Source organism: Clostridium sp. D5 (assembly GCF_000190355.1).
In the GTDB taxonomy this organism is placed as follows: Bacteria; Bacillota; Clostridia; order Lachnospirales; family Lachnospiraceae; genus Faecalicatena; species Faecalicatena fissicatena_A.
This window is the reverse complement of record NZ_GL870813.1, coordinates 88,997-146,667: the sequence shown is the minus strand read 5'-3', so window position 1 is coordinate 146,667 and position 57,671 is coordinate 88,997. Positions and strand designations below refer to the sequence as shown.

The following is a 57,671-nucleotide window of genomic DNA, read 5'->3' as shown; positions in this document are numbered from 1 at the left end:
CGATTTTACGCCTTCCATCGCATTCTGCATGGCAATCGGCAGGCCGGCATATTCCAGCATGCCCTTGTCGTTTTCACCATCTCCTATGGCAGCCATCTCTCCGGGCGCTATGTGGTAATAAGAGCCGATCCACGCCAGCGCACGGCCCTTATCACTGCCCCCGATTTCAAGGGAAAAATCGTAGGCAGGCTCTGCGCTGACCTCACCACCCAAAGCCGAAGACACCCATTCTCTGAACCTCGCTGTTCTGCGTGGTTCATCCAATATTAAAATCTTTCCCAGGGGGGTGTCATTATAGCACATTCCTATATCTGCTGTATAGACAACCTTCTGCCCCATACATTTTTCAAATATCTCCAGGTAATTTCCTGTCAGTCCGGAATAGACCCGGTCTCCCTGGTAGATCAGGGGCTGATAGGAATGTTCCCGGCAGTAATCCAGGATCTTTCTGCAGTTTTCAGAAGAGATCATCTCCGAATGCAGGATTTTCTTTCCTGTACAATCCAGCACCAGGCTCCCATTCTGCGTCACTACTGCATCCTTCATCTGTAGTGCCTGGATAATTTCTTTTAATGCAGGATATCCCCTGCCCGAAAAAGGGATAACTTTCACGCCCTCTTTCTGTATGTCCCAGATTGCTTTTTTGTTTTTTTCGGTCAGCATGTGTCTGTCGTCCAGCAGTGTTCCGTCTATATCAACTGCTAAAAGTTTGTATTTCACGTTACCTCCTGCCCTGCCCGTTTTTTTCCGTCAGCTCTTTCAGGGCATCGAACATTTTCATATCCGCCTGTTCTGTCATTCCCATAGAATGTCCGGGCTTTTTCTTCTCGTCATGGTAGTCCGATCCTGCCGTTTTCAGCAGTCCGTTTTTGTCTGCCAGCCCTCTGAAATATGCCGTTTTCTCCGGATTATGATAGGGTGTGTATACTTCGATTCCCTGAAGACCGCACTCCAGCATAAGCGGCAGCTTCCCTTCGTCTGCCCGCGTAAACCATTCTCCCGGGTGGGCCAGAACCGGCACGCCTTTTGCATCCCTGACGGTCCTGATTCCGGTGTAAATATCTACGGTATACTCCGGCACATAGCAGGGGCTGCCCGCGGTCAGATAATCCCGGATGAAATGGATATAGGGCTGATCAGACTTTGTTCCACCTTTTTGATAGGGCCGAAGTTTGGGATGATCCCAGTTCCGCAGGTCCGTTAAAATCGCATTTGCGAAATTAGTAATGACCGGCGGCTGCGGATATGCCAGTTTTTCTACCTGTTCCATGTCTACAACGAAGCCTTCTTTTTCCAGGTTTTCTTTGATGGCCGGAAGGATATCCAGCCTGGACTTCTGAATCTCTGCTGTGAGCTTTGCCAGCGTATGCCCGCCGCTGATATCGATCCCGTATCCCAGAAGATGTACCATTCTGCCCTCGTCTATGCATGACAGTTCCAGAGCGGGAAGCGTCTGTATTCCAAGATCTTTTGATTCTTTTTGTGCCTCCCCTGCCGCTTCCCATGTATCATGGTCGGCAATGATAATGGCTTCCATCCCATACTCTGCCGCTTTTTCAAAGAGTTCGTGTACGCTATAGGTTCCATCACTGGAATGTCCGCTGTGTATATGTAAATCCACCGTTTTTCGTTCCATGCAAACCTTCCTATTTCTTCAGGTCAAACAGCTGCTGGTTCATGCCCTCGCCCCAGAGATCCAGGGCTGCCTGTAAGGATTCACAGTCTTTTGCCGCTTCCCTAAGCGGAATTCCCTCTGCAGTTGCATCCGCCGCTTTGATCAGACTTTCAACTCCTGCGGCTGCCCCCATCGGGTGTGCATGCATGGCTGCGCCTGCTGAGATAGAAAAGTCCATGCCCAGGTCGGAAGCAACATCCGGGATCAGACCCTGATATACACCTGCGGCAGGCCCCGGGAACGTGCGCTTCATTCCTCTGAAATCTGTCAGAAGAGCCTGTGCGATCCTGATGTATCTTTCACGCTGGATATCAACTTTGCCGTATGCACAAGGATAAATCACAATATCTGCTCCGCTCATTCTCATAAACTTGCCAAGAATCAGGTGGCTTGATACGCCTGAATAATGTGATTCGTACATTGCCCCTGCAAATGCGGGATGTGCCAGGATCGGAAGTCCAACCTCATCGTTCTCCGCTACCATCTGCATCGACGGCCAGCCTACGGTGAGTGCGTTGATCATGATTCCCGGTATCCCCATCTCTTTGCACATCTTTGCTTTATCCAGCATCTTATCTGGTCTGTCTGTAATATTCGGAGAATAGATCACGCGTTTTCCGGTTCTCTCATATACATCCTTCAGAATCTCGGCCGCAATCTTAGCTCTTGCCTTTACGGTACAGTATTCGGTGTCGCTGAACAGCTCATCGTCCTTGATCCAGTCGATTCCCGCCATTGCCAGTTCCCTTATCAGTTTGCCCGCATTTTCCGGGGTAGCCCCTGTACACGGCTTAATCATACTGACAATAAATGGCCTTTTCTGAACCCCTGTCAGCTCTCTGAGTCCTTCCACGCCGTATCTTGGTCCTTGAAAGGCATCCGTAAACACTTTTGGGAAATCGATATCAATCAGTTTGAGTTTTCCTGCCATGGAAATGTTTCCTATTACAGAGGTCAGTACCTGCGGGAGATTTGGTCCCATATTCTCAAACGGGAATGCAATCTGGAATACCGCCATACGCTCTTTGCCTTCCATCTCCGGCATATTGAACTCGTAGCATGGGATTTCATGAACAGCGATTACTTTCCCGCCGTGCCTTCTTCTTACTTCCGGCGTCTCTAGGGGTACCGGCGCCCATGTGCCGGTTGTCTGTTCAATCGCTATAGAGCCAACCTTATTCAACAGGTCAGACGTATACCCTTCGCAGAAGTATGTACAGATGATATGGGTATCCTTGTCAACGGACTCTGGTAATTTAAAAATGTTCGGATCATATTTTGCATTCATAATAAATTTCTCCTCTCTCTATAGCGCCTGTGCTACATATTCCGTGATGTCTATGATTTCTACTTCTTTTTCTCTGAGTGCCTCTTTTAATGCATATTTTTCAAACACACATCCCGTCACTACGGTTCCGCATCCCAGCTCCGCCAGCTCCCGGGCACGCCTTTCGCTGACTGCCGCCGCAAGTTCCGGATAAAACAGCCCCAGACCGCCGCCAAGCCCGCTGGAAGAAGTTCTGTACCCGGTTCTCTCCGGCTGCACCGCTTTCTGCCCGCTCAGCCAAAGAATCAACTCTTCAGGCGCTTTCACATCGTTTTTCCTGGTCAGCATGTGCGCCGCATGGTACGCTGCCGGCTTCATACATTCTGCAGCTTTTATTTTTCCTTCCGTGAGAAGTTCTGACAGGAATTCGCTCATATGCAGATATGTGTATGTTTCGGGATAATAATTCCGAAACGCCTCGAAGGAATAGCTGCACGGTGTGACAATTACTTTTGCCTGAGCTCTCTCGAACGCTTTTACATTCGTCTCCACAGCCTTCTGTATCCCTTCTGACTGCCCGCTTCTGTCCAAAAAGTATCCGCTGTCCGCGGTGTCCGTCAAAAAGGTGTATGAGATCCCCGCTGCCCGGCAGATTTTATCAAATGCTCTCTGCATCTCTTCATCCAGCTCTCCGGCGTATCCCAGGAATACGGCAATCTCCGCTTTTCCTTCCGGCAGCTTTGACGGGGTGCCCAGTATATTTTCACCATTCTCTGCTTTTTGGACAATACTTTCCACGCCGTCGGGTACGGTATTCTTTTCCTTACACAGCCGGCGGATATATGCCATCGTATCCGCTATGGGCACATTGACAGGACATGCGGATTCACACTCATAGCAGTCAATGCACTGAAAAGCTTCCTCTGTCACCATCTCCAGATCAAAGCGGGACCCAAGCGCCGAATATACGGATGAATACATCGGAGCCTTATCCGTTCCGGCTGCACGGACTGCCGGACATCTGTCCAGGCACAGGCTGCATCTTACGCATTCCACACTGTTATAATAAATATCATTAAAGTCTTTCATCAGTGCTCACTTCCTTTCGCCATATTTGCTGCATTCTTTCCTGCAAGATATCCGGAAGCCGCCGCAACCCCCGAACCGCTTCTCTCGTAGACCCAGTCATACCCCTCTATTAAATCCCCGCAGGCAAATATCTGACCTGAAAAACAGCCCTGTGCAACCGCCATATCATCGTACACCCGGATTCCCACCTTACCGAAGAGCTGCCCGCCTCCGGGAAATGCTTTTTTATTTACCATCTCAGGGGTTATTCTGCCCAGCGGCTCATTTATGACTGGAATAAACAGGTCTTCTCTGTATGAGGTAATTCCTCCTCCAATAAACCCTCCTGCCGCAAGCACAACCGATCTCGCATATGCTTCCTTTGTCTTTCCCTGCTGCTCATATACAATACAAAATACATCTTCCTCTGTTTTACGTATTTCCACTGCCTTCGCCTGATTTACCGCCTCAATCCCCTTGTTTTCCAGCCCCTTTTCCAGTGCCGCCGCCAGCCTTTGTGCGCTTACAGAATGACCGCCTGCAGCGATTTCTCCCACAGGAATCCCGAGTGTTTCATACAAAAGCTCCATATTCTGTGCATATTTTCTATATCCAAGGACCGGCGGAATCAATATGCCCTGTATTCCTCCCATAATGTTCTTCATATCATCCAGCGCTGCCGCCAGTTCCTCCATGCCCTCCCGGGTATCAAAAAATGCTGCCAGTTCTGCATTGGTTATTCTTTCCCGGTCCGCAAGAGAGGGAAGCTCCAGTGTGGTTGCAATATAGACGGCATCTGCATCAGGTGCAAACTGTCTCTGGTATGTATTATAAGACCTGCAGGCATATTCGGGATAAAATTCCGTATGCCCTCTGAATCCGGCAACCAGTATTTTCCCCGCTGCCTTTGCTGCGTCTGCATATTTATTATAGGAAGGGATATATGCCGTGTTTTTAAAGGTTCCCAGGATATTCGGGATGACAGCATTTGTAACTCCGTCTCCTGTAAACTCCATCCCGCCTGCTCTGCATACCTCCCGAAGTGCTTTGATTCCGTTTTCCAGACTGTCTTTCAGAACTGCATACGGATGTCTCGGATTTTTATCGAGCAGAAGCTCCATACCCTCTTTGATATCGTTTACTGTTGTATTTTTCTCTTCTCCCGGAACGGCACCCAGAATATCCAGGGCGCCCGATCCCATCATGGTAGCTCCGGCTCCTTTTGTAATGATCTCCACAGACACCTGCTCATCCGCTGCCGCCTTTGCTGCAGTCACTCCGGCTATGCCGCTGCCTATTACAATTACATCTATCATCTTATTCATGTGGAATCACCTCCGTTGGTTTGGTATCCAGCAGGTCGTATCCTCCCTGGGTTACATAAAATGCCTGCATAATTTCTGCCTGCGCCAGCTGGTCTCCATATTGCAGCGTATAGTAAATCCCCTTCCAGCGCTCCTGCATATATTCCGCAAGCTGGTCATGTGCCTCCTCTGCCGTTGCATGAACCGCCTTCTGATACAGGGCTGCCACCTTATAAGTACAGAATGTTCCCTGGCAGGTTCCCATACCGTTGCGGATCCTTCTTCTGAGGTCTTTGATGTTATATACCTCTTCATTTTGAAATGCATTGATCACCTCTGCGCCAATGACCTGAGCGCATTCGCAGATGACTCCCGCGTATTCCGGTGCCGCATCAACGATTTCCCTTGCCCTGCTGCCGTACCTTGCGGTCATCTTATGGGCACTGTACAGCGGCACTTTATATGTATCGTGTATATATCTGGCATCTTCTTCCGCTTCTTCTTTTGTCTGCGCTCCATATATCAACTGTTTATGCGAGGTACACTCTGCATCGCTGCCAAGCTTCTTACATACAAGATCCACTGTCTCTTCCGCCATAAGCCGGGCTGTTGCATATTTCCCGCCGGTAATTGTGACAATGCCTTCGATCCCATGTTCTTCTGCGTGGTCAATCAGGATCATCCTGCGGCTTACGGCTCTCCCGGTTTCCGCTGTAGTGGAGTAAAGGGGTCTGACCCCTGTGCACATCCTGAGCATTCTCGCTTTTCTGATGTCCGGGATAATCTGCTCCACGCTGCTTTCCATCAGTTCAATCTCATCCAGGCCAGGAACCGCTGCATCGGGATCTTCTATATCCACGGAAGAAGTTCCGAGCAAGGATGTATTCTGATACCCCATACTGACAAGGCCGTCACCGTCTGAAGGAACTCTCAGAATACCGATCAGAGTCTTGGTAGGCCGCATATTATAAACCCCCATTGTTCCCTTGTTCGGTTTTACCGGAATCTTGAATCCCGCCATTTCTGTTACCCTGGACCCCCATGGGCCTGCAGCGTTTACGACAATCCGGGCGTATATCTCATAGACCGTTCCATTCCTTCTGTCCAGTACTTTCACTCCTTTTACGGTATTCTCTTCCAGAATCAGGTCAATCACTTCACTGTGTGTCCTGATGACCGCGCCTTTTACCTTTGCATCATATGCCTGAGCGATACAGAGTCGGAAAGGATCAAATCCCGTATCAATTGTACGCAGGGCAAACTGGATATCGCCGGCCAGAAGCGGTTCGTCCTTTACGGCTTCCTCCGGAGTGATTACTTCGTAGGGCAGCCCAATATCATCTGCATTCTCCATCCACTTCTTAGCAAATTCCAATTGCTCTTCTGTCTTCGCCACCCACATCGCATCTGTCGGGTCAACAACCTGAGGAACTATTTCACGGAATACTTTGTTTTCCTGCAGACACTCTACTGCCGTCTGCTTATCTGTCACAACATATCTGGAACCGCCGTGCAGCGCTGAATGACATCCTCCTGACGTACCCGCTGCCAGATCGTCTCTCTCCAGAAGAACAGAATTTGTATACCCGCGGAGTACCAAATCTCGAATCGCAGCCGTTCCTGTGGTTCCGCCACCAATTACTACCACGTCAAAATTTTCTCGCATAAATTCGATCTCACTTCCTATTTTCTATTTTCAACCCGGTTTGAATTAGCCTTATAATATCACCGTTTATTTGCACAATCAAATTGGATTTTTTCTTGTTTTTTTCGTTTTTTTATCTTTTAATTGTGCAGTCTTTTTAAATTCTCTTCTTCATTTTAGGGCAGTTTGTACATATTTTATATATTCAGTGTTTCTAAACAATAAAATATTTTTGTCATTCTGCACCATTCCCGGCGCTTCTTTTTCTAACTGAAGAAAATGCAGTTTTCTCTATCCGTAAAGAATAACAAAGTGGGCAAGCCCACCTCAACTCCCCGTCTCCTCACTCATGAGGGGCTCGCACACTTTGGCGCCGCCGCAATGCCGCTCTGCGGCTATATACCTTACCGCGGCGTGTGCATCCCCCGGAGAGTTTTTATGATATAGGGAATTCCAGAGGATTTTTCTATATCATAAAAAGAGCCTGCCCGGAACTCTTCATATTCTGTCCCGGGCAGGCCCTCTAAAGGCTTGCATCTGCAGTTGGCCATTCTATTCTCCGATGATCTTAATGCAGATCTTTTTCTTGCGCTTTCCATTGAATTCAGCATAAAAGACCTGCTCCCAGTTTCCCAGGTCCATATTGCCTTCGGTCACTGATATCATCTCGCTTCTTCCTATTATATTCCTTTTCAGATGGGCAGGCGCATCTTTTTCACTTTTATTATGCAGATAATAAGGTTCTTTCTGTTCTGGCACCATCTGTTCTAAGAACTCCAATGTATCTTTGATCAGCCCTTCCTCATCATCGTTTACAAAAATGGACGAAGTAGTATGCAGAGAAGATACTACTATAATCCCTTCCCTTACACCGCTTTCTTCCAAAACCATTTTAACATGGTTGGTGATATTTTTAATCGTTTCCTTTTCTTCAAATTCAAAACTCAAATATGTACGGTATGATTTCAAAATATGCCTTTCCCTTCTGCTGCCAGAGTATGCTTCATCAGTTACTGTTCGCACGTCTGTTTTATTATAATACCGGAGTATTCGGCAAGTCAAGGAGCCGTATATCCGGCGTATACCGTAAGAAAGATTTTTTTACAGAAAACTGCCGCGGCATTCCGTTCCTGTTTATGCCCCGGCAGTTTTTACTCTCCCTGCTTATCTTCCCAGCTCTTCCTCTATCCTGAGCAGCTGGTTGTATTTTGCAACACGTTCTGACCTGCACGGTGCTCCCGTCTTGATCTGTCCTGTGTTAAACGCCACCGCGATATCCGCAATCGTAGTGTCTTCCGTTTCTCCTGATCTGTGTGATATGATCGCATTGTAACCTGCCTTCTGTGCCATCTCGATGGCATCTATGGCTTCTGTCAGTGTCCCGATCTGGTTCACCTTCACAAGTATGGCATTGGCCGCATTCTGCTCAATTCCTTTTTTCAGCCGCTCTACATTCGTTACAAACAAATCATCTCCCACCAGCTGAATCTCATTCCCCAGTCTTGTTGTCAAAAGTTCCCATCCATCCCAGTCTTCTTCATCCAGTGGATCTTCGATGGACCGTATCGGGAATTCCAGTGACAAATCTTCATAATATTCAATCAGTTCCTCAGCAGAGCGCACAATCTTCTGCCCCTGCATTTTACTTTCTCCCGGGAATTCATATTTTCTGAAGTCCTTATTGTAAAGTTCTGATGCCGCGACATCCAGCGCGATCTGGATATCTTTGCCCATCTCATACCCGGCTTTCTCTACCGCCTCTTTCAAAAATCTGAGGGCTTCCTTTGCATCCGGCAGATCGGGGGCAAATCCGCCCTCGTCCCCCACGGCCGTATTCAGTCCGTTTTCTTTCAGCAGTCCTTTCAGTGTATGATAGATTTCCACACACATACGGAGTCCTTCCTTAAAATTTGGTGCTCCAACCGGCATGATCATAAACTCCTGGATATCCAGTGTGTTATCTGCATGCGCCCCGCCGTTCAGAATATTCATCATCGGAACCGGAAGCTCACGCGCATTGACACCGCCCAGATAACGGAACAACGGTACTTTAATGGCATTGGCTGCCGCTTTTGCTGCTGCCAGTGACACTCCCAGAAGAGCGTTTGCCCCCAGGTTCTTTTTGTTTCGGCTGCCGTCTGCTTTAATGAGAACTTCATCAATCGCCGCCTGATCGAACACATTCATTCCAATCACGGCTCTAGCGAGCTGGTCATTTACATGTTCCGCTGCACGCTGCACGCCTTTTCCACCATAGCGTTCTTCTCCGTCACGCAGCTCCACTGCCTCATATTTTCCCGTAGAAGCACCGGAAGGTACTGCCGCACGCCCTATCGTATCCTCACCCACAAGCACCTCTACCTCAATGGTCGGATTGCCTCTGGAATCTATAATTTCTCTTGCGTATACATCTCGAATTGGTAAATACTGATACATATATTCCTTCCTCCTTATGGGAACATAGTATTTCCAAATATCTTGTCTTAATGCGTTGACTTTTCATATTCACGGCGTTACAATTCGGTTAGAGTGAGAGCTTTTCAAATTCAAAATTTATGTATATGACGGGGAGCATAGAAATGAAGGAAAAACTGAAGCATTTTCTCTTATTAACAGTCAGTACACTGATTATGGCTGTCGGTACTTATTTTTTCAAGTTCACGAATAATTTCACATTCGGCGGCATCACAGGCCTTGCGGTCCTGATTGCCAAAACCGGATTCATGTCTGCCAGTGACTTTACCTTTGTCATGAATATGATACTGTTGGTCATTGGTTTTATTGTGTTAGGCCGTAAGTTCACGGCTAAGACCGCCTATTGCAGCATCCTGCTTTCTGTAACGCTTTCCGTTCTGGAGCGTGTATATCCGATGTCACATCCGCTGACAGACCAGCCTATGCTGGAGCTCTGTTTCGCCATTGCACTGCCCTCTCTCGGTTCCGCTGTGCTGTTTAACATCGGTTCATCCAGCGGCGGTACAGATATCATTGCCATGATACTGAAAAAATATTCCAGTTTTGACATCGGACGCGCACTGCTTGCCACTGATATCGCCATTACCATAGCAGGCTGCTTCATGTTTGATGTCAAGACAGGACTGTATTCTTTCCTCGGACTGGCTATTCGTTCCTTCATGATTGACACTTTTATTGAAAGTTTTAACCTTTCCAAGTATTTTAATGTCGTATGCGATGTACCGGAACCCATCTGTGATTTCATCGTAAATACACTGCACCGCAGTGCCACCGTCTGTCATGCACAGGGCGCTTTTTCAGGCAGAGATAAGTACATCGTCTTCACGGCCCTCAATCGCCCTCAGGCAGTAAAGCTTCGTAACTTTATCAAGGAAAATCAGCCGGAAGCATTTATTCTGATTTCCAATACAAGTGAAATCATCGGAAAAGGATTTCACAGTATTTAAAACCGAAAAGATCAAACCCAAAGGAGACTTTAATGAAACATCTTGTTATTGCTGAAAAACCATCTGTAGCCAGAGACATCGCAAGAGTCCTGCGCTGCACGAAGAAGACAAACTCTTATATAGAAGGAAATGAATACATCGTTACCTGGGCGCTGGGGCATCTTGTCACCCTTGCCGATCCGGAACAATATGGTGAGCAGTATAAAACCTGGAATATGGATACGCTCCCCATGCTCCCAAAAGAATGGAAGCTGGTCGTGATCAAGCAGACCGGGAAACAATTTCATGCGGTCAAAGAACTGATTTACCGCAAGGATGTATCGGATATTATTATCGCAACCGACGCTGGACGCGAAGGGGAGCTGGTTGCCCGCTGGATTCTGGACAAGGCAGGAAGTAAAAAGCCCCTGCAGCGTCTCTGGATTTCTTCTGTGACCGACAAGGCCATCCGGGAAGGCTTTTCCAGCCTGAAACCCGGAAAATCCTATTATAACCTGTACAGAGCGGCAGTTGCCAGGGCACAGTCTGACTGGGTGGTGGGCATCAATGCCACCCGTGCGCTGACCTGCAAGTATAACGCCCAGCTTTCCTGTGGTCGTGTACAGACACCCACACTTGCAATGATTGCTGCGCGTGAGGAAGAAATCCGCAGTTTTAAGCCGCAGCCCTTCTACGGCATGAAGGCCGCCGCAGGCGGAATTACATTCGTATGGTGTGACAGTCAGTCCGGCTCTTCAAGGACATTTGACCACGAGAAAATCCAAAAGCTCTATAAACAATGTAGCGGTGCACTCGAGATTACGGAGGTTGGAAAAAAGGAGAAGAAATCATTCTCTCCGGCCCTTTATGATCTGACTACGCTGCAGCGGGAAGCCAATCAGCGTTTCGGATTCTCCGCAAAAGAGACACTGAATATCATGCAGCGTCTATACGAAAACCACAAAGTACTGACCTACCCCAGAACCGACTCCCGCCATCTCACTTCTGATATGACAGGAACGCTGAAAGAACGACTCAGGGCATGTGCGGTCGGTCCTTACAGCAAGGCTGCCGGACGTCTCTCCATGCAGCCGGTAAAGGCCAATAAGTCTTTTGTGGACAATGCCAAAGTCTCAGACCACCACGCGATTATTCCCACTGAGCAGTTCGTGCAGCTTGACCACATGACGAACGAGGAGCGCAAGATCTACGATATGGTCGTACGCCGTTTTCTCGCAGTATTGTCCCCTGCTTGTGAGTATGAGGAAACCTCCCTCAAAGGCAGAATCGCGCAGGAGACTTTTACTGCCAGAGGAAATGTAATCAAACAGGCCGGCTGGAAAGAGATCTATGAAGCCGGTTATGAAGATACAGACGAAGATGAGGCGGAGGAGGCTTTTATCAAACAAAATCTTCCAGAAGTACACAAGGGTCAGAAGCTGTCTGTGATCAGCCTGAATATTACAGAGGGCAAGACCAAACCGCCCGCATACTTTACAGAAGGCACACTCATCGCCGCAATGGAAAATCCGGTAAAGTATATGCAGCGTAAAGACAAGACTCTGATTAAAACACTCGGAGAAACCGGAGGCCTCGGAACCGTTGCAACCCGCGCCGATATCATCGACAAACTCTTCAACAGCTTCCTGATGGAAAAGCGCGGTAATGAGATCCACATCACTGCCAAGGGAAAACAGCTGCTGGAACTGGTGCCCGAGGATCTTAAAAGCCCGGAACTGACGGCGGACTGGGAACTTCGTCTCCAGGCGATTGCTAAGGGCAAAGAAACGGATCGGCATTTTATGGATGAGATTGAAAGTTACACTCAGACTTTAATCCAGGAGATAAAAACCAGAGACGGAAAATTCCGACATGATAACCTGACCCGTACCAAGTGCCCGGAGTGCGGAAAATACATGCTGGAAGTCAACGGCAAACACGGGAAAATGCTGGTATGCCAGGACAGAGATTGCGGTCACCGGGAAACCGTTTCCCGCCGCACCAATGCCCGCTGTCCGGTCTGCCACAAGAAGATGGAGATGGTTGGCAGAGGGGATGGACAGCGGTTTGTCTGCTCCTGCGGCCATAAGGAAAAACTCAGCGCTTTTGAGGCCCGCAGAGCAAAAGAAGGCAAAGGTGCCAGTAAAAAAGATGTGAACAGCTATTTGAAAAAACAGGCACAGGATGTGAAGGAGCCGGTAAATAACGCATTCGCTGACGCTTTTTCGAAGCTGGATATTAAATTGTAGTAAACGTGTACTTAACTGTTCATGATTCTGAACAGTTACATATGAATAAAAAGTGCTGCAGAATGGATTTTAACCATCCTGCAGCACTTCTCTTTTTTGAAAGATCTATTTAATTAGATACAATCTTTTTCTTTTATTAATGGAAAAAATGATCCCCAATCTGGATTCCATAATCTCCGTTTCCGAAGTAAAGGCAGTCCCCGATTGGATTAGAACCCGCGATTGCATCCGCGGCCGCCTGCATTGCAGTATCTGTATATCCGCCGCTTGCCAGCACGCTGTCCAGCCATCCTGTCATGGCCGGGCCAAACTGCCCTGACTGGTAAATGACTTCTGATACGCTGTTCGGATATACCCCGCTTCGCACTCGGTTCATGATAACGGCCCCAACGGCAACCTGTCCGTCATATGGCTGGTTTCCTGCTTCACAGAAAATAATCGCTGCCAGCAATTCCTGGTCTCCTGCTGCCACCTGCTGTGCAGGAGATGCTGACACCGCAGCTGCCTCGGCTTCTGCTGCTGCCTGTGCCTCGGCTTCCGCAGCACGCTGTGCCTCTTCCGCGGCCAGCCTTGCTTCTTCCTCTTTCCGCTTCTTCTCCTCAGCTATCTTTTTCTGTTCCTCATCGTAAGCAGCTTTGGCTTCCTTTGCTGCTTTCTTTATCTCTGCTGTCTGCTCTACCGGTATACTTTTTACGGTATCTAACAGTAATGTGTCTTCCCCCATTTTATCTGATGTATCAATTGTAACTGCCACAGGCATCTGTGATGCCGCCTGTGTAGTAAAACCAGCCGTGAATGTCATACATACTGTCACTGCAGACAATACCGTTATAAATTTTTTACCCTGAAACATATACTTGCCCTCCTGATTTATTGCAATATCTTTACGTTTTCTTAATAAGCTTGTAATAAAATATATGCTTATGATTTCGAAGTTATTACAGATATTACAAATTTGTTACAAAAGTTATTCTAATATAAAAAATGCATTCTGTCAACTTTTTTATTTCCTTCCACAAATTGGGAGGAATGTTTTAGGGGGTGATGAGGAGGGTCGCCTGTCTAAAATGCGGCGCGGGATGCCTCCGGGAAAGTAGGGGTGGGGGATTTTCCAGCGGGGGCAGCGGATTGGGCTGGCTATGCAGGATTGCGTTTCTCCGGTTTGATTAAGGAACGAATCTGTTGGCGGTTATATGGTTCCGTATCTACAAAGGGACCTGACTCGGTTCTGAGTAACATTCTTTAAATACCAACTCAAACTTTTTCTTATCAAACGGTGCTACTTGATAAGGCTCAGGAGTTCTTTTATGTTCAGGATTACTGCGTCTGCGCCGGCATCCATGAATCTGGTGCTTACTGACTCTGTTTTTTCTTTTTTCTCGGCATCCGTCAGTGTATTATACTCTGCTTCTGTTAATCCCATTTCTGAACTGCCTTCTATGACTCCTACAGTATATACACCGGCATTTTTTCCTTCTTTGATGTCTGATATGGTGTCGCCTACTTTGATGACATTATCGATTGATTTTACTTTGAGGACTTCCATGTTTTTAAAGATCATGTACGGGTATGGGCGGCCTGCATTTCCCACGGAATTAGGGCTGAACCATGCGTCGGGGGCGTATCCTGCTTCTTTGGCTTTGGGGACTACGATCTGCATCATTTCATCTGTATAACCGGTTGTTGAACCTATTTTGATTTCCATTTCCCGAAGGGCCGCTGCTGTCTCCAGGACGTATGGCTTGGGATCGGCAAATTCATCCAGTATTCCCAGTAATCTGTCTTCGAATGACTGGTATAATTGATCGATGTCACCCTCCTCTGGCTCTTTTCCATATTTTTCTTCCCATTGTCCGCGGATTCTCGGCATCTCCAGCATTGTACGGATATGATCCCTTTTCAGCATTCCCATGGGTGCTCTTACTTCGTCCATGGTCGGCTCGATTCCCGCCTGCCTGAAAACCTCGGCAAATGCATTTACCGGTGCAAAGCATCCGTAGTCTACTGTTGTTCCTGCCCAATCAAATATTACTGCCTCTATTTGTTTACTCATAACTGTTCTCCTTTAAAAAATCTGTAAGTATCTCCATTAGTCTCAGGATGTCTTCTTTGTATATCTCACCGATATTGCCGATGCGGAATGTGTCTGCTTCTGTCACCTTTCCCGGATAAATTGCATAGCCGCGGTCTTTGATATATGTATACATTTCTGTAAAGGAAAACTTGTGGTTCTCCGGATAATAAAAGGTTGTGATAATTGGGCCCTGGTGTTCTGCATCAATATACGGACGAATTCCAAGTTCCGCCATTTTCTCAATCAGAAGTTTATTGTTTTCAACGTAACGTCTGCTTCTTGCCGGAATGCCGCCTTCTTCCTCCATCTCCTTCAATGCCTGTGAAAATGCCAGTACCACATGCGTTGGAGATGTAAAGCGCCACTTTCCGTCTTTGTTCATTGTCTCCCACTGATCGTATAAATCCAATGAAAGGCTTCTTGCTTTGCCTTTGCTTGCAATGAGTTTTTCTCTGTTTGCAATGATAAATGAGAATCCTGGTACTCCCTGAATACATTTGTTTGCACTGCTGATAATAAAGTCGATTCCCCACTCTCCAACGGGGATATCTACTCCTCCAAAACTGCTCATCGCATCCACTATCATTGTACGGTTCCTTGCTCTTACAACCTTTGCCACTGACTCTATATCATTCAGAATTCCAGAGGTTGTCTCACTGTGAACCATGGATACGTGAGTAATCCCAGGATCTTTGTCCAGAATATCCGCAATCCTCTGGGCATCGGGCACTTTATAGTAAACTTCGTTATAAACAATATGGAAAATTCCTGCGTGTTCCGCGATATCCACCATTCTTTCGCCATAAGCACCATTTGCCACAATTAAAAGTTTTTCATCATTTCCAATCACACTGGTCAGAACTGATTCTACCCCAAAAGTTCCGCTTCCCTGCATCAGTACGACTGTGTACTCTTCCTCAGAAACATGGGCCATGTTCAGAAGCTTCTTTCGTATATCCAGTGTGATTGATTTGTAATCATCATCCCATGTACAGTGATCGAACATCATTTCTTTTTTCACACTATCTGTAGTTGTCAGCGGACCCGGGGTCAGCAATTTATAATTCTTCATCTTAAATCTCCTCTCAATCAATGCATCTTTGCTTTGTCTGTGAGAAATTATAACAGCCTGATTTTTAAAAGACAATCAAATGGAGTTCAAGATTTTGTAAGAGAAATGTAAAATAATGTAAAAAGCAGCCCCTGATTTTAACTCAGTGGCCGCCTTCCGGACATATTTCCATGTATATCTCTTATTGCACCGCTTCCTTTTTTCCCAAACTCATAACCAGTGTATCTCCTGTGCGGATTATAGTATTTCCTTTTGGTATGACGGTAGAGCCGTCTTCCCGCTTGATGAGGACAATCAGGCTTTTTTCAAAGTCAGGAATTTCCTGCACAGCCTTTCCTATCCAAGCATTTTCCTCCTGGATAGTCGTTTCGTCCAAAACAGTGTCCGCTTCCCCCTGATAAGTCTCTCCGCTCAATACCAGAACATCACCCTTCTGCAGTACTACTTCCCCGCGTGGAATAATCACTTCATCTCCTCTTTCGATAATAACCGCCAGGACATCACCCAAATGCAGATCAGCAATTCTTTTTCCAATATATTTATGGCCTTCCTTCAAAGCGACCTGGATAAGCTGCATTTCCTGTTCATCCTGATAATCACTGAATGTCTTCAAAACATTCTGGCTGTCATCCACCATATCCAGCCGTTTTGCCGCATAGGGCAGAAGCATCCCCTGGAAAGCAGCGGACATCAGCGCGATGCAGAAAACTACGTTAAATACATAATCTTTTGTATAAACAGGACTAATCGTAACCATAATTGCAAAAACAATAGAGGCTGCTCCCCGCAATCCCGAAAACGATACCAGCAGCTGCTGCCTCCAGGATGACTTCTGCGGTGTCAGCAAAAGTGCAACCGTCAGCGGCCTGGCTATAAAGGTAAGACCAACAAAGATCAGGAATGCTTTCCCCATGATCGGCACCAGACTGGACGGGAATACGAGAAGTCCCAGAAGAAAGAAAATCAGTATCTGTGCAAGGTGGTTTACACCATCAAAGAAATGAATCATGGATATTTTGTTTTTAAATTTCTTGTTTCCGACAATAATTCCCAGCAGGTATACGCTTAGATAGCCATTTCCGCCAATCAGAACAGGCCCTGCATAGGCAAAAAGCACCAATGAAATCATTAATATTGTATCTATACCTTCAATTTCAAACTCTATCTTTTCCAAAACCAGAACTGCCAGATATCCGATTCCAACACCGAACGCAATGCCGAATCCAAGCTGTTTCAGAAGCAGAAGAAAAATATTACTTTCTCCCCCACCCATCCAGCTCAGGACAATCATTGTCATCATATAGGAAAACGGATCATTACTGCCGCTTTCCACCTCCAGCAGAGATGCCGTCCCGTCCTTCAGAGCCAGTGCTTTCGAGCGCAGAATCGAAAAAACGGAGGCCGCATCTGTAGAGCCCACAACTGCCCCCATCAAAAGCCCCTCCTTGAGGCTCATTCCCAGCACCAGATGGCAGAAAATCCCGGTTAGCCCTGCGGTCAACACGACACCGACCGTTGCCAGGCTTACTGCTTTTGGTAAAATCGGTTTTGCAGTCTGGAAGTTCGTTCCAAACCCACCATAAAACATAATAAAAATCAATGCTGTTGAACAGATTTTTTCCGCCTGCTCAAAATCATCAAACGGAATTTTTACAATCCCTTCACTTCCGAAGAGCATACCAACCGCCATAAATATTAAAACAGTAGGAATCCCATACCGGTTCGTGAACCTGTTAGTAATAATGCACACTGCAATTACAATTGCACACATAATCATAGCAATTTCCATAAATGTCACGTACCTCCTTGCTGTTTATTCAGTTATTTTGAAACAATTCTGAAAATGAGGGGGCAAGGGGGTCAGACCCTTCTGCAGAAGGGTCTGACCCCCTTGCCTCCCCGTTCCTATTCTCTCCGTTTTCCAGTCAGCTCTTTTGCAGTTATCTTAATTACTGACACAATTGTCACGAGCCGCTCAGTAAATTCAAAGTCTTTCCCGGTCTGGCATTTCATCAGAATACTCAGGGCTTCCATCTTCTCCTGCGGCGCTTCTACAAACTCAGCCACACCTTTTCCTACCAGGCTGGCATAACGATATCCATACTGGCACGGAACTCTTCCTTCTATCAGTTCATGGTCGCAGTCCAGTTCGAATCCCACATTTGGATTCTTTCGTAACAGATCCAGCTTTTTGCCTTCCAGTGCCGCATGGATATAAATCACCAGCTGGCTGTCTTCATATGTATATCCGAAGTTCATGGGAAGCATATAAATCCCATCCTCATCATACATTGCCAGATGTACGACCTTACATGTATCCAGTACATGAAGTATCTCTTCCTGACTCTCAATTTCACGGTCTCTTCTTCTCATTCGTGGCATAATTATTCTCCCTTCTTTTTCCAATATGTTTTATCATACCATAAACCTGTAGCTTACTGCATCAAAAAAGTGTACCGCGGCCCTATCGACAGCGGATGTTTTTCGTGATATAGTAACGTTGTCAAAGCGGGAGATCTGACAGATACATAAGATAAATCTAGAATTTTGAGTGAGGTTTTTATGGGACGGGGCAATCAAAATACGAATCAAATCACTGAGGGTGTCATCTGGAGGCAGCTTCTTCTTTTCTTTTTTCCGATCGTTTTCGGTACATTTTTCCAGCAGCTGTATAACACAATCGATACCGTAATTGTAGGGCACTTTGTTGGCAAAGAGGCTCTGGCCAGCGTGGGCGGGTCTACTGCACAGATCATCGGTCTGATCGTAGGCTTTTTTACAGGACTTTCCTCCGGTGCTTCTGTAATAATCGCACAGTTTTACGGCGCTCAGGATGAACGTTCTGTGCGGCAGAGCCTGCATACGGCATATGCTTTTTCCACTTTGGGAAGTATCGTTATCAGCGTGCTCGGCATTGCGCTGACTCCATCTATGCTTGCCTGGATGCACACACCTGAAGAAATTATGGCCGATTCTGTTTTGTATCTGCGTATTTACTTCGCAGGAATCCTGTTTGTCTTTATCTATAACATGGGTTCTAGTGTCCTGCGCTCTATAGGGGATTCCAAAAATCCGCTGTACTACCTGATCATCTGCTGTTTTATAAATATTGTGCTGGATGTGGTATTCGTCGTGTTTTTCCACATGGGCGTACTGGGTGTGGCTCTGGCTACATTCCTCTCGCAGGCTTTTAGTGCCTTGCTGGTTACCCATAAACTGATGAAATCCGAAGGAATACTCCGGCTTTACATTCGCCAGATCCGTTTCCATGGTTCCGTGATGAAGTCACAACTCCGCATCGGAGTGCCCGCAGGCATACAGTCCGTCATGTACAGTATCACCAATGTCATCATTCAGGCTGCATTGAACGGCTTCGGTACCGATACGGCGGCGGCCTGGTCCGTATTTGGTAAATTGGATGCAGTATTCTGGATGGTCAGCAGTGCATTCGGCATCTCGATCACCACATTTGTCGGACAGAATTACGGAGCACGCAGGCATGACCGCATACGGAAAAGCACCCGCGTCTGTCTGGGCATAGACTTTTTAGTCTCCGCAGTGCTCGTGGTTTTCCTCATCGCGGCCCGTGTGCCATTGTTCCGGCTCTTCACCAGCGATGCCGAAGTCATACGGATCGGTACAGAAATGCTCCTGCTGATTACGCCGTGGTACATTATCTTCGTCTTCATTGAGATCCTGTCCGGTTCCCTCCGGGGCATCGGAGACGTGATCATACCCATGATTCTCACCATGTGCGGAGTGTGTCTGCTGAGAATACTATGGATTGTCGGTGCCCTTAGGATACAGCCAACCATACCGGTTATTATCTTCAGCTATCCGGTGACTTGGATTATTACTTCTATATTATTTATCTTCTACTATTTCTACAGAATAAAAAAGATGAAAATATAGTCAGCAGATAGGCGGTATATACCCGTGCGAATGGTTTATTTCAGGATTAGGTTTCAGCAGATTCTCTACCGCCTCCAGACCGTCTGCATCACTTAGATTCCCAAGATTAATATCCATCAGAACGATATCCATCCGTCTCCTGGTCACGCACCAGCCGATCCCGCTTTAAATTTTGAAAACATATGACATGCGGCGCCTTCCTTCAGGAATGCGCCGCAGCCGGACTCTCTATTCTATCATTTATCTGTATACTGTTTTCCTTCTTTCCTGAATTTCAATGCATACATGGGACCAAACTGAGAGTAGAAAAAATCCAGCTCCACATGATATCGCTCTCCGTCCATCAGAATCTCAGCCGGTTTCTCTCTTTTCAGGAATTCCAGACTGCTCCTATTCTTCCTGCAGTAGTCTTCTATTTCCCTGCAGAAAGCCTCCGCCCCTTTCGGACACTCTTCCAAATCAACTACCAGATATCTGCCTTTGACCGCTCCGCCGTTCAGTTCCTTTGCAATTTTAAGTACAGAGCAGTAATCCAGTATCCAGAAGACCACGACCACCACGGCGTTGACCAGTATGATATGCCGCCAGGATTCTGACACTATAAAAGACAGAAGTACAAAGGCGACAGCGATCAGATCGATCCAGTATACAGCAGCGGCTCCTTTAAACCAGCTGCTGACCCAGCCCCTTTCAGGCAGGCTGTGAATCCAGACCAGCAGATTGCCAATCAGCAGGTACCCGGCCAGTGCCGCAGGAATAAACGGCAGTATCCGACCCACTTCATCCATATCTCTTCTGAAGCTCAGAAGGAGCGCTGTGCTAGTAAAAAGAATCAATCCGAAAAAACATCCCTGTAAAATGCGTTCTCTCGCTTCCTCCGATATCCTGTTTTCTTTCATAGCAATCCCTCCTTAATCTTGGCCCTGAGCCCTTTTAAATATTTTCTCGAAATATAGGTACCGTCTCCATTCGGAAATTCCGCCATCATGATCCCGCCTGCAACCGGCCTGTAGACTTCTACCTTCGCCATATTCAGGAGCACCGATTTGGATGCCCTTACAAATTCCGGCGGAAGAAGGTTCTCCAGCTCATACAGCCGCTTCCTCGTACTGTAAATCTCATCCTTCGTATGAATATACTGCACCTCCTGCATGGATTCAATGTAATAAATCTCTCTACATTTAACCTGATATATTTTTTCATCTTTGCTGCAGGTTAATATCATAAACCTGAATCTTTCCTGTTCAATAAACTCGGCCAGCCTTTTCGTACTCTCATTTTCTTCATGCACACGGAGCCTTGCAGATTCCGCTGACTCCTGGCCTATTTTTTCTATCTCCACCCTCATGTCTGTTTCCTCCTGCCTCAAAGTAGAAGTGTTTCCTTCCCTTTCTCTGTACTTATCTTATCCAAAACAGTTAAGAAAGTCTACCGAAATCCGGTCAGTGGCTCTTTTTGGCGGGTAAAAGGCCGCCTTAGCACAATTAGTGCATCTGGCCGGAGGATCTGCATCGGCTTAAGTATCTATTTTCTGCCGTTATAACGGCTGCTTTTCTTTCATATATAATGTTGAGTTTAATCGGAATTCTATTCGCAGCCGGGCTCAAAAAAAGCACTGTCCGATTCCCCGGACAGTGCTTTTTGCCATAATGATATTTATGAGTGATTATTTTACCGCATTCTAAAGATCGGGCTGATCTTTTTGTAAATCAACAATACGATCAAAGATACCAGCACTCCCTTTAAAAGATTGAACGGCGCTACAGCAAACAATACAAAAGTTGAAAGCCCCGTAATGCTTGCATTTATCGCTGATCCCATATCAACCAGAGCATCGATCGGCATTGAAAATGCAGTTGCGTATGCAGGAAGAAGAACATAGGCATTCAAAACGCATCCGATAGCCGTCATAAAAACAGTCCCTACAGTCAATCCAATGAGTGCACCTTTTCTCGTCCGGTTTCTTTTATAAATCAGACCTGCCGGGACACATAATGCACAGCCGATCAGAAAGTTTGCGACTTCTCCGACCCCTGCTGTGATGGTTCCATTTACTACAAAGTTCAGCAGGATTTTTACCAGCTCAATCACAGCTCCTGCCAGCGGCCCCATTACAAAGCAGCCGATCAGTACCGGTACCTCACTGAAATCAATCTCATAAAATGCAGGTGCAAATGGAAGCGGAATTTCAAACAGCATCAATACTGTTGCTATGGCAGATAACATACCGATCTGCGCTATTGTGCGGATTCCAATTTTAGGCTGTGTCCTTGATACTACATTCGTCTCTGTGTTCATAATCGTTTCTCTCCTTTAATTAAATATAATTAATTTGAATTGAAAAGAAAGAAAATCTTCCTGGAGATCGTGTCTTAAACATAATAAAACCCCGGATTTAAAGTATCCGGGGTTAATATCATGCTTATTATGGCACTATTTTCTTCTCTCATCCAGACTTTACTGTCGGTACTGGAATTACACCAGTTCAGCCGATGCCATTGCGGCAACGGGTCGCGGACTATACCGCCGGTTGGGATTTACACCCGACCCCGAAGAATTCGTTCTATTCTATAGGTTATTATAACCCATTATATGTGGTTATGCAAGCAGTTTTTTTGGTCAATTTCACCAAAATTTTCACATAAATCTTTGTATCTCGTTATAAGTAATCTTCGAAATGTCGTAAATTTGTCGTAAACGTTGCTGTGAACTCTGCCGTAAAAGCTATCAAAAATTCGGACTTATATCTGCAGAATTCAAATTACAGCCCTCTGTTTTTCATCTTCCATTGGCTTCTTATTTAGTTTTTTCATTTGCTGGCGGATACGTTCCGGGTTCACTGAGTCGTAAACCTTTAAGATCATTTTAACATTTTTGTGGCCCATGATATATTTCATTGTGCTTGGATCAACTTCAGCTTCGGCCATCACTGTACATCCTGTATGCCGGAAAATATGATTTGAAATTGTAGGAAAATCTTTGCCGGTCTTTTCCTTGTACCTATCTACTATGCTATATAATGCCTTATTGATGTTAGTTGGATACATCGGTCCTCCTCTTTGGTTAACAAATACAAAGTTTGAATATCCATCCACTTCACGCTTTGAAGGATTTTTCAATGATTTTTCCCGCAGCTTTTGAAATGCCCGGTATACCTCATCTGTCATTGGTATGATTCTCTTCTTGTTTTTATCAGTTCCCTTCGTGATGTAAAACTGAGTCTTTCCATTCTTCTTACGATATAGTAGCCCATGATCAATGACTACCTCCCGCCTTTTCATATTCACATCGGACCATGTTAATCCCACAAGTTCACTGACCCGGCATGAAAGTCCCTGCATCACTGTAAATATCAGATAATATTTTTCAGCATCTCGGAACATTTTTATGATCTCATTATAAAAGATATCCCGTTCTTCCGGGGTCATTGCTTCCCGCGGCTCTGAACTTGAATAATCCCTGCAGCAGCCATCTGCAGGATTTCTTCCCAGAATGTTGTCATCTACCAGCATTTCCAATGCAGGATGAATAATTTTATGGACAATCTGAATTGTCCCATCCTCATAGCCTTCCCTGCTTAACTTGTTGTAAAAGGCTTTTATATCTGATTTTACAAGATCAATTGCCTTCGTCCTTCCCAATGGGGAATCAGCAATATCCTTTTTAAAATAATATCTATAATTTTCGTATGTTGATGGTGCAAACTTTCGAATCTCCAAATATTTTCGAACTGCATTCGCCAACGTTATCTGAGCTCCGCTGATACTGGTATGCTCCCTCAAATGCTTTTCGATCTCTTCTTCCTTTTCCCGAAGAGAAATATCAGGTGTTTTATAAGGCGGCATCCGGTCTGTCGGAACTAATTTCCAACTATAGACAGAACGTCTTTCTCCTGATGAATCGGTATACTTATACTCATATTTTCCGTCTTTCCTTTGTGTCTCACCTCCACGTAAAATCCGCCCTTTTTTATCTGTTCTTTTCCCAGACATTTTCAGCGCCCCTTTCCTTACTTAAGGAAGAGTCTTGCTATGACTCTTAAAACATAGCATAACAAGACCCTGATTTCAATTCTGTCCACATTTAAATGGAATAGCAGCCGGCAAGATATTCATCCAGTAACTTCCGCTTAATAAGACGCTTTGTACCAACCCACAATACAAACTTGCAGTCCTCAGAGGCAGTCATATTTTTCAAAGTGTTTACTCCAATTCCAAAATATGCTGCCGCCTCTTCTAATGTAAGATTTGATTTTTCCCAAATTGGGATCTCCTTTTTATTCATTGTTGTTTCCTCAAACTTCTGATATTTCGTTTTTGCTATCTGGAAGAATAAAGCTTGTCTAAAGCAATGCTTATAGCGAGGCATTTGTCTACATCTAACATATCACTCTCGTTTAAGTGACCAGCAAATTCATGCAGCCGACTCTTATCGACTGTACGGATCTGCTCCAGAAGAACCAGTGAATCATCTTCTAATCTGCCATTTGCTTTGATGAGATGATGTGTGGGCATCTTGGCTTTCGTCTCAATCCTGCCGGAAAGTGCTGCTACTATAACAGTCGGGCTGTAAAAGTTTCCTATATTATTCTGTATGATAAGAGCAGGGCGTAAACCACCCTGCTCCGATCCTACCACTGGCTCTAAATCTACATAGTATAAATCACCTCTGTATATTCTCCCTGCCATGTTGATCCTCCTAATCTGAATTCATAGCATGCCTCTTTTGTCCCCGACACCCTGGCATATAGGAAATCATCAAACGGCTGGCTGCTGACCGGCTCCACGAGATGCCTTGCCTCCCCAGCCAGGTTCTCTGGCTGCCGCCCTCATTGCCTGGGACGCTCTGAACGCACGGGCTGTGACTGGACGGGAGTATCATTATGCCTATTGCCTGTCATCGCCTTGCCGGGCGCAATCCGGCAATTATCACGAAATGTTTCCCGCTTATGCAGCCAAGAAGCACAGGCTGTCATATAGGTTGATGCTGTCTCTGTGTCCTGCATGTCATGGCGCATTCGTGAAAGTAGCTGCTGCTCATCACAGCGGCAATAGGAATGTATCTGATGAATGGGTATTCGGTTATCAAAGTACAGCCCATTCAGCAGAACAATCTGGAATGGGGAGAAAAAAGCCTTCTCATCCTATTCCTCACTTAAAGCTCAAAAGTAAAGTCTAGCTTTCAAACTTTTTTATTTTTTCTATGATTTTCTTTCTTGCTGCATCTATGGAGTATTTCACGGCCATTTTTGAGCATCCCTCCTTTTGTGCAATTTGATCGTATGTATAATCCATTTCATAGTAAAGAAGAAAACGATTCCGCTGTGTGTCTGGTAAGTTGGCAATTTCTTCAAATAACAATTTATTTCTAAGCTTGTCTATTACCTTGCTTTCCAGATCTATTTCATCATGAATTGCTCGTCTTTGAAGCTGTACTTCAGTCAAATCCAAATGCTCTATATGTCTGTCAAAAATGTTCTCCTGACTTTTCTGGCGTAATTCTGAATTCTTATACACTTGGTATACTGCTTCAGAAATTTCTATTTTGGCTGATCGCCTTCCGTCTTCAAGATAAATAATGTAATAATGTATTTCTTTTTCTGATTTTTCTATAATTAGTTCATATGACTTATCTTTACTGCCATACATATTCATTCCTCCAATCCAAATTTTTCTTAAATTTGAATTGGAGGGTGGTGAGCGTATCCGAAACACATCACGTATATATGTAAAAGTAAAAATAGGGCATATTTCTCCTATAGGAAATATGCCCTTACATATTATTAACTTTGGTAAAAATTGTCGATATTTGTCGAATAAGAAAGTGCTATATTCCACACTCTGAATGTAGCACCTTTTGTTTGCATTTCTTAAAGCAAAACTATTTTTATAATACCATCTCTTTTGTTTTTTTAAAAATAGAGTTTCACTCAATTTTACTATTTATACTTTTGTTATCATAAACTTTATTTCGTAGGTGTAGCATAAATGATAAGTAGTAAATTCATGAAACTTCCAATATCATCCTTTTGTCATAATTACATGCCATATCATAGAACTTTTTCTTTCACCAACGATAATATATGAGCTTATTGAAACTAAAACTATTCTCATGCACAAAGCTGTACTCTGTTTTCCGTGAATACTGATCACAGATTAATAGATAGATTTCCAGCATACTAAAAGCAGTCCTGTAAAATCAGATAATAATCTTACCTAAATGTAAATCATAAACACAAAATCCACCAGACTCAAAATTCTGGTGGATTTTGTGGATTCTATATTGCTGATACCTTATTTTGATATGGCATTCCCTCTATTTTTCACTTTTTAATTTTAAGGTATACAGTAGGTACAACTGCATAGCCTAAATTATATACCTATATACCCAAACTCAGACACTACAAAGTAACATATTTCTATTCCAATATATCAATAGTACTCATTTATCAGCCCACGTACCATTTTTGACCATTCTTTTACTTTTTCTACTGGATGCCTCCCCAGAGTCCCTCCTATATTCAGAACAATCTCCGTGTTGCACCCGTGTTTTTTAGATGCTGTCAGGACACTCCTGATCTCTTTTTCAGCATTTTCTTTATCCCACCTGTCATTTACAAAATGAACTCCCGCCGCGCGGTAACTGTATACATAATCCCCTTTGATTGCATCAGCAGCATGTTCTACATCACACCATTCACTAACGGAAATCTTTCTCGCATTATTCAGACCACGTATCAGGTCAATTTTATGGTCCAATACCTCACAACATCCTACATTAATATATTTGAACAGGCTCATAACTTCTTTATCATATGCATAACTAAATTCATCGTGCATAGCATTTGATACACAGTTAAACACCTCCGCACACGTGAATCCCCATGAGTCACTTAATTTGACTTTATGCGTGAAAGGGTCTTCCACATCCCGGAAATCCGGAATACCCGTAGCATACCGAAGTCCTGCCGATCCCAGTGGCTCAGAATTATCCAGTGTCCCCCAGATTCCTGCGTCTTCCAGCATCCGAAAACGTGCCTTAAAATTATCCGTTATTTTCCTAAGAGCGGCGTGCATCCATTCCGGTTCATCATACATGTCCATGTAGGTATTCTCCATCCCCCTGAACCAGGAAAACTCATCAGCTATTTTAGCCGCCATTGTATGTGGCTTTTTTAACACTGTCAGTATTGGATGAAAAATATCATATGCCTGTTCATAGTTAAGACGTGTTGTCTCTTTATCGTAAGTCAGTTTTGGCATACGCAGTTTCTCTATGTCTGAATCTTCCACAATGACAGGAACCATTGCATAGGCGCCACTTTCATCGGTATCATTATCTGTACGTTCAATTTTACGCTCAAGCCCTTCATAATCTTCAAGTCCAAAAACCTGCTGTGAATAAATGACCGGCTCCAGCACGTTATCATCCTCTAACTCTTTTGAATAAAACATTTTTGTTTTTAAGTATGACTCAAATTGCCTTGCTGTTTGATCCTGACATTTATAAGAATTCTGCGGCAAGATCTCATTTAATGCCAGCGGCCAGTAATGGTTAATGAAAACGGGTTTTGCTGCACCTGACAGATCATTGATTGCATACCAGTTTTTTCTTTTCTTTTCATTTATGTCTGCGTGAGCTAATTCTGAATATCGCTTTGCTAACTCCCGGAGATATTCTCTTTCTTTGCTTGTTATCATATTTTTAGACTCCTTTAATCAAAAACCCAAATTCCGGTTTAAAATACTTTAAAATGTTATAATTGTCTTCACAATTTCGGCACCTTCCGAGATCGTTTCCTCAAAAGCTTTTTGTATCTCCTCCAATGGATATACTCTGGAAATCATCGTATCTGCATTAATCTGCCCTTCCTCTAGCCACTGCATTACTTTTGGGAATTGATGGCAGTTCATTCTTGAACCAACTAAAGTAAGTTCTTTCTTTGTGATTTTCACAGGAGGAATACCGGCTGGATTAGAATCAAACCCAATTACAGCAATGCGCCCACAAGGAGCAGCCATATCTACTGTCTGTTCTGTTAACGGAGCTGCACCAACGGCATCAATCACTACAGAAGCCCCTCCTGGAGAAAAACGCTCCACCGCCTCTCTCAGAGATTCCTTATTACTGTTCACGGTAACGTCCGCTCCTGCCTCCCTTGCTTTGGAAAGTTTTGCGTCAACCACGTCTGCAACCAGTACCTTCGCTCCTAAGCCTTTTGCCGCCTGTGCAACACAGATTCCGATTGTTCCGCTTCCGATAATAACCACAGTGTCTTCTGATGATGCCATTGTTCTGGACAGTATATTCGCCGCAATTGAGAACGGTTCTGCCAGTGCGGCCTGTTCGTATGATATTTTGCTGTCGAACGGATATAAGTGTTTTTCTTCCACCACAACATAATCCTGAAAGCCGCCATCCATCTGAACCCCATAGCATTTTACATCATTGCATACATTCTCGTGGCCTGTACGGCAGGTCATACATTCCCCACAGGAAAATACCGGATCCAGGACTACACTGTCCCCAACTTTCACTCTGGTCACACCTTTTCCTGTCTGTTTCACTAAACCAGACAACTCATGCCCCATAACTCTAGGGTATTCCACATCTGCGCGTTCGCCCTTAAAAATATGTATATCAGTTCCACAGATACCTACTGCCTTAATTTCTACTAAGACTTCGTTTTCTGATTTTATTGCAGGCATTTCCTCTTCAATTAATTTAATTGTATTCGCAGAAATCAGTTTTGCAGCTCTCATGTTTAATCTCCTCTCATCTTTTGCGGATGCTTGATATCTTTTTGTGTATCCGCTTATTATTTGCATTATTATTCATATTTTATTTAATAAACCATCGTCTATCTCACCATTTCAGCATCAGCACCGGTATTTTTGTGGGCTTTGATAACTGTTTCAATTTCTTCGCAAGAAGATGCCTGCATATCTCCCGGGATTGTATTTTTCACTGCTCCTGCAGCATTACCAAACTCAAGTGCTTTCCGGCAGCTGCCATCATTGCTCAGCAGCCCATACAATACCCCGGAAATATAGGCATCCCCACTTCCTATTCTGTCTATAACTTCAATATTTACATAAGGCGGTTCTTCCAGATATGCATCATTTAATTTGTCATAAATTATTGACCCAAACGTATGCAGACGTGGAGAATGTACTACCCGCTGCGTTGAAGCCACAACATGAATTGAATATTCGTCTGCCAGTTCCCGCATAATTGTCTTAATATCTCCCGTTTTCTTAAAAGTGAGCCTTGCGGTATCTTCTGAACAGAAAAAAATATCGACATAAGAAAGTATTTCCTCAATAGCTGTGCGTGCTTCTGGGCCACTCCACAAATTACTCCTGTAATTCACATCAAATGAAATCAGCGCTCCCGCTTCTTTGAATTTTTTCATCATATTGACTACTGTTTTTCTCGTGTTTTCACATAAAGCCAAAGTAATACCAGTAGTATGGAAACATCTGGCTGAGGAATATATCTCATCTCCGAATTCTTCTGTGCTAATTTTCAACATAGATGTATGCATCCTGTCGTATACTATTCTGGGTTTCCTTGGATACGCACCGTTTTCGTAGTAATATATGCCTAACCTGCCGTTTTTCATTTTATCATAAACAAGGTACTCATCACTGACCCCTACAAATCTGATCTTGTTTCTAGCATAAATGCCTATATCATTATCAGGTATTTTTGATATAATTCCTGTACGCAGCCCGAGAAGAGATGCCCCGCTTAAAACATTCAGCTCCGCTCCGCCTACTTGTTTCTCAAAGTTATCCTCCCGCACTATCCGCTCATTCTGTGGCGGTGACAGGCGCAAAAGTATTTCCCCCAGCGACAGGACATCGAATTTTGTGATTCCCATTTTTACCTCCTTATATGCTGACAGGGAATGCTTGCACATCCCCCGCCTCCTCATGGAATCAAGCTATTGCTGAATCAAATGCACAGCAAACCCACCGATTTCTTCTTTCAGATATAACAATATTAGTTTACCATCCTGATATTTTGCCGTCTCCATATTAAACAGGATTCCCTGTCTCGACAAATATTCTACTGCTCTTGGTACGCTGTTTACAGATACTGCAATATGTCCGTTCTTTCCAAGATAAGGTGACTTCATCATTTCAATTCCCTCTCCTGCAAATACGGAATCATTTCCGCTTTTATTCATGAATCCGAAAAGAGTTTGAAATCTATCGGCTGCATGTTCTGCTTCCTCTGCATCTTTGCAGTTCATACCAATGTGCTTCAGATTAAATCCCAGCATAGTCATTACCGCTTCCCGTGTAAGCTCTTTAATTTTTTCAAAAGATCCATTCTGTATCAAATCACTTTTTACCATCCAGCTTCCACCACAGGCAACAATTTTATCAAATGCAAGATATTCATTTAGATTCTTAATATTGATTCCGCCTGTTGGCATAAACATCATGTTTGTATATGCTGCTGACATAGACTTTATCATATTCAGCCCGCCTGATGCCTCTGCCGGAAAAAACTTGACAGTATCAAGTCCCAGCTCTAATGCCTGCTCTATCTGACCCGGATTGGTCACCCCCGGCACAATAGGAATTCCTTTATCCTGACAATGCTGTACGACCTTTGGATTCAGACCCGGGCTGACTATAAATTTTGCCCCAGCCTCCACAGCCTTGTCAGCCTGCTCTGTCGTCAGTACCGTGCCAGCACCAACTATCATATCCGGATACTCCTGCACCATGATACGAATGGATTCCTCAGCTGCTTCTGTGCGGAAGGTTATCTCGGCACAGGGAAGCCCACCTTCACGCAAAGCTTTCGCCAGCGGCGCTGCATCCTTTGCATCATTCAAAACAACCACCGGAACGATTCCCAGGCTCTGTATTCTCTTCAAAACCACGTCCATGCTTCTCTCCTCTTTTTATTTAGGCTGCTTTCCAATATACGCCAGAATTCCGCCGTCCACATACAGCACATGCCCATTTACAAAATTCGATGCATCAGATGCAAGGAAGACTGCCGGACCTGCAAGGTCTGAAGGGTCTCCCCAACGCGCTGCCGGTGTTTTTGAAATAATAAACTGGTCAAAAGGATGGCGGCTTCCGTCTTCCTGCGGTTCTCTTAACGGAGCGGTCTGAGGCGTGGCAATATAACCGGGCCCTATTCCATTACACTGTATATTGTACTCGCCATATTCGGAACAGATATTCCTCGTCAGCATCTTCAGACCGCCTTTTGCTGCCGCATAAGCTGATACTGTCTCACGCCCAAGCTCACTCATCATGGAGCAGATGTTAATGATCTTCCCATGCCCTTTTTTAATCATAGAAGGAATGACTGCCTTTGATACAATAAATGGAGCATTTAAATCCACATCAATTACCTGCCGGAATTCTTCTACCGTCATCTCACACATAGGTATTCTTTTAATGATACCTGCATTATTCACTAAAATATCAATAATCCCAACTTCTTTTTCTACCTTCTCTACAAGCGCATTCACTTGCTTTTCATCCGTTACATCACATACGTATCCACGTGCTTTGATCCCACACTCTTCGTATGCTGCCAATCCTTTATCAACCAGCTCCTGTTTAATGTCATTAAATACAATTGTCGCACCTGCTTCTGCATACCCTTTTGCAATTGCAAAACCAATACCATAAGACGCACCTGTAATCAGTGCTATTTTTCCTTCCAACGAAAACATTCTATTCTCCATTTTTTACCTCCATCTAAAAGTTTAATCCTTATTTTTAACAACACAACACTGTTCTGCTCCTACTGATTCAGACTCTTCCATCCCCAACTTTGATTTTCTACTTCTGTTGATAAGGACGCAGCATATCCCAGTCAAATTCTACCCCTGTCCCTGGTTCCTTACTGGTATCAAGATACCCTTCCTTTACGATAAGCGGCTCCACTGTGTACTGATAAATGGGGAAACTGTGGAATTCCACATATCCTCTGTTGTCCAGGGCCCCCAGGACATTTGCGTGAAGCTCCTGCATTCCATGTGAATGCACCTTTAAGGTATATTCTTCTGCCAGAGCGCCTACTTTCATAAATCCCGTAATTCCGCATACATTAGAACAATCAGGGATAGGGCAACTGATTCTGCCTATTTTAATTGCCAGCTCGTGTTCATAAATGGAATGCAGATTTTCACCCATGGCAATCGGTATTGATGTAGCCTGTCCAATTCTTGCATACCCTTCATAATCATCCGGATTTGTTGGTTCTTCCAACCATCCGACATTGTATTCTTCCAATTGGCGTGCCATCCGGATTGCCTGCTCAACAGACCATACCATATTGGCATCCACCATAAAAAGTGCTTCATTACCAAGCAACTTTCTTACTGCTTTTACTCTCTGGATATCTTCCTCTTCCTTTTCCCTTCCCAGTTTTATCTTGATTGCAGTATGCCCCGCCTTCAGCTGCTTCTCAATGTTTTCAAGCAGTTCCTTTTCTGAATACATTAAGTCAATACCACCGTAATAAGTTCGTACTTTATTCGTCCCTGTTCCATTAACGTCTCTTAATGCCATCTTCTTCGTCTTGAGTTCGATATCCCAAAACGCAATATCCAAAGCCGAAATCGCAAAAGAAGCAACACCACCTCTTGCCACATAATGAATATGTTGATTCATATAGTCGTTCATCTCATACGGTGTTTTCATTTCAAGTCCAATCAGCTGCGGTATCAGGTCATTCTCCAGCATTTTCGCAATTGCCGCTCCCCCGAAGCCACCGGTGTATGTATAACCAACCCCGCTTCTGCCATCTTCAAGCATAACAGTTGCTGTCACAAGTTCAAAAAAATCGTGTTTTCCATGAAGAGCATCAACCAGATTTCCTTCCAAAGGTACTCTGAAATACTCTATTTTTATTTGCTTTATGATATTTGACATGTTCTCTACTCCTAATAATTATAGTTCATATAAACTGTTTTTTTCTGAAGGTAACCTTCCAGTCCATGCTTACCATCTTCACCACCAATGCCACTTAATTTATATCCATTATGGAACGCATTTACCATCTCACCATTTTCTCTGTTTGTATACACTTCTCCGAATTCCAGCTCGTTCACTGCACGCATAATATTTTTTGCATTGTTTGTAAATAAATAAGCAGACAGCCCATAATCGCAGTCATTTGCAAACAATAGTGCTTCATCAAAATCCTTAACCTTCATAATTGGAAGAACCGGCCCAAAGGTTTCCTTCTGCATCAGCTCATTCTTATTATCATCTACCTCTACAATCATTGGATACAGCCAATTACCGTTCTGTGTCGGCTTCACATCAGGAGTCATATCCAAAAGTATCTTCCCGCCCTCTTCCAGAGATTTTTGAACCATCTGATGAATCTTATCAACCTCTGCACGGTTTACCTTCGGACCAATATCTGTTCCTGGTGCCTTAGGGTCTCCAACAATCAGCTTCTTTGTCTCTTCGGCCAGTTTTTGTTTGAATTCTTCATATACATTTTCATGAATATACATGCGTTCATTGCAGGTACATATCTGCCCGCAGTTTGAAAATCGGGAGATAACAGCGCACTTCACAGCCTTATCTAAATCAGCATCGTCCATAACAATAAAGGGGGCCTTACCGCCCAATTCCAGACGTACAGCCACACAATTATCCGCTGCCGCTCTGAACACCTCAAGTCCGGCATTGGTACTGCCCGTCAATGTTACAAGCTTTACGATCTGATTCCGTACCAGGGCATCTCCAACCACTCTTCCTGAACCAGTAATAAAATTCAGGACACCTGCCGGAAGACTGCTTTTCCCTGCAATCAGTTCTCCAAACCTCATGACTGTGAGCGGGGTTTCTGATGGGGGCTTGACAATCATTGTATTGCCACATACCAGAGCATTTCCTATTTTTCTTGCTGCCAAAGCCAGCGGGAAATTCCACGCTACAATTCCTACTGTAACTCCGAAAGGAACCCTCTGAATCCAAGCCTGCTCATTCTCCATCTCAGACGTTACAATCTCACCTTCAATTCGGCGAGCAGATTCAGCAGCATATCTTAAGAATCCCGCAGCCCCTTCTACCTCACCGATTGCTTCATGCAGCGGCTTACCATGCTCAGTAGTAAGAAGATCTGATAACTCTTCCTTGTTATCCATCAGAAGTTCTGCTAACTCAATCAAATAATCCCCTCGCTGTTTGGCTGTTAGTTTCCGCCAATCTCTTTGGGCCCGCTGAGACGACAGAAGTGCTGCCTGTGCATCTTCTTTTGTTCCTTTTGGAACACTGCCGATCACTTCATTGTCCATCGGGTTCAGTACATCAATTACTTCTCCGGATACCGATGGAACTAATTTCCCGTCAATCAAATTTTTTAAATTATACATTAGCACTCTCCTTTTTTTATTTATTGTATACTATTTTAAAGAAAAAATCAATTTTTTTGTATAATTAATTATTTAATTTTTTTATATGCTGCTGTTTACAAACAGATCCGTGAACTAATGCCATCTAGTTAGCGATTGAATAATTCTATTCAGGAATAGGAAATATTTTCTTTTCATTAATAACAAACCTTCAAGCTCTGCGCTTACATTTGCTGAGTCCGTAATCTTGTCTGATTTTGTCTCTAAACGGCAGTTATTAATACGTATCTCCTCTGTTGCCACAAGCTTAACAGGTTTCCAGATTTTAAATGGTATCAATCCTGTTTAGGAATCCCTCCGTCATGTCCTGCTCGGGCTTCAAACGCTCTATCCGTCAATTGTAACCACTGAAATCCTGTGTCCTTCTGCCATTGTTACGGAAATTTATAAACCTTTATTTTCCTATACTCTTAATTTTACAAATTGTTCATGCGTGAGTGTCTTTCCCTCTCATATTCTCTTGGGGTCATCCCAACGCGTTTTTTGAATGAACGTCCAAAATGTTCCACACTTTTATAACCTACTGCATCACTGATATCCGCCAACCTCATGTTTGTATTCTTAAGTAGCTTTTTGGCGGCTTCCATCCTTATGTCAGTTAGATATTCTACAAATGTGATCCCTGTCTCCTTCTTGAATTTCACACTGAAATACTTTTCATTCAATCCTACTATACTGGCTGCATCTGTAAGATTCAGACTGGGGTCTCTATAATTATCCTTTAGATAATAAATCACCGTTTCAACGCTGCCATCTGTCCCTATATATTTCTCTCTGTGTGAACCTCCATATTTGTTCTGGAGATAATCCATCAGCCAGCGGTTATAGTTGGCTATCCACATCATCATTGTACTGCTCTCATCCAGCCGCGACAGCTTTTCATTAAAATCTATTCCCCCCCACAGCCTTTGTATAGAATCACCTATTTCTTCTAAAAATAAGGACTCAAAGTATAATAGTTCCATGCAGGTTTTCTTAGTCCCATCCAGACTTGTACATATCTGGCTGTTAAAAATGTCCGACTGGCATTCCAGCATTTTTTCTCCATCCAGCATTTTAAACGCCTGCAGAATCCCCCTGTACTTCTCCTGATTTGCCAATGCTTCGCTCCACCGGAAACCTTCCACAGAGTCCTCTGTGAAAATACTGTTTTTTCCAAATATATGCCGCACCGACATTCTTTGCTCTGCCTGATATATGCAATCGTTAAGTCTATCCTCTCCCCTGGACCAATCACTTACTCCAATATAAACATCCACATTCATATAAGTCTTTATTACCTGCATTAACCGTAATCCAAACGAATATATCTGCTCCGTCCGAATTCGGCCGGATCTATAGCAGATCAGCAGACTGGCGCCGGAATATTCGATAATAAAACTGTGGTTTGCAATTCTAGGAATCTGCATGATGATTTTCCTTATCGTGGCAACCATCTCTCTTTCCGCATGGGAAAAACTGCTTTGTGCCGTGCCTGCATCAGCCACTTTTACCACAAGGCAGTAATAGTCCTCCAGAAGGGGGGGGACTGATTTCCTATTGTTCATAACCATATCACGGAACAGCTCTTCTTTCGTCACATTTTCTATTATATTGCTTTCCTGTAGTTTTTTCTTTACTTTCAACACTAATTTTTTTAATGACTCTGGATTCAATTCTGTTTTCAGCAAATAATCTTCTATACCATATTTGAAGCCTTCCCTGACGAGGTCAAAATCACTATAAGAGCTGACAGCAATGATTTGTATTGTATTGTTTATTTTTCTGATTTCACTGATTAGCCTAATCCCCCCCATAATGGGCATCTTCATATCTGTTATGATCAAATGGACGGTGGCTGTTTCTAAGAACTCCAATGCTGCCTTCCCATTCTCCACCGCACCGACAACATCAAACCCAAGTTCCTCCCAGTCCAGCAAACTTCGAATGCCTATGCGGTTCGTCATATCATCGTCAACAAGCAGTACATGATACATTACATCACCCTCCATTTATAACCGGCAGTTCAAAATATATCTCTGTATAAAATCCCGCCTCACTTTTAATATTGATGCTGCAATTTTCTCCATAATATAGCTTTAGACGCTTATTAATATTGGCGATTCCTATTTTTTCTCCGTTATCCGGATATTTTCGTAGTATAGAATAGATTTCGCTTTCCTCAATCCCTTTTCCATTATCCCATATACTAATATAAAGCCTACCTTTCCTTTTCTTCACCGTAATTTTGATTCTTCCAATATCCGTTTTCTGCTCAAATCCATGAGTTATGGCATTTTCAATAAACGGCTGCATAATTAACTTAGGAATCCTGCATGACAGGCACGTGTCATCTATATCATATTCTACATCAAAATTATTCACATATCGGATCAGCATAATGTTGATATAGGACTGGATAGAAAAAAGTTCTTTCTCTACTGTATGGAAGCTTCCCTTATCTCGGAAAGATACGTTTAAAATGTTGATGAGGGATTCCGTCATTATTTGTATTCCTTCTAACCGGGCTATCATTGCCATAAATCTAATGCTGCTCAATGAATTGGAAAGGAAATGAGGATTTATCTGCAATTCCAGTGCTTTCATTTCCTCTTCATGCTTTTCCTTCTCTTTTTCTATATTGTCCCGTATTAAACTCTGTATCATTTCCATCATCTGATTGTATTTTTCTTTAATCATTCTTATTTCATACAGGCCATAGACTTCCCGCTTCTTTAACTGTGGGTTTTCTGCTTCCCGGTTCATTATGTCCGACAGTTCGGTAATCGGATTTATGATATTCTTAAGCAGTCTGTTTATAAATAAATACAGTACGGTAAACAGAATACATGTGCTTCCGGCAATTAAAAGCAGGATAATCTGATATTTTCCATCTACCACATCAGCGTCAGAAACAGCGATTACTTTCCACTTTGTCCTCTTTATTGATTGAACTGCATAATGCAGTTTATTTCCATGATATTCAGACATGCTTATTTCACGGGCTGTATTTTCATATGCCAAGCTAGAACCGGCAAGCACCCTGCCATGAGCATCTGTCAGATATAATTCTATGTTATCTGTCCATTCACCGGAGGTTTTTATTAACTCCAGTCCATCAGAGAGCACACCTATTGTACCTGCTTTTACTGTCGTGCCAACGCCCAGGTCCTTGAATCCTAATGTAAAAAACAGCAGATTTTCTCTTGCTATAATCTGGGGTCTGTTAAATTCCCTCTTATCAATGACAGAAACATGTACAATATCCGGTTCTGATTCTGCTGTTTTATACCATTGGTATGTGTTCCATTCCTTAGCAGGCTGTATGCTTATATTTTCAAAAGCAAAGCTGCTGCCGTCCTCCATTAAAAAATCAACGGATACGATTTGAGGCTGCATGACCAGCCTCATATGGAACTGATCTGATAATTCGCGGTAATGCTTATACTTGTCATTATTGGACGCCTTATTGTAGAAAGTCAGTTCCCGCAGAATAACCCTTTCGTTTGTCCTGGAAAAATGTGCAAGCTCTCTTGCATAATCCGACATTTCCCTTTCCAAAATATCTGCCGCACTTTTTCCCGCAATAGATAATTTGTCCTGCTGCTCATGATCTATCTGCCTCAGGACCAGATACATACCTGCAAAAAATATAAGGATCAACGGCAGGAATACCAGCTTTACAAACATTTTTCTATAATAACGCTGTATGGTTAAGTTTTTATCAGCTTTCATACTCATCAGGCTCCCTTTTTGGAAGACTTATTGCCATTCCAAAGTTTTCACTTTAGTTTTCAGAAATATTACCACCATCCGAGAGTTTTCACATTACTACCCGGATACTGGTGGGCAAAGGCATAAGGATGCCTGTTATCCAAATCAAACCTCATCAGATAATTATAATCCGAAGAACGTTCATCACAATGGCATAATCCCCAGCGGATTCCCTCCAGAGGGTATTCATCGTTGTGCTTGCCCCTGAATGCCCCGCCTGCCATTGGTGTATCATATACATGGGACATAATTTCGAAGTTTACGCCATCTTTTGCATATTGTATGGTATCCTTTTCCGGACCATCCCGATTCAGAAGCGCGGCTATTCCCCCTTTATACTCCCATAACATCGTCTCATGCCCGCTGTTTGTCACCGGATTATATTCGCTGTGGACATACGGACCGGTAACCTGGCCGGAAACCGCCACCCCCCACCGTGTATCCTGCCCCGAACTTTTTAATGAACCCAAAGGGGATGCCCCACATTTATAGTATAGATAATACATCCCGTTGTAATAAAACAGGCTTGGGTCATGAGTCAGTCCTATATACGCGCCGTCATTATAATTGTCATGGCTGCCAAACCACTCCCCGCCCTGCATCTTGGTCAGGATACATTCTTTGTGTTTTTTCCATGGGCCATTGGGATTATCTGCCACTGAAAGTCCGACACTTTCACCATCTTCCTCATACCGGCTCTGCGGAAACGTCTGATATACCATATAGTATTTCCCCTTGTGCTCCATCACATCCGGCGTGCAGACAGTACGTTCATCATAGTCGCCCTGTTCTCCCCTGGGAACTGCACAGCCCCGTTCTTCCCAGTTTATCCCATCTTCGCTGACTGCATACCAGATATCTGCATAATCCCACGGAAAAATCTTAGTGAACCGGTTTCTCTGGGCCGATACTCCAAAATGTGGTCCCAGCGACTTGGTGTACCACACATAGTAAATACCGTCTGCCTCCAGAACACTACTTGGGTCTCTCCGATGCACGCCTTTCTCATATCCTATTCCTTTTACTTCCGTATATGTAAAACCTCCAAACCATGCTTCCCCGTGGTTCTTATATTGCTCCGCTCTCAGCGTTGCAGCACTTTTTTTCATAGACATCGCCTTCCTTTCCATACATTCTTAGTCACTTATAGCAGGACATATCCGCCCTCATAATACCCTGTACTTTGATCAGCCTTTTATGGCTCCTGCAGTCATTCCCTTTATAACCTCCTTACTAAACACAAGATAAGCCAGTATAATCGGCAGTGATGTGCACATTAGCGCAGCAATTAAAAATGTATAATCCAGTTTTTTCCCTGAAGTAAAATACCTTAATGCAATCGATACTGTCCTCATATCCTCCCGCGGAGTTAAGATGACCGCAAAAGCAAATTCATTCCATGTATTTAACAATGTCAGTATGCTCGTTGTTGCTATAATTGGTTTACATAGCGGAAATATAACTTTAATCAGCCTTTGCGACATGCTGCATCCGTCAATAACAGAGGCTTCATCTATGTCTTTAGGGATTCCGGCTATGAAACTTTCCGCCAGAAATATTGACAGCGTAATCGACATTCCGTAATACGTAACGATAAGCGCCAGCCGGTTATTAATCATATCCAGCATCTTGTACTGCACAAACATCGGAACCAGCAAGGCATATAAAGGAATCAGCATACCCAGTGTATAAAGAAAACGAACCGCCTTTTTTCCCCTGAAATCATATCTGGCGAGAAAATATGCCGTTGTAATAGATAATATTACTACAATGATAACATTTATGCCGGAATAGAACAGGCTGTTTAAAACTGCCGTCCCTAATTTTCCAATCTCAAACGCTTCTGCATAATTGCTCAGCATAACTGTTCTTGGCAATGCCAAAGTATTTTGCATAAACTCCGGATTGGGCTTGACTGACGAATAGGCCATCCATATCAAAGGGAAAATGACAGTCGCAGAAATTCCACATGCCACAGCATTCAGCAGTATACCGGCTATCCTGTTAGTTCTTTTCATTTTTTCGGCCTCCCAATATAAATGTGGATACTGCAATCAGGCCAAGCGACAGCACAGTCATGCCGATAGCCGTTGCAGATGCGTATCCTATTCTTTGTGTTTCGAACGCTACATCATAGGAGTATAATGCAGTTACCATAGATGCCCTTCCGGGCCCACCGCCGGACATAATGAAAATAATATCAAACAATTTCATACAACCTGAAATACAGATCAGCAAACAGACCGCAATGGTCGGCCTAAGCAATGGAAATGTGATATGCAAAGCGCACTGGAGCCTGGATGCACCGTCGATTTGCGCGGCTTCCGTAACATCAACGCTTATATTCTGCATGCCTGACATAATAATAATGACAAACTGTCCGACATACTGCCATGTTAACGTAAGGCATATACTGGGAATCACCCATGATGTACCGTTCAGCCAGGGCAGATTCCCCTCCATCCCCAGAAGCTGCAGCACTGATGATATGATCCCTATATCATTGCGGTATACCAGCTGCCACAGCATTCCCACCACCATAGGCGCCAAAACCGCCGGCAGAAAAATAAGCCGTCTGTGGAATTCTCTTGCCCTGATTTTTTTGCTTTGGTAAAACAAAGCTAATATAAACCCTAAGCCAATTTGTGCTATTATCAGAATCGCTATTATTTCTAAATTGTTTAAAAAAGCTCCCCAAAATGCCTTATCCTGTAATAACCTGATATAATTATCGTTCCCGACAAAATCCATTTTTTTTCCGCCCCTCCAGTTTGTAAAGCTAATTCCCAAGCAGATAAAAAGCGGAACCACCATCGCCGTCAGATAAAGGATAAGACCCGGCGCTATATACTTATAAACTCTCAGAGATTTTCCTTCCTGAAATTTATTCATAATTAAAATCCCCCTTGTTTCTTACTCCAGCCAATAAATTCGTTTGCGATGAGCCGGATGCCTGCTGCCGCAGCTTTCCGTACGAACTGTCAACGGAATTTTACTGCAGCAGTTCATACTCATCCTGCATATTCTGCGCCAGCTCTTTTGGATCAATCGACTGCATCAATAATTCCTGCAGCCCTCTCTGATATATTTCTTTTATTGTGGGGTCGAGTGTGGAATCCCAATTCATACATGCAGTACCGTCTTTTACCCTATTGTTCATTTCTACTGCCGGAGCCACCAGTTTAGATTCGTCATAGTCTACTTCCCATGCAGTAAATTCATTATTTTCTTCCACAATTATTTTCCCGGTTTCTTCTGTATAAAAATAATCTTTTAAAAATATTTTTGCCGCCTCCATTTGTTCATCCGTAATTCTTGATCCCATAGCAATTCCCCATGCCGCTGACTGTACAATGGAAGCTTCCGCTTTACCGCCGGAAGCCGGGCCGGGCCAATGAGCTGCTTTTGTGACTGAGCTAATTTCCGGCGACATTCCATCTATATTCTTACATTCCCAGTCACCAGCAGATATCATAGCGGCTTTCCCATTTGTATATAATGCCAAACGTTCGTCATTACTAATACTTGCAAAATCGTCATTAAAGCCATTATTCTTTGCAATATTCTGATAGGCGGCAAGTGCATCTACAAATTCTTTGTCAGTAAAACTAGCTTTTCCATTACATTTTCTAATATTCTGATACCATTCATTCCCGACGAAATTATTCACAAATGCACTGAACAGGATAGAATCTGCCGCCCAGGGATCCCTGTCTCCCAAGGCCATCGGTATATATCCCAATTCCCTTAATTTAGCACAGGCAGTATTAAACGCGTCCAGTGTCGCAGGAAATTCACTGATGCCTGCCTCTTTGAAGATATTTTCATTGTATAGGATAAATCCATAGGTACCTAACGCAATAGGGAATGAGTAAATGGCATCATCGTCAATATTCGTTCCTTCCTGAATCAGACCCGGCCGCAGTACCTGTTCAAGTCCAATGTCTTTATATACATCCGTCAGTTCAATGATTGCCCCAATATCAGAAAAAGCCTTCATCATGGTTCCCTTTACCATCACAAGCTCAGACAGGTCATCCGCCGTACCGCGGGCATTAATCTGGGTCATATATGCATCCTGAGGCATCTCCTCCACTATAATTTCTGCCGAATTGGCATGATCCTTATTGAACCGCTCTATCGCAGGAGTGATTGCATCATTCCACGATTCCCCTTCTACGAAAAGGTGAGTAAACGTAAGCGATACTTTCTCATTCTTTCCGTCTTTACGTTTTACCTCCTTTTGCCCCTGACCGCATCCTGTCAGGCACGCTGTCAGCATCACTGAACATAGCAGCAAACTGATGATTCTTCTTTTCATAACTGTTTACCTCCTTCTTGCATTTCAGATTCATTAGTATCTATGTTCAATATAGCAACATCGGTGACAATAAAATATGATATTATTCCATATTAACTGACTGATTTCTATATAGAAAAAGTTCAAATATCTACAAATAATAATAAAGATCAATTAACACCTGATTAGAGCATAAAAATTTCGATGCTTACAGATAACAATCTGAATTCAGCATCGAAATTATTTTACGCTATACCATCCTGCCATTCCACTGAATCAGCAGGAACTAAACTATTTTCATCAAATCCGCACAATCATACCCCATCTTACATGATATCTCAATCCCCGCTTTCGTTACTGCTCCGATAATCCCATCCAGCTTCTCATCCAGTTCCTTACGCTTAATCACAGAAATACTGATTGCTCCAACACATTCCCGAAGTCTGTTTCTGACAGGAACAGCAATGCAGAATAGATTTTCATTATCCTCTTCATTATCTATAGAATATCCTCTGGCACGTATCCTTTGTAATTCATTCAGCAGTTCTTCAATGCTGACAATTGTATTGGGGGTTTTTCGAACAAACGGCACCCCGTCCAGCAAGCGTATCACCTCATCATCCTGTCTGACTGCCAGCATCGCCTTTCCAAGCCCTGTCCTGTAAAGTGCATTCCGCTCCCCTATGGCACAGCTCGTACGAAGCGGCGATGCCCCCTCTATTTTATCAATATACAGGATCTGGCTTCCGCTTGGTATAGCAAAATAGGCAGTTTCCCCAAACTGTACGCTTAGCTGCTTTAAATATGGCCGGACTATTGTATGGACATCCTGCTTCGCCATATAAGCCATCCCAATCTCCAGCATCCGGACTCCCAACGAAAATCCCTTTGTGTGCTCGTTAAACTCCAATGCGCCTTCTAACTCCAGAGTATGTACGATATCAAATACGCTTGTTTTGGGTATACCCAATTCTTTGTATAGTTCTGCAATGGAACATGCTTCACTTTTCTTTGATATATAAGATAATATCTCCAAAGTCCTGGTTACTGTTCTGTTTTTTTTCTGTTCACTGGCAGCCATCATAATCTCCTTTTTTCATCCTCTGATAAAAATTGTTTTTATTTATTGTACCAAATATGAAGGCATTCTTCCAGAAATACAGTGTGAACTTTACTGCTTGTTTTCTTCTTCCAATAATTTTGCCATTCTGGCCTCTACCTGTGCCATAGCATCATCTATCGAAGTCCCATTTCCCATCATAGTATTATAGGCTTCTCCCATAATATCCCATACTTCCGTATACTTCGGGAATCTGTTCTGAGGCACCACATGGTTAACGGCCTGTATAAAACCATGAAACGCCGGATCTTTAAATGCCTCATCCTCTAATGCCTCATCGTTTACAGGAAGCCTTCCTGTATCCAGGGCAAACTGCACGGCCTGCTCTTTATCCGTAAGGAATTTGAGAAAATCCGCCATCTCCTCCGGATGTTCACATGATTTCGTAACGGCATATCCCCCCACATTTAACGCTGCTGAATGCCTCTCTTCTTTTGGAACCGGGACGCTGGCGAGTTTTCCTTCCAAATCCGGGTTTGCACTTAAAATCGCCCCAAGGGCATTAGAACCGGTAATCATCAGGCCTGTCTGTTCCTGCGCAAAGTAAGAGGAAGCTTCCGGATATCCGGTTTCTGTCACACCCGGAGGTACTACCTTATCCTTAATTGCCAAATCCACAAAGTCCTGCAAGGCCTGTTTAAATTTATCCCCTGTCAGATCAGTCTTCCATTTTCCTGACTCATCCTGAAATACTTCTTCTACGCCATATGCCTTAACAAACTGTGAAAATCTTGATACGCCTGAGCTGTTGTTTGTTCCGACCATACTAAATCCCCAGTGGCCATCTCTGGTAAATTCCCTTGCGATCTCTTTGAATTCGTCCATTGTCTCTATGCCGTCTCTGTTCGTTTCTTCCAACCAATCCGCCCGGTAAACCAGACCTGTCGGTATCACAAACCAGGGAGACATTCTCATAACGCCGTCAATACTGGCTTCTTCTATCACTGTATCCGCAAGCCCTTCCAGATAATCTTCTCCCAGAAGTTCTGTATGGTCCGCCAGAATTCCCATTTCTGCCGCAACAGGTATGAACTCTGCGGCAATGCTAAAAGCATCCGGGAGATCATCGCTTGTATTTAGGGCAATCACTTTCTTGGACATCTCGTTCATCGGAACACCGATTAATTCAATCTCAACATCCGGATTTTCTTTCATATACTGATCTGCCATGGCTTTCTCAAGTCCAGCCTCTGTTTCCGTCTGGAGAGAGGACATAAGCGTAAGCTTTACCTTTCCAGGATCCTCCGCTTTCTTATCATCCGTCTTCGCTGCTTCACCTTTCCCACAGCCTGCCAATACGGCCGCACACATCCCCACAACAATTGCCGCCTTTACTTTTTTTACTGTAAACATCATTTTTCCTCCTGTTCATTTTTTAACCAAATATCTCCTTCATTCTTTTTGATACATATTCTCTGATCTTTTCCCACTGCCCTCCTTCCAGCAACTCTTTACCTACAAAACTCGATCCCAGGCCAACCCCTTGAAACCCACGCGCCATATAGTCTTCTAAATTTTCCAGAGACACCCCTCCCACGGCCCAGAATTCGGCCTCCTGGAAGGGACCCTGTAAAGCTTTCACATAATTTTCCGAAACACCCACGGCAGGAAAGAACTTCATCCTGTGTATCCCATATTCAAGGCATACCGCCGCCTCGGAAGCCGTATAAATCCCCGGCAGCACCGGGATTTTCCTTTCAACGCAGAATTCCAGCACCTCTCTATTCACCGAAGGAGTTACAAAAAACTGTGCGCCGGCATCTCTGGCCGTTTCACACATTTTTTTATTCAGAACCGTTCCTGCCCCTACAAAGATTTCGCTGCCAAACTCTGCCCTAAGCAGTCTGATCTGCTGTAGCGCATCCTCTGTATTCATCGTCACTTCAAATAGTTTTATCCCGCCTTCGCTTACTGCCTTCACAAAATCTTTGATATCTTTTGTCGGCAGATTCCTCATAATTACACATACCCTGTTATCTTTAAATATGTCTGTCATCCTTCCATTCCTTTCCTTATTTTTTATCAGCGGTAAACCCCTGCTTCTCCATTCAAGATCCGGTCCATACGCTCCCACTTGGGGAACCCTTCTGTATCGCCTCCTGTTTCCGTAGTAAGGGCGCCTGCAACCACCCCCATATACCCGCTTACCGTGATATCCTTACCTTCCAGAAGTCCGCACAGGAAAGCCGCATTAAAAGCATCCCCCGCACCGACTGTATCAACGCTTCTGCATGGATACGGCGCAACGGCCTTCGTTGTATGCCTGTCTGTTACTACTGCTCCGCTGCCCCCGTTTTTGACAGCGATGCTGCCTGCCCTCCCATTGTCCGTCAGGTATCGGACGGCTGCCTCTGTCCCATGAACATCAAACAACATCCCTATTTCTTCTAAGCCAGCCATAACAACATCCGCCCGGAGCAGCATTTTTCCCAAATTCTTCTTATATTTCCCCCCTTCCCACATTTTTTTTCTAATATTCGGGTCGAATGCAACGGGTATCTGTCTCTTTTGCGCTTCCTCCATAATATACTCATTCAATTCTCTGCACGTATCGCTCAGGCAGCTTGTAATACCCGATAGGTATATCATCCTGGCGTCTAATATATAGTCCATGTTAAGATCAGAAACCTTCATGCAGCTCGCAGCAGAGTTCTTCCTGTAGTACATAACCGCCGTTTCATTGCCAGGCCTGATTTCTTTAAACATCAATGCATTTTTCTCTTTTTGAGATTGTATCACTCCGCCTACATCAACACCTTCACTGCGAACCATGTTTAGTATATAATCGCCGAAACTGTCATCCCCAAGCCTGCTGACCCAGCCGGCGCTATGACGCAGTTTGCAGGCGCCTATCGCTACATTGCTTTCGGAGCCCGCGATTCTTTTTTTGAAATAATCTACATAACATAAATCCCCTTTTTCTTCAGGTGTAAAAGATACTAATGTTTCTCCCACTGTAATAATGTCTAACACTTCTGCCTCCTTATCATATATCAGTCATCTGTTTTTCCTATTTGACGGCGCCCGCCGTCAGGCCGCTCACAAAATATTTCTGCATAAAAACAAACAAAATCACAAGCGGAATGCTGGCAATAACCGATGCTGCCATCATATCGTTCCACAATATCTTGTAAAATCCATTTAGTTCAGCTATACCCAGAGGCAGCGTTTTCAGTTCCGGTGATATCAGCAGGGTCTGGGCAAACATATACTCATTCCATACTGTAATAAAAGCATAAATAGCTGAGGATGCGATTCCCGGCAGCGTCAATGGAAGAATAACCTTCAAGAACACTTTCCATCTGCTGCAGCCATCTATGATTGCAGCCTCATCCAATGAGGTTGGTATCGTTTTAAAAAAGCCAATCATCATCCAAGTGCAAAATGGTATTGTAAAGGATATGTAAACAAGCGTCATTCCCAGCAATGAATCATTCAGTCCATAGGTATCCAGCACTTTATAATAGGGAATCAAAAGCATGATTGACGGAAACATCTGCGTTACCAGCAAAAAGGTAGTAAATCCCTTTTTGCCCTTGAATTTAAACCTTGTAACGCCATAGCCCGCCAGACATGCAAACGCGACTGACACGATGACCGACCCTAAAACTATGATAATGCTGTTCTTAAAATATGTCAAAAACGGGTATTCTTCCCAGAGGCGCTGATACGCTTCGATGGTAAAGGTCTCCGGAATCCATCGGGGCGGAATTATGATTGTTTCCGATTCAATCTTAAAGGACGTTGACAGCATCCATAAAATCGGAAGCAGCACCACCACAGCAAATAACCCCAGAGTTATATACGTACCAATACCTGCCAGTAATTTCTTGCTCTTAGTCCTCATTCTCCAAAAACCTCCTATACATCTTGCTTATCAGGACACATATCAAAAATACAACTACCGACATTGCAGCAGCCTTCCCAAAGTCAAAGTAGCTAAATGCCTGTTTATATATCTCTAAACTGATAATCGACGTATCACTCCCGGGGCCTCCTCCTGTTAAAAGAGCCACAATAGTATAGTGTTTAAACCACCAGATTGTATCCAGAATGAGTGTTGCCGATAAAACAGGTTTGATGGAGGGCAGCACAATGCTGAAAAGTGTCTGCAGTTTATTCGCTCCATCTATCTTTGCCGCTTCATATATATCCTCCGGCACGCTCTGCAGCGCCGCAAGTACATTAATCATAACGAGTGGAAATCCCTTCCATATTGCCACGGCCACGACCATAATGAATGCATATGTACTGTCCCCCAGCCAGGATATCCCCTGTTCAATAATTCCCCATCTTTGAAGATAACTGTTCAGCAGCCCATAAATTGGATTAAAAATCCATTTGAAAATCAACGCCACTACAACATCCGGAAAAAGCCAAGGCAGAATTAATATCACCTTAAAAATTCCAATCCCCTTTTTTTTCTGATTCAACAGGGTTCCCAACAGGATCCCTATTACGAAATGTAACGCCACAACCAGAATTGTGAACTTCAGCGTCAGCAGAATCTGTTTTAAAAATACCTTGTCAGAAAACACCTCTGCATAATTTCCAATTCCGACAAAGTTCCATTTATCCCCCAGATCTGTATCAAACAGGCTGATTCCCGCACCATAGAATAATGGATAAACCACGAGCGCAACAAGCAGTAACAATGCCGGGAAAATAAACAGATACGGGGTTAATTTTTGTAAGGGCACATCCTTAGCACAATATCCATTCTTTATTTTATTATGTTTCATATCCTTCCTCCTACCATTCTGCAAATGAGCCGTCCTCATGAAACTCAACAGGATTCATCCAGCGCCCGTCATATTCCATTTTCCTGACCTGCTCCTCATCCACTTCAACTCCCAGACCGGCTCCCTGCGGAACAGGGATATAACCGTCTTCAATTTTAAATGGCTGCTTTAATAATTGAACGCCAAGCTCTGTCTTTTCAAGAAGTGTCAGATGCTCCTGTGCAGTAAAATTCGGAATGCAGGCATCCAGCTGCAGGCATGACGCCAGTGAAAGAGGTCCCAATGGATTATGGGGCGCAATGGAGCAATAGTTGTTCTCCGCCATGGCGGCAATCTTAAATGCCTGCAGAATCCCCCCGCAATGACATAAATCCGGCTGCAGCACCTGCACTCCGCCGCGCTTAAGAAGCTCCCTATATCCCCACGTGGTAAATAGCCGTTCACCTGTAGCAATTGGTATACTGGTCGATTCCGCGACCCTCAGCAGCTCATCTGTATTTTCCGGCAGAACAGGCTCTTCCACAAACATCGGGTCATACTTTTCTAATTTTTGACATAACCTTTTTGCCATTGCGGGCGAAACCCTTCCATGAAAATCAATGGCTATATGAATGTCTTTACCAACGGCTTTTCTTAATTCCCCGAATTTCTCCACATATTCATCTGTTTTTTTTGGAGTATCAATATGCAAAAACGGATAATCTAAAACGGTCTTCAGAGCTTTGAATCCTTGTCTTACCCTTAACTGCGCCTTCTCGCAAAGTTCCTCAGTGGTCGGGTTGACTGTCGGGGTAATATGTGCATACATTAGTATCTTATTCCTGCATGCACCGCCTAAGAGCTGCCATATCGGCACGCCCAGGGCCTTCCCCTTAATATCCCAAAGAGCCTGTTCGATTCCGCTGACTGCACTGCAAAGTATCGCGCCCCCGCGGTAAAATCCGCCTTTGTACATTATCTGCCATAAGGCCTCAATATTCATGGGGTTCTTGCCTTTTATACAGGTTCCCAGAGTATGGACTGCATTCTCGACCACAGTCGCCCTTCCTTCAAGCATTGCTTCACCCCACCCGGTTACACCCTCATCTGTCTCCACTTTTACAAACATCCACCGAGGCTTTACATGAAATGTTTTAATATTTATAATTTTCATACATTTACTCCTTTGCTTTGTGTGATTCGAAGTAACTTCTCATAATGCATAACAAAGACATTGCAGACTAATTATTTATCTGATATCTTTCAATCAATTTTCTGTCTATCGCAAGTCCCAGCCCTTCATGTTCATGTCGAATAAGATAACCATTGTCTATATGCAGACTATTCATCGATAACTCTTCCCTGAAAATATTGGGAGTTCTGTCTAATTCCAAATATACAGCAGCCGGATTTAAGCTTTCCGGAAAATCCGGCATTGCAAAAGCAGCATTTATGCCCACAGATACAGCAACTGCGCTCCCCCACACATGGGGATAACATTGAATATTTTCAAGCTTAGCCATCACCATTATTTTCATAAACTCAGACAGACCACCTGTGGAACTACAGTCCGGCTGAACAATATCTGCACACCGCTGCTGAACGAAAGACCGAAATCCATATGCTGTAAACTCAGCCTCACCACCGGCAATGGGGATAGATACTTCCCGCTTCACTTCACAATACCCCGCATAGTCCTCCGGCGGCACAGGTTCTTCAAACCAGGTAATGTCATATTCTTCTACTCCTTTTGCCAGCTTTATTGCTGAAAGTGCGTTGTATGCATGGTTTGCATCAATCATAAGCTTTATTTTGGAGCCGATTTCTGAACGAATTCTTTTCACCAACTGAATATCCTTTTCTACTCCAAATCCCACTTTCATTTTAATCGCCTGAAAGCCTGCATCCACATAAGATACCGCTTCTTCCGCCAATTCTTTTTCCAAACGGGGACTTATACTGTGGTAGAGCCCAGTGGCATATGGGATTATCTTTTCTCGCCTTGCACCGCCGAGCAGCGTGTATACAGGAAGGTGCACATACTTCCCTTTTAAATCCCAGAGTGCATTGTCGATTGCGCTCAATGCCTGTACGCAGGAACCTTTTTGACCGCAGTCCCGTAAAATATTATATAAATCATCCCATATACTTCCGCTTTCAAATACATTCCGTCCAATTAGCCGTGGTTTGTACACTTTTTCAACGATGACACTATTAATATATGCATTGCCAAAAGCCTCCCCAAATCCACTGAGACCATCTTCTGTCAATATTTCAACCAACATGATTGTCCTACTGTTATACCACGCCTGAGAATAGCAAAAACTTTTTTCACCTAAGTCCTGACTGACAATATAGACTTTAACTTCCCTGATTTTCATAGTATTATGCCCTCCCTTCATAAGGCAATTGATATCCGCTGGATATAAAAATACTCTTCCAAACTGAATACGGAACAATCCTTGCCGATTCCGCTCTGCTTACAGCCGCCATGCGGAAGGTTAAATTGATAGCATGGTTCGTTTACGTTAACACTTCCGGCGTCAATTTTTCTAGAGAGATTCAATGCATCTGAAAGTGAATTAGTATAAATATATGCTGCCAGACCATATTCCGTATCATTCGCCATTTCCTGAAGATTATCTTCGTCTGTAAATTCTATTATCGGAATAATGGGACCAAAAATTTCTTCTTTATATACTCGCATTTCAGATGTAACGCCCGTTAACAAAGTGGGTTCAAAATAATATCCCGGAAGTTCTTTTCTTTTGCCGCCTGCTTTAATCTCCGCGCCTTTTCCAACTGCATCTGCTACAAGAGCTTCCATGTTTTCCACTGCTCCTTGTGATGCTAACGGCGGAACTATAATATTTCCGTTCTCTTTCCCGCTCCCGAATTTTACGGCATTGAGGTATCCCTGTATTTCATCTGTAAATTTGCGTATTATTTCTTTATGTACAAAAATTCTGTTTGGTGCCACGCACACCTGACCGCCATTACTTATCTTTCCGTCCGCCACTTTCCTTGCAGCGTCACATACATCCGCATCTTTCATTACAATAACTGGTGCATTCCCGCCTAACTCCAATGAATAATGCTTGATAGATGTGGCGCTCTGCCTGATTACCTTTTTTCCTGTCTCACTGGAACCAATTAAGGTAATCATTTGTGGGATGCTGCTTTCATTCAATGTCTTTCCAACAGACTGGCTGTCTCCCGCCAGAATGTTAATGACCCCGGCAGGCATCCCTGCTTCAATGGAAAGCTCTCCTAAGTAAAGCGTAGTCAATGGAGTCAGGCTGGATGGTTTTAAAATACAGGTACATCCGGCCGCCAAAGCCGGACCTAATTTATATCCTGCATTTAACAAAGGAAAATTCCATGCCAGATAACCAACTACAACACCCAATGGTTTCCTTATAATCATACTAATATGTTTATCTTCATAATCCGGAAGAAGCTGTCCCTGCATACTCTTCATTTCTCTTATAAAATAACAGAGACAGTCAGACAGCATCTGGTAATCACTTTCTGCATTGGTATATGTCTTTCCGGTCTCTTCTATCAGCCTTTGAATAATTTCTTCTCTGTGGCTTTCCAGGATATCTGCATATCTTAATATATACCGTTCCCTATCCTGCATTGGCAATACAGACCAGCTTTTAAATGCATGACTGGCCGCTTCCAGCGCCTCCTTTGCCTGATCTGCTGTAACACCTGGAAATTCTGCGATCACTGTTCCATTCGCAGGATTATAAACAGTAATATTTTTTCCTTCTCCGCGAACTGCTTTTCCATTAATGTAGTTTCTTATATGCATTATTTCGCCTCCCCACATTCGTTCGTATTTGCGAACGCCGTTCTGATAATTATATGTTACCATACTTGTTACCTATATTCAATACTATTCTTTTATTTTTCATCTTCTTATGCACAAAATGACGATAGTTAGAGTTGTATATTCCTGTCGGCGCGAGGTAAGTAGGTAAGCATCTGTATCTACAAACTTTCCACCACATTTGATAGGATGATTTCAAACTGAAATTTCATCTGGATCCGTACTTCCGCTGTATGTTCACGTTCTGCAATCGCAGGCGCACAGTTTTGAATTTTCGGCCGGCAGCATTTCCGAAATCACAAGCGATATATGTTATTGGCACTGGCTGCTGAAAAATCGGCATTTTTTACAGGGCTTCGTATTTCGGAATTCTGCGGACTAACTATCAGGGTCTTGGATTTTGAAAATCGTATTATCAATGTACCCAGAGTCAGAAGAATAAAAAATGCCGCAACCCCATTAAGGACTACGGCGCTACTTTCACCAATATAAAATATAAATAATTCGCTCTGCAGTGATACGAATGCGTACGGTACCAAAGGAACAGCATCCACATTACCGCTTCTCATCTTTTGTCTTTTTCTGTCTTACAGCCTCCCTCATCATAAGCCCCGTATCATAATCCAGCTGTCTTGGCTCATACTCTTCATTTTCCCGCTGTCTGGTGTACCCATCATTGTCCCAGCACGGCTTTTTATCACTGCGCCAATAACGCACAGCCCACTGGTATCCACGGTAAGGATCTCTCGTACGGTTCATATGCTCAAGCAGACGATCATGAAGAAGTTCTCTGTCAGCGGCATATGCGGGGTCTTCAATCAGGTTATGCACTTCATAGGGATCTGCTTCCAAATCATAGAATTCATCCGTATCAAGTAAATGGATAACAAGCTTAAAACGTTCCGTCACAGCAGCCCTCATCATCTGCAAACCGCCAAAACCGTCATGGTCCGTTTCATAGCGCGTAAACTCTATGTAGACCGTATCATTTATCCTCACACGGACATCTTTTATTTGAGGCAATATGCTCCGGCCTTCCATCAGAACCGGAACCGGAACCCCCATATACTCTAATATAGTAGGTGCCAGATCAATGTGAGTAGCGGGTTCCGTAACAATTTTACCACTTTCCCCACCACGAATGATTAAGGGAATGTTCGCAATCTCTTTATAGGCTGCTGCATTCTTGGTCTGAAGCCGATGCGACCCTAACATATCTCCATGGTCCGATGTATATATCACCAGTGCATCCGGAACTGTTTCATTTAGTTTTTCAATCACCCTTCCTATTTCATAATCTACAAATGAATTGCACCCTAAAAACAGTGCCAGCTGCCTGGATGGGCGGTTCAGTTCGTCCGCCGTATATTTCATCGCATCTCCTGCCCACAGCTGCTGCATCAGAGGTTTTTTCGTAAGATCATCCTGAAAATTTGGATAATCGTGAAAGCAGAATCCTTCATACATCGTGTGAAAGGGTGCGGGACACAGACTGGGTCCATGAGGTTCATCATAGGATACCGTAAGAAAGAAATCTTCATCCTTATACCTGTCCAGAAACTTCAAAGCCCTGTCCGAACACCTGTGTGCATAAGTGAATGCCTCATCCATACCCTCTTCGTATGAAGTTTCTGATTTTCTTGATTTCGTCCTTTCCTCTTCTGTGAGTTCTTCCAGATAACAGCGCATATCATACCAGTACTCGCTGTCCCAGCCATCAGGACATGTTCCCAGTCCAAAATAGTCCCCTCCATCCAAATGCCATTTACCGATATAGCCGCAGTGTATATGATTGTCATTCAGTCTCTGACCTATCGTTTTCACATTTGCCCCCATTGCAACAGAATTCGCCACCATACCATTTGAATGAGGAAATGTACCTGTAAATATAGCACTACGTGCGGGACCACATACAGGCTGACAGGTATATGCATTTTCATAACGAATCCCCTCCCCGGCCAGCCGGTCCAGATTAGGGGTCTTCATCCTGTCATCGCCATAACAACCCAGCATATCTTTTCGTGTAGTATCTGTCATCAGTAAAATCACTTGTTTTTTCATACTGCCTTACCATCCCTTTCTAAAGAACAATTTATTCATGGAGCATTACGTTCTTTCCGCATGACCCGGTGCTTTGCCTCATATCCCCTACCAAACTCCGTAGTGTCCGAATACCTGATGCTCGCATTCCAAATGTTTTTTCATGACCTTAAACTTCATCTGTTCGCAAAACGATCTGTACATGGGCTGATGCGCAAGATTATTGTACTCATGGGGATCTAGAACCTGATTATACAGCTCCTCCTCTCCGGTATCGGTGACATAAGTATATCTGTAAGAAGCATCATAAATAGAAATATTCCGATTCCTGCCGCCCAAATTATAGCAGGTTGACATTGGCATGTTTCCTTCCCCCTCCTTAAAAACATCTACCCCTTGTGCATATTGAGGTTTCTTAAGATTCAGCATCGCAAACAATGTGGGCAGTACATCCACATTGCTCATTGGTCCTGTATATATCAGAGGCAACTCCTGTTCTTTTGCAGGTTTTAGTATAAATGGAATATGAATCAGGCTGTAAAAAGGCTGATCCGTTTTATAAAGGGTTTCATAATCACCAAGCATCTCCCCATGGTCTGCAGTGAAAATAATGATGGTGTCATCATACAGGTTATCCGCCTTCAGCTTATTGATAATCTTACCAACAGCCTTGTCTACCAGGGATACAGATGCCTGTGTATACTTATATGCCCGTTCAATGTCATCCTTGGCCGCATGATTGGCTTTGATAAAAGCATCTGCACCCTTCGTTTTTCTCCCCAGGATTTCCCCAGGATTTGAAAATTCCGGTACATCAATATCCAAAAATCTCTCCGCAAAATCTTCAGGCGGTGTAAAATCATGATGAGGATCAGGAAATCCTACAAACAGGAACATTGGTTTATCCTTCTCTTTATGAGAATCAATGTAGGAGCATGCCTCGTCTGCCAGCCACATTGAATTATGGAGTTCTGAAGGTACCTTAGAAAGATACATATCCATATTCGGGCGCTTCTTCCCGGCCTCCATTCTCCTCTCCTTTATAGCCTCTATCACTTCGGGGTGATTCTTATGCAGCCATCTGCCGTAATGTCCATGATCATATTCGCAGGGGGCCTCCCCATGGCCCAACACATTTTTTACATAAGTAAATCCATAGTATGAATCCGTAATGTCTTCCGTCTCCGGCTCCTTCCAACGATCATAGCAGCTTCTAAAACCATAAGATTTATCTGCCAGGGACGGCTCTGTATGCAGCTTTCCAAGCATTGCCGTCTGATACCCTTCCTCAAGCAGATAGTCTGCCATAGTTGGTATCTTATCCGGCACCCCCTCACCAAAGATATGTTCTGCAATCCAGTTATTTGGATCCTGGCAGCCATTATCCCTGCGCCATAGAGGAATTCCATTTGATGATACACCATGCCCCGGCACATACATCCCGGTCAGAAAACTTGCCCTTGAAGGCATACAGACTGAATTAGCCGCCAGATGCCTTGTAAAATTACATCCATCCTGAGCAAGCCTGTCAATGTTTTCTGTCTCTGCGTGGATGTTACCATTGCATCCAAGACTGTCATAACGCTGTTGGTCAGTAAACAAAATCACTACATTCTTGTTCCTATTTTTATTCATTTCCTTCATCTCCTATTAAAACACGGCAATACCATATATTCCAAACCTCCGGTTTTCTATCAGCAGCTCTCCGATAACTCCGCCTTCTCTGGAATAAAGATCAAACTTCTTTTTTATAATCGGGACGCTTCTCTTCATACTTGTCAAATACCTTTACTAATAGTATAGAATTTATATGAGCTGCAAAGGCAAAACCAATAACCAAATAAATGTGTACAAAATAAAATAATATCCCCACTTCAGTAAATAAGGCCACTGCCAGCAGACTGTTAATCGTTACAATTCCGGCAGTACATGGTACGTGCTTCATAGCAATAAGCAATGCGTTTTTTAACGTCAGCCTGCAAGACCAATCATACTTTGCAATTAGCGGAAAAATATATGTAACCACAATCCACCAAATCAGAAGAACCGAGAATAGAACAGAGCGTATCAGGTACCACAGGGCACTGTTCTGGGCATTTATTATCCTTAAATCCAAAAACAGCAGACCGCCCACTGCACTGACTGCCAGCCACAGGATTGTACTCTTTTTAAAATGTAGTTTAAAAGAAGAAAAAAAGGAGCGGATTATATATGCTTCTTCATTTTTCGCCATACGTAATGACACGTCATACAATGCGGTCAATGCGGCTCCTATAGTAAAAAAAGGAATACACGTAACCAGAAAAAGAAGGTTGAGAAGAATCATATCCCCCGTTTTCCCTAATATACTCATAAATTTATTATCCATATCAAATAATTTTTGCATCTATTCCCCCCTTGTTCCCTAGTTACTTTCGACAGGTTTTTACCCTGCAAGGACACCTGATATTCCTGTCTCATATGTGCCTCCACAATTAATACAGGAAAGCCTCTGAATATCAGAGGCTCTTCCCTACACTCCAGGGTTTCCTATTCTTGGATTGCTTTATTCCCTCGTTCCACAGCATTCTTAATTGTCGTATCCAAATCCTGTGCATCAGCTAAATATTTTTCAACCTCTTCCTTTAAAACAGCTTCATATTTAGCTGCATTTGGACCAGTTACTTTTTCTGTGACTAATGTCTGGTCTGGATTCAGGAACAGATCCATAATGTTTTCTGTTGTAAACTGCTCATCGTCAATCTCGTCTGCAATCGTAACAAAAAGATTATCCCGCGGAACTGTCTGGTCAACAAAAATCTCGCTGGATGTACGTTGGGTAACCTCTGCTACCAGATCCACGATGAAGTCCGTTGCCATCTTGGGGTCTTTTGATGTTGCAGGCACAGCATATGTTCCTGTCACGCCCCAGGTCAGACGGTCTGTAGTACCATCCGGCACCGGCATTGGAGCAAATCCGACTTCATAGTCCCTTGGGTATGTCTCTTTATCTGCCAGCCAGTTCAGGAACCATGTCCCATGCAGATACATAGCATATTTTCCGTTAAAGAAACCATCGGGCTCAATTTTTCTGGCAATAATATCAGCCATAGTTGGTGTTGATTTATCTACATTCTGCATTTGATATGCAGCCTCTAATGCCTTTTTGAAGACAGGATCTTCAAAATTCGACAGCCCTTCCTCATTATAAAAATTCTGTCCACCTCCAAGTTCCATAATAGCTTCGCCATACCAGTACATCGGCCACTGAAGATGGAGCGCCCCATATGTCTTATCGGCCCCCTCTCCTTTTGTCAGCTTCTTCGCCAGTTCCCGGTATTCGGACCACGTCATAGGAACCTTAGGGTCAGGATACTCAACTCCTGCCTCATCAAAAATACTCTTATTGTAGAACAGGCCCCAGGCAGTTACACCACCCGGAATGGCATATGCTTCATCGCCGTTATAAGCTGCACTGGCATAAGATCCGTATCTTTCTTCCAGATCAATTCCTAATTCATCCAGATACTCCCCTATAGGGCAATGTCATTAACTTAAGAGAAAAGATGGCTATTTGTACCGTAAATACTATCTTTTCTTTTTCTCACCCCTTTTATTGTTGTCATTTTGCACAATCTAATAAAATATTATATGTATACATATTGTACAAAAATACATCTATGCATTTGTGAAATATACCGATTGACAAAACGGAAATTTCGCCAAAATCGAATAAGTGATTTTATTATTTTGCTTAGGAGATGATACGATGTATTTTAAAAAACTTATTTTGCTTTTCTTTTCTGATTTAAGCGACCTCATCCATTCTAATGCCTTCCT

Annotated in this window: 51 protein-coding genes and 1 riboswitch (1 of these 52 cut by a window edge); of the genes, 4 read left to right on the top strand and 47 right to left on the bottom strand. The window is 43.7% G+C overall.

Features of this window, described 5'->3' with window-relative positions:
- The 8 genes from HMPREF0240_RS12490 to eno all read right to left on the bottom strand — a co-directional run.
- A protein-coding gene (locus tag HMPREF0240_RS12490) for a Cof-type HAD-IIB family hydrolase (RefSeq protein WP_009003777.1) crosses the window boundary here: on the bottom strand, nt 1-720 show its 5' portion. It extends 72 nt beyond the left edge of the window; 720 of the gene's 792 nt are visible here — the first part of the coding sequence; the start codon lies at nt 718-720; its stop codon lies beyond the left edge, outside the window.
- 1 nt (nt 721) lies between these two features.
- Nucleotides 722-1,636 (bottom strand): PHP domain-containing protein, encoded by a 915-nt coding sequence (locus HMPREF0240_RS12485; protein WP_035313320.1) that lies wholly within the window; start codon nt 1,634-1,636, stop codon nt 722-724.
- A 10-nt stretch (nt 1,637-1,646) separates the two neighbouring features.
- Entirely contained in the window at nt 1,647-2,963 is a 1,317-nt protein-coding gene (locus HMPREF0240_RS12480; protein WP_009003775.1) for a RuBisCO large subunit C-terminal-like domain-containing protein, read from the bottom strand.
- Between the two features lie 18 nt (nt 2,964-2,981).
- Nucleotides 2,982-4,031, bottom strand: a complete 1,050-nt coding sequence (locus tag HMPREF0240_RS12475; RefSeq protein ID WP_009003774.1) for a (Fe-S)-binding protein — start codon at nt 4,029-4,031, stop codon at nt 2,982-2,984.
- Nucleotides 4,031-5,335: an FAD-binding protein gene (locus tag HMPREF0240_RS12470; RefSeq protein WP_035313319.1), complete on the bottom strand. Its 1,305-nt coding sequence runs from the start codon at nt 5,333-5,335 to the stop codon at nt 4,031-4,033. The genes HMPREF0240_RS12475 and HMPREF0240_RS12470 overlap by 1 nt, the downstream gene beginning before the upstream one ends.
- Nucleotides 5,328-6,980: an anaerobic glycerol-3-phosphate dehydrogenase subunit A gene (glpA, locus tag HMPREF0240_RS12465; protein ID WP_009003772.1), complete on the bottom strand. Its 1,653-nt coding sequence runs from the start codon at nt 6,978-6,980 to the stop codon at nt 5,328-5,330. Before glpA ends, HMPREF0240_RS12470 begins: the two co-directional genes overlap by 8 nt.
- Before the next feature lie 531 nt (nt 6,981-7,511).
- Nucleotides 7,512-7,928 carry a secondary thiamine-phosphate synthase enzyme YjbQ gene (locus HMPREF0240_RS12460; RefSeq protein ID WP_035313316.1) on the bottom strand — a complete coding sequence of 139 codons (417 nt, stop codon included), beginning with the start codon at nt 7,926-7,928 and terminating at the stop codon, nt 7,512-7,514.
- Nucleotides 7,929-8,123: 195 nt separating this feature from the next.
- On the bottom strand, nt 8,124-9,395 hold the full coding sequence (eno, locus tag HMPREF0240_RS12455) for a phosphopyruvate hydratase (RefSeq protein WP_009003770.1): 1,272 nt from the start codon (nt 9,393-9,395) through the stop codon (nt 8,124-8,126).
- 143 nt (nt 9,396-9,538) lie between these two features.
- On the opposite strand from eno, the gene HMPREF0240_RS12450 reads away from it, so the two are divergent.
- Both HMPREF0240_RS12450 and HMPREF0240_RS12445 read left to right on the top strand, forming a co-directional pair.
- Nucleotides 9,539-10,381, top strand: a complete 843-nt coding sequence (locus tag HMPREF0240_RS12450; RefSeq protein WP_035313314.1) for a YitT family protein — start codon at nt 9,539-9,541, stop codon at nt 10,379-10,381.
- Nucleotides 10,382-10,413: 32 nt separating this feature from the next.
- Entirely contained in the window at nt 10,414-12,609 is a 2,196-nt protein-coding gene (locus HMPREF0240_RS12445) for a DNA topoisomerase III (protein ID WP_009003768.1), read from the top strand.
- A 136-nt stretch (nt 12,610-12,745) separates the two neighbouring features.
- On the opposite strand, the gene HMPREF0240_RS12440 is transcribed toward HMPREF0240_RS12445, so the two are convergent.
- The 5 genes from HMPREF0240_RS12440 to HMPREF0240_RS12420 form a co-directional block, all read right to left on the bottom strand.
- Nucleotides 12,746-13,462 carry a cell wall hydrolase gene (locus tag HMPREF0240_RS12440; protein WP_035313312.1) on the bottom strand — a complete coding sequence of 239 codons (717 nt, stop codon included), beginning with the start codon at nt 13,460-13,462 and terminating at the stop codon, nt 12,746-12,748.
- Between the two features lie 426 nt (nt 13,463-13,888).
- Complete coding sequence (phnX, locus tag HMPREF0240_RS12435) at nt 13,889-14,662, bottom strand: phosphonoacetaldehyde hydrolase (RefSeq protein WP_009003766.1); 774 nt, start codon at nt 14,660-14,662, stop codon at nt 13,889-13,891.
- Entirely contained in the window at nt 14,655-15,755 is a 1,101-nt protein-coding gene (locus HMPREF0240_RS12430; RefSeq protein WP_009003765.1) for a 2-aminoethylphosphonate--pyruvate transaminase, read from the bottom strand. The genes phnX and HMPREF0240_RS12430 overlap by 8 nt, the downstream gene beginning before the upstream one ends.
- Nucleotides 15,756-15,936: 181 nt before the next feature.
- On the bottom strand, nt 15,937-17,544 hold the full coding sequence (locus tag HMPREF0240_RS12425; RefSeq protein ID WP_035313310.1) for a potassium/proton antiporter: 1,608 nt from the start codon (nt 17,542-17,544) through the stop codon (nt 15,937-15,939).
- Between the two features lie 116 nt (nt 17,545-17,660).
- Nucleotides 17,661-18,137, bottom strand: a complete 477-nt coding sequence (locus HMPREF0240_RS12420) for a pyridoxamine 5'-phosphate oxidase family protein (protein ID WP_009003763.1) — start codon at nt 18,135-18,137, stop codon at nt 17,661-17,663.
- 180 nt (nt 18,138-18,317) lie between these two features.
- Here HMPREF0240_RS12420 and HMPREF0240_RS12415 point away from each other — a divergent pair, with 180 nt between their 5' ends.
- A complete protein-coding gene (locus tag HMPREF0240_RS12415; protein ID WP_009003762.1) occupies nt 18,318-19,667 on the top strand; it encodes an MATE family efflux transporter in 1,350 nt (449 codons plus the stop codon).
- Here the strand turns inward: HMPREF0240_RS12415 and HMPREF0240_RS25205 are convergent, their stop codons facing one another.
- The 30 genes from HMPREF0240_RS25205 to HMPREF0240_RS12270 all read right to left on the bottom strand — a co-directional run bounded on the left by HMPREF0240_RS25205 (nt 19,668) and on the right by HMPREF0240_RS12270 (nt 51,794).
- Nucleotides 19,668-19,799 carry a hypothetical protein gene (locus HMPREF0240_RS25205; RefSeq protein ID WP_278245598.1) on the bottom strand — a complete coding sequence of 44 codons (132 nt, stop codon included), beginning with the start codon at nt 19,797-19,799 and terminating at the stop codon, nt 19,668-19,670. It abuts the gene before it with no gap.
- A gap of 104 nt (nt 19,800-19,903) precedes the next feature.
- Nucleotides 19,904-20,566: a DUF4318 domain-containing protein gene (locus HMPREF0240_RS12410; protein WP_009003761.1), complete on the bottom strand. Its 663-nt coding sequence runs from the start codon at nt 20,564-20,566 to the stop codon at nt 19,904-19,906.
- Complete coding sequence (locus HMPREF0240_RS12405; RefSeq protein WP_009003760.1) at nt 20,563-21,015, bottom strand: LytTR family DNA-binding domain-containing protein; 453 nt, start codon at nt 21,013-21,015, stop codon at nt 20,563-20,565. Before HMPREF0240_RS12405 ends, HMPREF0240_RS12410 begins: the two co-directional genes overlap by 4 nt.
- A gap of 323 nt (nt 21,016-21,338) precedes the next feature.
- Complete coding sequence (locus tag HMPREF0240_RS12400) at nt 21,339-21,965, bottom strand: ECF transporter S component (protein WP_009003759.1); 627 nt, start codon at nt 21,963-21,965, stop codon at nt 21,339-21,341.
- A 136-nt stretch (nt 21,966-22,101) separates the two neighbouring features.
- A riboswitch (FMN riboswitch) is annotated at nt 22,102-22,228 on the bottom strand.
- Between the two features lie 195 nt (nt 22,229-22,423).
- A complete protein-coding gene (locus HMPREF0240_RS12395; protein WP_009003758.1) occupies nt 22,424-23,659 on the bottom strand; it encodes a site-specific integrase in 1,236 nt (411 codons plus the stop codon).
- A 91-nt stretch (nt 23,660-23,750) separates the two neighbouring features.
- Nucleotides 23,751-23,951, bottom strand: coding sequence for an excisionase (locus HMPREF0240_RS12390; protein WP_009003757.1), 201 nt, complete (start codon nt 23,949-23,951; stop codon nt 23,751-23,753).
- Nucleotides 23,952-23,986: 35 nt separating this feature from the next.
- Nucleotides 23,987-24,355, bottom strand: coding sequence for a type II toxin-antitoxin system PemK/MazF family toxin (locus HMPREF0240_RS12385; RefSeq protein ID WP_009003756.1), 369 nt, complete (start codon nt 24,353-24,355; stop codon nt 23,987-23,989).
- A gap of 486 nt (nt 24,356-24,841) precedes the next feature.
- The gene (locus HMPREF0240_RS12380; protein ID WP_009003755.1) at nt 24,842-25,315 is read right to left on the bottom strand and encodes a sigma factor-like helix-turn-helix DNA-binding protein; all 474 of its coding nucleotides are present in this window, start codon (nt 25,313-25,315) and stop codon (nt 24,842-24,844) included.
- A 783-nt stretch (nt 25,316-26,098) separates the two neighbouring features.
- Nucleotides 26,099-27,367: a hypothetical protein gene (locus tag HMPREF0240_RS12375; protein WP_009003754.1), complete on the bottom strand. Its 1,269-nt coding sequence runs from the start codon at nt 27,365-27,367 to the stop codon at nt 26,099-26,101.
- A 48-nt stretch (nt 27,368-27,415) separates the two neighbouring features.
- Complete coding sequence (locus tag HMPREF0240_RS12370) at nt 27,416-28,429, bottom strand: alcohol dehydrogenase catalytic domain-containing protein (RefSeq protein ID WP_009003753.1); 1,014 nt, start codon at nt 28,427-28,429, stop codon at nt 27,416-27,418.
- Between the two features lie 98 nt (nt 28,430-28,527).
- A complete protein-coding gene (locus HMPREF0240_RS12365) occupies nt 28,528-29,553 on the bottom strand; it encodes a sugar kinase (RefSeq protein WP_009003752.1) in 1,026 nt (341 codons plus the stop codon).
- 63 nt (nt 29,554-29,616) lie between these two features.
- Nucleotides 29,617-30,576 (bottom strand): bifunctional 4-hydroxy-2-oxoglutarate aldolase/2-dehydro-3-deoxy-phosphogluconate aldolase, encoded by a 960-nt coding sequence (locus HMPREF0240_RS12360; protein WP_009003751.1) that lies wholly within the window; start codon nt 30,574-30,576, stop codon nt 29,617-29,619.
- A gap of 15 nt (nt 30,577-30,591) precedes the next feature.
- On the bottom strand, nt 30,592-31,392 hold the full coding sequence (locus HMPREF0240_RS12355; protein ID WP_009003750.1) for a gluconate 5-dehydrogenase: 801 nt from the start codon (nt 31,390-31,392) through the stop codon (nt 30,592-30,594).
- Nucleotides 31,393-31,489: 97 nt separating this feature from the next.
- Nucleotides 31,490-32,584, bottom strand: coding sequence for a mandelate racemase/muconate lactonizing enzyme family protein (locus HMPREF0240_RS12350; protein WP_009003749.1), 1,095 nt, complete (start codon nt 32,582-32,584; stop codon nt 31,490-31,492).
- A gap of 11 nt (nt 32,585-32,595) precedes the next feature.
- On the bottom strand, nt 32,596-34,041 hold the full coding sequence (locus HMPREF0240_RS12345; protein ID WP_035313307.1) for an aldehyde dehydrogenase: 1,446 nt from the start codon (nt 34,039-34,041) through the stop codon (nt 32,596-32,598).
- Between the two features lie 455 nt (nt 34,042-34,496).
- Nucleotides 34,497-36,056, bottom strand: a complete 1,560-nt coding sequence (locus HMPREF0240_RS12340) for a response regulator (protein WP_009003747.1) — start codon at nt 36,054-36,056, stop codon at nt 34,497-34,499.
- A gap of 4 nt (nt 36,057-36,060) precedes the next feature.
- Nucleotides 36,061-37,794: a histidine kinase gene (locus tag HMPREF0240_RS23470; protein WP_050794539.1), complete on the bottom strand. Its 1,734-nt coding sequence runs from the start codon at nt 37,792-37,794 to the stop codon at nt 36,061-36,063.
- 68 nt (nt 37,795-37,862) lie between these two features.
- Entirely contained in the window at nt 37,863-38,942 is a 1,080-nt protein-coding gene (locus HMPREF0240_RS12330; RefSeq protein WP_081733125.1) for a family 43 glycosylhydrolase, read from the bottom strand.
- Nucleotides 38,943-39,020: 78 nt separating this feature from the next.
- The gene (locus tag HMPREF0240_RS12325) at nt 39,021-39,851 is read right to left on the bottom strand and encodes a carbohydrate ABC transporter permease (protein WP_009003744.1); all 831 of its coding nucleotides are present in this window, start codon (nt 39,849-39,851) and stop codon (nt 39,021-39,023) included.
- Nucleotides 39,838-40,725 carry a sugar ABC transporter permease gene (locus tag HMPREF0240_RS12320; protein WP_009003743.1) on the bottom strand — a complete coding sequence of 296 codons (888 nt, stop codon included), beginning with the start codon at nt 40,723-40,725 and terminating at the stop codon, nt 39,838-39,840. Before HMPREF0240_RS12320 ends, HMPREF0240_RS12325 begins: the two co-directional genes overlap by 14 nt.
- A 100-nt stretch (nt 40,726-40,825) precedes the next feature.
- Nucleotides 40,826-42,154 carry an extracellular solute-binding protein gene (locus tag HMPREF0240_RS12315; RefSeq protein ID WP_009003742.1) on the bottom strand — a complete coding sequence of 443 codons (1,329 nt, stop codon included), beginning with the start codon at nt 42,152-42,154 and terminating at the stop codon, nt 40,826-40,828.
- Nucleotides 42,155-42,419: 265 nt separating this feature from the next.
- Complete coding sequence (locus tag HMPREF0240_RS12310; RefSeq protein ID WP_083806204.1) at nt 42,420-43,217, bottom strand: IclR family transcriptional regulator; 798 nt, start codon at nt 43,215-43,217, stop codon at nt 42,420-42,422.
- Between the two features lie 87 nt (nt 43,218-43,304).
- Nucleotides 43,305-44,609: a sugar ABC transporter substrate-binding protein gene (locus HMPREF0240_RS12305; RefSeq protein WP_009003740.1), complete on the bottom strand. Its 1,305-nt coding sequence runs from the start codon at nt 44,607-44,609 to the stop codon at nt 43,305-43,307.
- 19 nt (nt 44,610-44,628) lie between these two features.
- The gene (locus HMPREF0240_RS12300) at nt 44,629-45,249 is read right to left on the bottom strand and encodes a bifunctional 4-hydroxy-2-oxoglutarate aldolase/2-dehydro-3-deoxy-phosphogluconate aldolase (RefSeq protein ID WP_025656358.1); all 621 of its coding nucleotides are present in this window, start codon (nt 45,247-45,249) and stop codon (nt 44,629-44,631) included.
- Between the two features lie 26 nt (nt 45,250-45,275).
- Complete coding sequence (locus HMPREF0240_RS12295; protein ID WP_009003738.1) at nt 45,276-46,226, bottom strand: sugar kinase; 951 nt, start codon at nt 46,224-46,226, stop codon at nt 45,276-45,278.
- A 37-nt stretch (nt 46,227-46,263) separates the two neighbouring features.
- Complete coding sequence (locus tag HMPREF0240_RS12290) at nt 46,264-47,100, bottom strand: carbohydrate ABC transporter permease (protein WP_009003737.1); 837 nt, start codon at nt 47,098-47,100, stop codon at nt 46,264-46,266.
- The gene (locus tag HMPREF0240_RS12285) at nt 47,090-47,995 is read right to left on the bottom strand and encodes a sugar ABC transporter permease (RefSeq protein WP_009003736.1); all 906 of its coding nucleotides are present in this window, start codon (nt 47,993-47,995) and stop codon (nt 47,090-47,092) included. Before HMPREF0240_RS12285 ends, HMPREF0240_RS12290 begins: the two co-directional genes overlap by 11 nt.
- Nucleotides 47,996-48,005: 10 nt before the next feature.
- Entirely contained in the window at nt 48,006-49,148 is a 1,143-nt protein-coding gene (dgoD, locus tag HMPREF0240_RS12280) for a galactonate dehydratase (RefSeq protein ID WP_009003735.1), read from the bottom strand.
- A gap of 67 nt (nt 49,149-49,215) precedes the next feature.
- Complete coding sequence (locus HMPREF0240_RS12275) at nt 49,216-50,355, bottom strand: mandelate racemase/muconate lactonizing enzyme family protein (RefSeq protein ID WP_009003734.1); 1,140 nt, start codon at nt 50,353-50,355, stop codon at nt 49,216-49,218.
- A 17-nt stretch (nt 50,356-50,372) separates the two neighbouring features.
- Nucleotides 50,373-51,794, bottom strand: coding sequence for an aldehyde dehydrogenase family protein (locus HMPREF0240_RS12270; protein ID WP_035313303.1), 1,422 nt, complete (start codon nt 51,792-51,794; stop codon nt 50,373-50,375).
- 327 nt (nt 51,795-52,121) lie between these two features.
- Between HMPREF0240_RS12270 and HMPREF0240_RS25035 the strand changes: the two genes are divergently transcribed.
- The gene (locus HMPREF0240_RS25035) at nt 52,122-52,304 is read left to right on the top strand and encodes a tyrosine-type recombinase/integrase (RefSeq protein WP_083806201.1); all 183 of its coding nucleotides are present in this window, start codon (nt 52,122-52,124) and stop codon (nt 52,302-52,304) included.
- A 63-nt stretch (nt 52,305-52,367) separates the two neighbouring features.
- On the opposite strand, the gene HMPREF0240_RS12260 is transcribed toward HMPREF0240_RS25035, so the two are convergent.
- The 4 genes from HMPREF0240_RS12260 to HMPREF0240_RS23465 form a co-directional block, all read right to left on the bottom strand.
- Nucleotides 52,368-53,873, bottom strand: coding sequence for a sulfatase-like hydrolase/transferase (locus HMPREF0240_RS12260; RefSeq protein WP_035313298.1), 1,506 nt, complete (start codon nt 53,871-53,873; stop codon nt 52,368-52,370).
- Between the two features lie 87 nt (nt 53,874-53,960).
- Entirely contained in the window at nt 53,961-55,487 is a 1,527-nt protein-coding gene (locus HMPREF0240_RS12255; protein WP_035313296.1) for a sulfatase-like hydrolase/transferase, read from the bottom strand.
- Between the two features lie 100 nt (nt 55,488-55,587).
- Entirely contained in the window at nt 55,588-56,238 is a 651-nt protein-coding gene (locus HMPREF0240_RS12250; protein WP_009003729.1) for a DUF624 domain-containing protein, read from the bottom strand.
- Nucleotides 56,239-56,381: 143 nt separating this feature from the next.
- Nucleotides 56,382-57,368, bottom strand: coding sequence for an extracellular solute-binding protein (locus HMPREF0240_RS23465; RefSeq protein ID WP_278245600.1), 987 nt, complete (start codon nt 57,366-57,368; stop codon nt 56,382-56,384).
- Nucleotides 57,369-57,671 lie beyond the last annotated feature (303 nt).

Excerpts from the sequence above, each read along its gene's own strand:
- HMPREF0240_RS12485 (WP_035313320.1), bottom strand. The coding sequence starts at position 1,636 with ATGGAACGAAAAACGGTGGATTTACATATACACAGCGGACATTCCAGT.
- HMPREF0240_RS12480 (WP_009003775.1), bottom strand. The coding sequence starts at position 2,963 with ATGAATGCAAAATATGATCCGAACATTTTTAAATTACCAGAGTCCGTT.
- HMPREF0240_RS12475 (WP_009003774.1), bottom strand. The coding sequence starts at position 4,031 with ATGAAAGACTTTAATGATATTTATTATAACAGTGTGGAATGCGTAAGA.
- HMPREF0240_RS12470 (WP_035313319.1), bottom strand. The coding sequence starts at position 5,335 with ATGAATAAGATGATAGATGTAATTGTAATAGGCAGCGGCATAGCCGGA.
- glpA (WP_009003772.1), bottom strand. The coding sequence starts at position 6,980 with ATGCGAGAAAATTTTGACGTGGTAGTAATTGGTGGCGGAACCACAGGA.
- eno (WP_009003770.1), bottom strand. The coding sequence starts at position 9,395 with ATGTATCAGTATTTACCAATTCGAGATGTATACGCAAGAGAAATTATA.
- HMPREF0240_RS12450 (WP_035313314.1), top strand. The coding sequence starts at position 9,539 with ATGAAGGAAAAACTGAAGCATTTTCTCTTATTAACAGTCAGTACACTG.
- HMPREF0240_RS12445 (WP_009003768.1), top strand. The coding sequence starts at position 10,414 with ATGAAACATCTTGTTATTGCTGAAAAACCATCTGTAGCCAGAGACATC.
- HMPREF0240_RS12440 (WP_035313312.1), bottom strand. The coding sequence starts at position 13,462 with ATGTTTCAGGGTAAAAAATTTATAACGGTATTGTCTGCAGTGACAGTA.
- phnX (WP_009003766.1), bottom strand. The coding sequence starts at position 14,662 with ATGAGTAAACAAATAGAGGCAGTAATATTTGATTGGGCAGGAACAACA.
- HMPREF0240_RS12430 (WP_009003765.1), bottom strand. The coding sequence starts at position 15,755 with ATGAAGAATTATAAATTGCTGACCCCGGGTCCGCTGACAACTACAGAT.
- HMPREF0240_RS12425 (WP_035313310.1), bottom strand. The coding sequence starts at position 17,544 with ATGGAAATTGCTATGATTATGTGTGCAATTGTAATTGCAGTGTGCATT.
- HMPREF0240_RS12420 (WP_009003763.1), bottom strand. The coding sequence starts at position 18,137 with ATGCCACGAATGAGAAGAAGAGACCGTGAAATTGAGAGTCAGGAAGAG.
- HMPREF0240_RS12415 (WP_009003762.1), top strand. The coding sequence starts at position 18,318 with ATGGGACGGGGCAATCAAAATACGAATCAAATCACTGAGGGTGTCATC.
- HMPREF0240_RS25205 (WP_278245598.1), bottom strand. The coding sequence starts at position 19,799 with ATGGATATCGTTCTGATGGATATTAATCTTGGGAATCTAAGTGATGCA.
- HMPREF0240_RS12410 (WP_009003761.1), bottom strand. The coding sequence starts at position 20,566 with ATGAAAGAAAACAGGATATCGGAGGAAGCGAGAGAACGCATTTTACAG.
- HMPREF0240_RS12405 (WP_009003760.1), bottom strand. The coding sequence starts at position 21,015 with ATGAGGGTGGAGATAGAAAAAATAGGCCAGGAGTCAGCGGAATCTGCA.
- HMPREF0240_RS12400 (WP_009003759.1), bottom strand. The coding sequence starts at position 21,965 with ATGAACACAGAGACGAATGTAGTATCAAGGACACAGCCTAAAATTGGA.
- HMPREF0240_RS12395 (WP_009003758.1), bottom strand. The coding sequence starts at position 23,659 with ATGTCTGGGAAAAGAACAGATAAAAAAGGGCGGATTTTACGTGGAGGT.
- HMPREF0240_RS12390 (WP_009003757.1), bottom strand. The coding sequence starts at position 23,951 with ATGAATAAAAAGGAGATCCCAATTTGGGAAAAATCAAATCTTACATTA.
- HMPREF0240_RS12385 (WP_009003756.1), bottom strand. The coding sequence starts at position 24,355 with ATGGCAGGGAGAATATACAGAGGTGATTTATACTATGTAGATTTAGAG.
- HMPREF0240_RS12380 (WP_009003755.1), bottom strand. The coding sequence starts at position 25,315 with ATGTATGGCAGTAAAGATAAGTCATATGAACTAATTATAGAAAAATCA.
- HMPREF0240_RS12375 (WP_009003754.1), bottom strand. The coding sequence starts at position 27,367 with ATGATAACAAGCAAAGAAAGAGAATATCTCCGGGAGTTAGCAAAGCGA.
- HMPREF0240_RS12370 (WP_009003753.1), bottom strand. The coding sequence starts at position 28,429 with ATGAGAGCTGCAAAACTGATTTCTGCGAATACAATTAAATTAATTGAA.
- HMPREF0240_RS12365 (WP_009003752.1), bottom strand. The coding sequence starts at position 29,553 with ATGGGAATCACAAAATTCGATGTCCTGTCGCTGGGGGAAATACTTTTG.
- HMPREF0240_RS12360 (WP_009003751.1), bottom strand. The coding sequence starts at position 30,576 with ATGGACGTGGTTTTGAAGAGAATACAGAGCCTGGGAATCGTTCCGGTG.
- HMPREF0240_RS12355 (WP_009003750.1), bottom strand. The coding sequence starts at position 31,392 with ATGGAGAATAGAATGTTTTCGTTGGAAGGAAAAATAGCACTGATTACA.
- HMPREF0240_RS12350 (WP_009003749.1), bottom strand. The coding sequence starts at position 32,584 with ATGTCAAATATCATAAAGCAAATAAAAATAGAGTATTTCAGAGTACCT.
- HMPREF0240_RS12345 (WP_035313307.1), bottom strand. The coding sequence starts at position 34,041 with ATGTATAATTTAAAAAATTTGATTGACGGGAAATTAGTTCCATCGGTA.
- HMPREF0240_RS12340 (WP_009003747.1), bottom strand. The coding sequence starts at position 36,056 with ATGTATCATGTACTGCTTGTTGACGATGATATGACGAACCGCATAGGC.
- HMPREF0240_RS23470 (WP_050794539.1), bottom strand. The coding sequence starts at position 37,794 with ATGAAAGCTGATAAAAACTTAACCATACAGCGTTATTATAGAAAAATG.
- HMPREF0240_RS12330 (WP_081733125.1), bottom strand. The coding sequence starts at position 38,942 with ATGAAAAAAAGTGCTGCAACGCTGAGAGCGGAGCAATATAAGAACCAC.
- HMPREF0240_RS12325 (WP_009003744.1), bottom strand. The coding sequence starts at position 39,851 with ATGAAAAGAACTAACAGGATAGCCGGTATACTGCTGAATGCTGTGGCA.
- HMPREF0240_RS12320 (WP_009003743.1), bottom strand. The coding sequence starts at position 40,725 with ATGAATAAATTTCAGGAAGGAAAATCTCTGAGAGTTTATAAGTATATA.
- HMPREF0240_RS12315 (WP_009003742.1), bottom strand. The coding sequence starts at position 42,154 with ATGAAAAGAAGAATCATCAGTTTGCTGCTATGTTCAGTGATGCTGACA.
- HMPREF0240_RS12310 (WP_083806204.1), bottom strand. The coding sequence starts at position 43,217 with ATGATGGCTGCCAGTGAACAGAAAAAAAACAGAACAGTAACCAGGACT.
- HMPREF0240_RS12305 (WP_009003740.1), bottom strand. The coding sequence starts at position 44,609 with ATGATGTTTACAGTAAAAAAAGTAAAGGCGGCAATTGTTGTGGGGATG.
- HMPREF0240_RS12300 (WP_025656358.1), bottom strand. The coding sequence starts at position 45,249 with ATGACAGACATATTTAAAGATAACAGGGTATGTGTAATTATGAGGAAT.
- HMPREF0240_RS12290 (WP_009003737.1), bottom strand. The coding sequence starts at position 47,100 with ATGAGGACTAAGAGCAAGAAATTACTGGCAGGTATTGGTACGTATATA.
- HMPREF0240_RS12285 (WP_009003736.1), bottom strand. The coding sequence starts at position 47,995 with ATGAAACATAATAAAATAAAGAATGGATATTGTGCTAAGGATGTGCCC.
- dgoD (WP_009003735.1), bottom strand. The coding sequence starts at position 49,148 with ATGAAAATTATAAATATTAAAACATTTCATGTAAAGCCTCGGTGGATG.
- HMPREF0240_RS12275 (WP_009003734.1), bottom strand. The coding sequence starts at position 50,355 with ATGAAAATCAGGGAAGTTAAAGTCTATATTGTCAGTCAGGACTTAGGT.
- HMPREF0240_RS12270 (WP_035313303.1), bottom strand. The coding sequence starts at position 51,794 with ATGCATATAAGAAACTACATTAATGGAAAAGCAGTTCGCGGAGAAGGA.
- HMPREF0240_RS25035 (WP_083806201.1), top strand. The coding sequence starts at position 52,122 with ATGTTATTGGCACTGGCTGCTGAAAAATCGGCATTTTTTACAGGGCTT.
- HMPREF0240_RS12260 (WP_035313298.1), bottom strand. The coding sequence starts at position 53,873 with ATGAAAAAACAAGTGATTTTACTGATGACAGATACTACACGAAAAGAT.
- HMPREF0240_RS12255 (WP_035313296.1), bottom strand. The coding sequence starts at position 55,487 with ATGAATAAAAATAGGAACAAGAATGTAGTGATTTTGTTTACTGACCAA.
- HMPREF0240_RS12250 (WP_009003729.1), bottom strand. The coding sequence starts at position 56,238 with ATGCAAAAATTATTTGATATGGATAATAAATTTATGAGTATATTAGGG.